Source organism: Campylobacter sp. VBCF_04 NA7 (assembly GCF_027737405.1).
GTDB lineage: Bacteria > Campylobacterota > Campylobacteria > Campylobacterales > Campylobacteraceae > Campylobacter_B.
Window position 1 is genome coordinate 1 of record NZ_JAOVTT010000006.1, and the last position, 57,671, is coordinate 57,671.

Below are 57,671 nucleotides of genomic sequence, written 5' to 3' on the forward strand. Positions count from 1 at the left end.
ACTCTCCATAAAAAATGTATCAAAGATAAAAAGAAACTTTTTATCTTTTAAATTCAATTTATGAAGTTTTTAATCTAAAAACTTAATTGTTTGTAACTTTTAAATTTGACAATTTAAATAAATTGTCCCCAGCTCAATCGATCACTTGTTTAGATTTCAAAGATTGACTAAAAGATAGTTTTTGACAATAATAAATAAAATAACACGCATTGGAAAATAACAGAAGTTAGATTTCAAAAACGGAAAGTGGATTATATTCAAGGGTTGCTTAAAAAGAGATTAAAACTGGAAAAAATTTTTTGAAATTTTGAAATTTAATCTTTAATCAAAATTTTATTTTCTGCCCGTTTTACGACGCGACCCACGATAGCGGCACTTTCGTATCCTGCATTTTTTAAATTTTGCACCGCCCTAGCGACATCTTTTTCACTTATAGCGAGCAAAAGCCCGCCACTAGTTTGCGCATCGGATAAAATCACTTGCGCTTCTTTATCGCAAAACGGAGCGATAAATTTCAAATTTCTATAACTTCCGCCAGGGATTAGCCCCTCATCTAGGCACTTTTGCACGCTTGCAAAAAGCGGAATTTCGCGCACGAAAATTTCAAAGCTAATGTTTTCATTTATCATTTCTAGCGCGTGTCCTAAAAGCCCAAAGCCAGTAATATCGGTCGCAGCGTGTATTTCTAGCCCACTAAGCGCACCCAGAGCGTATGAATTTAGCCTAATCATACTCTCGATTGCGTCGCGAAATTCAGCAAATTTTAAAAATTTCGCCTTCATCGCCGTTGAGATTACGCCAGTGCCAATAGATTTTGTCAGCACGAGCAAATCCCCTTCACGCGCAGTATTATTCGACCAAAATTTCCCCGGCTCAACCACGCCAGTAGCGCTTAATCCATAATAAATTTCTTTCGTTTTTATCGTGTGTCCGCCCACTAGCACGCCACCGCACTCGCTGATTTTGCTCTTGCCCCCAGCCAAAATTTCTTGCAAAATTTCATCACCAAAATGACAATCATCAAATCCAACGATATTTAGAGCATTTATCACTTTTGCGCCCATTGCAAAGATGTCGCTGAGCGAATTTGCCGCGGCGATTTGACCGAAAATGTATGGATCATCGACAATCGGCGTGATGAAATCAAGCGTCTGCACGAGCGCCAAATTTTCGCTTATGCGAAAGACGCTTGCGTCCTCGTTGCTATCGATCGATGATAGTAAATTTGCATCGGGCGTGATTATGCTTCCAAGATTTTTCGTTAGACCCGCCGGGTCTAGCTTGGCTGCTCAACCCGCTGCGCTGATAAATTTCGTAAGGTTAAAATCACGATAAATCATAATTTTATAGCTTCGTATTTTGATAAAATTTCCATAATCTCATAAGCGTTTGAAATTTCGCCAAGGGCTAGGTCGCCGACTAATTTATAGCTTTCCAAACAGCTTCCGCAGCTTAGTATTTCCACGCCCGCCTCGCTTAAATTTTTTAACGCTTCAAAGCTTGGGTGAGCGCGATTGGTGGTGATAAATACGGCGTTATTTACGCAAATGATTTTGGCTGGTTTTTGCTCTAAATTTAATAACGCGCCCAAAAATTTAGCCAAAAGCGCCTTGCCGACTGCGCCAGAACCGCAACTTTCTTCGTTTAAAAACACTACCTTTGGCTTAGCGAAATTTGGCATATCGCAAAAAATATCGTCCAAACTCTCATCTTTTAGCTCATCGGTTTTGGTAAGCGAAATCGTGGCTTCACTGCCATTTTCGCTGATTTGCGCCTCAAATCCGTTTTTTTGCAAAAATCGTTTTATGTTTTCTTTGGGCGCGATATCATTAACCAAAATTTCCAAATTTTCGCCGATTTTTAGCGAATTTATGGCTTTTTTGGTAAGCAAAAGTGGCTCGGGGCACGATAAATTTCGACAATCTAGTTGCAAATTAAATCCTTTAAAAAATATCTTTGACACGCAAAGCTAGCGAGGAAAAATCCTCGCTCAAATTTTATAAACGAGGATATTTTTCCTCAAACTGCGATTTCGCCACGCTTCCTTTATCCAAAAGCTCGCGATACCAGTAGTGGTGGAGCACATAAACTTCTTCTTCTGGTTTGTGTCCATCAATCATAGAGTGGATTGCTCCGCTGATCGCAAACACAGCCATATAAATATGCACACACAAAAACACAGCACAAACTGCACCAAGCACATTATGCACGATGACACTAGCACGCAAAACTTCGATTTGGCTCACGCCACCCATTGCGCCATTTACAACAGGGGCATTAAAATCCAGAAAATACATAGCTGCGCCAGTAGCTATCATAACCATACCACCAAGTGTAGCGACCCAAAACCACGATTTTTGTCCAGCGTTAAATTTGCCAGCAGGGATTGTGCGTTTGTTTTTGCTCAAATATCCACCTACAATAAGCATCCATTTAATATCATAAAATCTAGGAAGCATACGCCAAAACCATGATAAAAACATCGGAATTACAGCAATTGCAAAAGCTATGGTAGCAATACCATGAGCGTTTTTACATAATCTCACAAAAGTTCCACCACCAAAACTCTCACCAAACATCATAATCAGTCCAGTTGGAACCAAAATCACCCACGAAATTGCTGCAATAAAATGAAATCCACGCTCAAATAAACTAAAAGCATAAACTGGCTTACCAGCGTGATGATCAAAGTGTTTTGCGCCTACAATCAAATAATGTCCAACAAACGCCACCAAAACACCAAGCACAGCCCCAAAAGCTAGCCATGCAAAAAATCCTGAACTTTGTAATTGCACAAAAAGCGGTGCTAGGCCGTCTTCGTATAAATTTATGTTTTCTAGTCGGGCTTTCCCCCACACATTATTCCCACTAGTTTGCACAACCTGTGCATATGGTCGGTCCTCGGCATACGCGCCCAAACAGGCGCAAAGCACACAAAAGAACTTCTTCATATATTTCCTTGACACAAAAATTTAGGGATTATAGCGTTTTAAGCCAAATTATGGCTTAGAAAATTTTATTAGTTTCTTCGCCTAAATTCCTCATAACCAAACTCTATCATATCCTCGACATTTCCGCTCTCATCTACCATTATTAAATTTGGCAATTTTATACCGTTAAAGGTCGTGTTTTTGACTATCGTGTAGTGAATTTGGTCTTCAAATATCACCCTATCGCCGATTTGTAAAGGTTTGTCAAATTTATACTCTGGCTCACCTGCTTCCAAGCCTACAATATCGCCAGCTAGGCAGGTATTTCCACCGAAACGATAGACGAATTTGCCCTCTTTGCTCTCATTACGCACCGCAGGACGATATGGCATAAGCACGGTATCTGGCATGTGCGCCTCAGCCGAAGTATCCAAAATCGCGATGTTTGCGTCGTTTTCAACGATATCAAGCACGCTAGCGACTAGATATCCGCACTCCCAGCCCACAGCCTCGCCCGGCTCTAAAAATACCTCCACGCCGTATTTTTCGCGGAATTTTTTGATTAAGCTAATTAGCAATTCGACATTGTATCCCTCGCGCGTGATATGGTGTCCGCCACCGAAATTTAGCCATTTAATCACACCAAAATATTTGCTAAATTTCGCCTCAAACGCCTCTAAAACGCGCTCTAAATTCTCCGCACCCTCCTCGCAAAGTGCATGAAAATGAAATCCACTAATCCCCTCTAAAAACCCGCTCTCTTCGCTAATAGCGCGGTTTAGTGCGTCCAGTGTCATACCCAAACGGCTAAATTTACCGCACGGATTGTAAGCGTCTTTGGGTGCAAAAGAAGTTTGCGGATTTAGGCGAAGCCCGCATTGCACGCCCGCACTCATCGCCTGCGCGCGGTATTTTCGCCACTGAGAGGCACTATTGAAAACCACATGATCGCTAAGGGATAAAATTTCAGCCATATCGCACTCTTTAAAAGCTGGCGAGTATGTATGCACCTGCGCGCCCGCTCCAAGCATTTGCCTAGCAAATTTCGCCTCGTGCAAGCCGCTGCAAGTAGCCCCTGAGAGGTATTTTTGCACCAAAGGCATGCCAAGGCTAAACGCAAAACCCTTTAACGCACACAAAACCACTACCCCACTTCGCTCGCCAACGCTTTGCAAAAGGGCTAAATTTGCCCGCAATTTCGATTTTTCGCACACATACGCTGGGGTTTGAATTTCATCAATTTTCATAAAAATCCTTTTGTAAAATTTTTTAATTATATAAAATTTTATAAAATTTTGGCTAAAATCGCCGAATTTTAAATCAAAGGAAAGATATGGTAGAAGTGGAATTTTTAGGTCCAATCGGCAAGGAGCCGATGAAATTTGACGCCAAAACACTTAGCGAAGTAAAAGAGATTTTAAGCAAAGATAGCTCGCTAAAAGAGTGGCTATCTAGCTGCGCCGTGGCGGTAAATGACAAAATGGTCTATGAGCTAAATACCGCGCTTGAAGACGGCGATAAAATCAGCCTTTTGCCACCGGTTTGTGGGGGCTGAGATGAAGTTTGCTGGCAATTTTTCTTTGCACGATGGCGCGCTTGATATCCCTGCGATTTCGAATTCATGGTATGAGCATTACAAAGGCGCAAACTGCGGTGCGCTGATTACTTTTATCGGCATTGTGCGCGATGAAGACGGCATTAGCGGACTTAGTTTTGATATATACGAGCCGATTTTGCGCTCGTGGTTTCAATCGTGGCAAACAAAGGCGCAACAATCTGGCGCGCAGGTCTTTTTCGCGCACTCAAAAGGCGATGTGAGCGTGCATGAAAGCTCGTATATCGCGGGCGTGCTAAGCCCACAACGCAAGGTCGCACTTGCTTTGATAAACGATTTTGTCGAGGATTTTAAGGCAAATGCGCCGATTTGGAAATACGATTTGATAAAGGGTGAGCGAATTTACGCTGCTTCTCGCTCGCAAAAACTACGCGGCGCAGGTATTTTGGGGTGAAATTTACAAATTTCACTCTTTGACATAACGCAAATTTACCTACTATTGACTACACTCCAATACGCAAGCAACGAAAACAGCACACATAAAACATAGGCAAAATAATTCGTCCCACCTTTTTTAACCAAAATTTCATCATCTTGCATTTCTAGAAATTTTAAAAATCTTTTGCAAACTAAATATCTACCAAACACACCACACAATACAGATGTACCTGTGGCAATCGCTCTATCCGCTCTTGTATCTAAATCTGGGAAAATAATATTAATCAAAAAATTACAAACAAAAATAACTCCTGCTAACCAGTAAATTTTTCGATAAACCAAAAAGAAAATATTCCCAAAAAATCCCCACCAGCTAAAAACATTAGCAAATTCCAATTTTTCGCCCTTCCCTGCTACGAAAAAATTTTCACAATCTTTTGCATAAAGTTCGACCTTACTTGGCGTTTTTATATATAATGCAAGTTTTTCTCTGAGTAATTTTGGGTCGTTAAATACTTCCTTTGCATAATCCGTCATAAATTTCCTTTTAAAAATTTGATAAAATTTTCGCCGAATTTATAATAAATTCGGCGAGAGTGTAAGTTAAAATTTAAACACATCTTTTGCAGATGAAATTTGTTTTGCCATTGCAATATCGATTTTTTGGTAACCGCATTTAAAAATCGGCTCCAAAACCTCGGTAAAAAAGGCGTTTAAGCCCTCTTGGGTAATCTGCTCATTGCTAGCATACCTTGCTAACCCCATGAAAATACCATGACCGATTTCGTTGCCAAAGCGTGCTTCCTTGCCCATGAAATCGTTTAGCGCGTGGCACACAGCCACTGTGGCTTTGGCGTTAGCGACATGGTTGTCGTTTAAAAAGTCTTCGAGCACGCCATAATCGCACTCGCATTTGATCCAGCGAAATGCTTTCGCGCTGGACGGGGAAATTTGAGTGTCATTGACATTTGCTGCGCAGATGATAAAGAGGTTTTTTGGCACGGCGAAATAGGATTTATTGTCTTTGACGATCACGCTGAATTTTTCCATTTCCGCCTCATCGAGAGTGTCGATGAAGTGCGAGTTTTTGGTGCGGATGATAGAGAGTGGGTCGTTTTCGTCGTATCTGCGCTCCAAAAGCGCAATGCTCTCGCCAAAAATTTCATCGAAATTTCCGCTATCAATGGAATCGATTATCAAATAATACTCGCCTTTTGGATCTTTTAGTGCCTTTTTGCAAAGTGCCTTAAATTCGCCATTTACTAGCTTACCAGCCACGAAACCATCGATAAAATCGCTATATGAGAAGCTCTCGTGGAAGCTAAGGTAGCAAAAATGGCTTGGGGCAAGCTTTTTATCCTTGATTAATGCGCGAATTCTTCTAGTTTTTCCAGAGCCAATTGCGCCGAAAAATATCGTATTTTTGGCGACTTCTTCGCTTTTGTAATTTTGCAAATACTCGAAAAATAGCGAAGCATAGACTGGTTTGGCGTTATATGGAGCTTGGGCAGGGTATGGTTCGAACTCGCTCATAAATTTCGCGCTAGCCTCGTAAAAATCGGAGAAATTCTCGATTTGCATGGTGTAGAGCGAATTTAGCAAATTCACGCTTTCATTTGTGTATAAAAATGTCGGAAGCTCGTCGTTAGCCTGAGTGAAAATACTAGCTAGCAAGTAGAGTTTTTCTGGGCTTGCCTGCTCTAAGTCCGCGCCCGCACCCACGCCTAAATTCAGCGAACCCTCGTCGCCTAAATAATGCTCTAATAAGAAAAAATTGTCCGCCTTCATCGTGGCTTTTAAAAACTCAATTACGACAAAAGGCTGATTATGCAAGCAAATATCAAAAAATTCGCTGGCTAAATTCGCATCGATGCTGATAAATAGCCTATACATCGTGTCGTAAAAATTTATGATTTTTTGCTTAAATTCGTTTCGTTGAAGGCGTTCTTGCGTCGCCATATTGAAATTTTTGATTATATTTTCTATGAAAATGTAGAGTGAGACGACATCTTTATCCTCACCGCTAAGCACGCTCTCGACGCTAGTCGCGGCTGTTTTTGGGAAAAGGTCTTTTTTGGCTGCAATGCGATCTTTGAAAACAAAATCGTAATAAAACGCACCGATATTCGCGTCAAAAAACTGCTCCATAAAAAAATACTCAGCATGCGGGAATTTCTCACCGAAGCTTAAAATTTTGTCGCTTCTTAAATTTCCGTCGCTGAAATTTATGTATAAATTCGACAAAAAATCGCTCTCAAAATCATCGAAACTATTTAAATTGTGCTTTAAAGTTTGCAAATATTTTGAAATGGCTAGGTGTTTTTTGACCCAATACTGGTTTTTGCTATGATTTTTCCAATCGCTAGCAAGCGCGGTAATTTGCTCTTTTGTGAAATCTTGCATGGACTTTTCCTTTTAAGATAAATAAAACCTCGCAAGATACCTAAATTTAAATAAATAATAAATAAAACTTATTGTATGCCCGAGATTAGCGGGACAAATTCGCACGCACCCAAATTTTCTTGGCTTATCTCGCTAGGCGAAATTTTATGAAATTTAATGATATATTGCGCTCCGCCCTCACTCATGGGAGCGACCAAAATACCGCCGATTTTAAGCTGAGCGAAGAGTTTGTCGCCAATTTTGGACGCGCAGGCTGAGAGCAGTATCCTATCATAAGGCGCAAACTCGCGCCAGCCCACATTGCCGTCATCGTGGCGGAGATTTATGTTGCGAATACCCAAATTTGCGAAGTGTTTTTTCGCCTCGCCCACTAGCCTCTCCACGCGCTCCACGGCAAAAACCCTACGCACCATATATGCCAAAATCGCAGACTGATACCCGCTCCCGCAGCCGATTTCTAGGATATTTTCTACGCTCTCATCAATGTCGAGCGCCATACTCATTCTAGCCACAGTTAGCGGAGAGCTAATCCACTGAGACGCCAAAATTGGTTGCGCATTTAAGCTAAACGCATGCGCGCTAAATGGGGCAAACTCGCTACGAGATACGCTTTTTAATGCGTCATAAAGCGCTGGCGAAATAGCGATTTTATCAGCGATTTCTTCCGCCATTTTTTCGCAACGAAGTTTTTCTAAACTATCCAAAATTTCTCTCCATAATGCAAATTTAGCACCAAAATTTTAGAAGTCATCGAAACTCAAACTTCCTTTTGAGTAGTTTGTAACCTTACTTTCGAAGAAATTTGACTTTTGATCGTTAAATTTAGAGAAATCATCGACCCATTTTATCGGGTGAGAGGCACCGTATTTTTTCTCTAAACCAATCGCAAGCAATCGTTGATCGACTAGGTAGTGTATGTATTCTTCGATGATATCGTCTGTAAAGCCCATGATTTGGTTATCTGTGATGTATTTGCCCCATTTGATTTCCAAATTTCCAGCTGTTTCAAACATCTCGTAAATTTTACTGATATTTTTCTCGTGGAAAAGGTCAGGTCGTTCCTTGCGCACGGAGTTTATCATGTTTTGGAAAAGTAGTAGGTGCGTGATTTCATCTCTTTGGATAAATCTAATCATCTGCGCTGAGCCAAGCATTTTGCCAGCGCGCGCCAAGGCATAAATCGAAGTAAATCCGCTGTAAAAATAAATGCCCTCTAAAATTTGATTCGCAACCATTGCTAACAGCAGTTTATCGTCCGTAACCTCGCCTGCTAGCTCCTCATACACGCTCGAAATATAGGCGTTTTTCTCGCGCAAAACATCATCGTGCTTTTCCATTTCATAAATCAAATCGGTATTTTCGCAAATCGCCTCGACCATTACCGCGTAACTTTTGCTGTGATTTGCCTCTTCGTAAGCTTGGCGAGCTAGCACAGCGTTGATTTCAGGAGCTGTTATATAAGGATTTATGTTATCGGCTAGATTATTTGTCTGGAAGCTATCCATAGAGATTAGCTGGCTCCATACCAAATCATACATGCGTTTTTCGGCGGTTGTGAGATTGAAGTTATAATCCCTCACATCGTCAGTCGTATCGACCTCTTTTGGAAACCAAGTATTTGCCTCCATAATGTCCCAGAGTTTGAGCGCCCATTGGTATTTTGCCTTGGTGAAATTTAGTATTCCGTGCGGATTGCCGTTAAAGACCTTGCGATTGGTGAGAGTTTCGTCTGAAAAGGGGTTGTAGATTTTTTTTCTATCCATAATTTTGCCTTTTTTTTGAAATTTAACTTGCAATTCTAGCAAAATACAAATTAGAAATTTCTAAGAGAGATTTTTAGAGGCGAGATTATCTTAGAGGGGTCGAAATTTTGCTTTGGCGCGCCAAGACCGCCCAAATTTTCGCCAGTATCAAGGAAATTTTGCAAAAAATACTCGCCCGTGTATCCTCGCTCGCACAAAATTTGCGCCATTTGCGAAATGTCGCTTTCGCTTAAAAGATCGCTATGCACGGTCGTGCGCACTTCAAAAGCAAAATTTGTGGATAATAAAAATTTCAAAGTTTGAAGGAAATTTTCGTAGAAATTTGATTTTGTGATAAAACTAAATTTAGCCTCATGCGCCTTAAAATCAAGCGAGATGAAATCGACTAAGCCCAAATTTACGGCGTTTTGTATGATTTGTGGATTTGAGCCGTTTGTGTCGATTTTGACCTCAAAACCCAAATTTTTCGTTTTTTGCAAAATTTGCATAAATCCCCTAGCACAGGTGCATTCGCCCCCGCTAAACACCACGGCTTCTAGCTTGCCTACGCGCGAGCGCAAAAACGCAAATAGCTCATCTTCGCTGATTTTGCCCTCGCCACGCACGACGCTCGGGTTGTAGCAATACCGGCATCGCATATTACACCCCGCAAACCACACAATAGCCGAAAGCCGCTCAGGGAAATCTGTCATCGTAAATGGCGTGATATGGTAAATTTGAGAATTTTGCATAATTGTGAATTTTAAAATTTAGCCAAATTTAAACACGCTAAATTTGGCTAAATTTGACTATTTTTCTTCGAATTTTACCTTATTTTCGTCGAAAAACACTCTCTCTTTGTGTTCGCCCTTTTTGCCTACATTGAAGCTCTCCACAGGGCGCAAATACCCCATTACACGGGTATAAACTACACATTTTGTGCGTTTTTTTTCTAACTCTTTTGGGAATTCCATTTTTTGCTCCTTATTTAAATTTCAAATTTCAAATTTCAAGCACCCTTGCTCTCATACTCCGCCATTAACTCAGCGTCGCATTTTGGGCAGTATTCATGCTCGCCTGCGATATATCCATGCTTCGTGCAGACGCTAAATACAGGCGAAATCGTAATGTATGGGAGTTTGTAGTTGCTAATGACATTTTTAATAAATTTCTTGCACGCTGTGCCTGAACTAATGCGCTCTTTCATATACAAATGAAGCACCGTGCCCCCTGTGTAGCTACTTTGTAGCTCGTCTTGCATATCCAGTGCCGCGAACGGATCGTCGCTAAAACTTGCTGGGACTTGGGTAGAGTTTGTATAGTAGATATTTTCGCCAAAGCCCGCTTGTATGATATCTGGGTAGCGTTTTTTATCTTCCTTAGCAAATCGATATGTAGTCCCCTCTGCTGGGGTTGCTTCGAGGTTGTATAGATTTCCTGTGTTTTCTTGGAAAAGGCGAATTTTATGGCGCAAATACTCGATCAATTCTAGCGCAAATTCACGGCCAAATTTGGTCGTAATGTCTTCTTTATCATCTGTGAAATTTCTAATCATTTCGTTTGCGCCGTTAATGCCAATGGTGCTAAAATGGTTGTTAAAGCCCGGCAAATAGCGCTTAGTGTATGGATACAACCCGCGTTCGAACATCTCTTTTACAAACACACGCTTTTTCTCCAAAGTGCTTTTTGCTAACTGCAAAAGCGTTTCAAGCCTAGCGTAAAGCGCCTCTTTATCACCCTTGTAAAGGTATCCAAGGCGGGCTAAATTTATCGTTACCACGCCGATACTTCCAGTCATCTCAGCACTACCAAAAAGCCCGCCACCGCGCTTTAAAAGCTCTCTTAAATCTAGTTGCAATCTGCAACACATCGAGCGAACTGCGCCTGGTTTGTAGGCTTTGGGGTTTTCGACTTTGTTGCCGTTTTCGTCCGTGATATACTGGCTTCCGACGAAATTTTGAAAATAGCTTGATCCGATTTTGGCTGTGTTTTCAAACACTGCATTTGCCGCGTCGCTGTCCCAGTCGAAATCCTGAGTGATATTTACGGTAGGAATCGGGAAGGTAAATGGCTGACCGCATTTATCGCCCGCTGTCAAAACCTCGTAAAATGCGATAACAATGCGTCTCATCTCTGGCTCAAAATCGCCGTAAGTAAGCTCGATAAGTGAGTTTTTGCCACGCTCTTTTGCCCTTTGCAACAGCTCCTCATCATCGATTCCCTCAAAAAGGTGGTGTTGGTTTGAGGTAGGGATTTGCGCCTTTAAATCCTCTGGGCAGGTCATATCAATCGTAACATTTGTAAATGGGCTCTGACCCCAGCGCGCTGGGACATTTAGGTTATAAACGAAGCTTGTGATTGCCTTTTTGATCTCTTTGTCGCTTAATTTATCCTTAAAAACATAAGGGGCAAGATAGGTATCGAAGCTAGAAAACGCCTGCGCTCCCGCCCACTCACTTTGCAAAATTCCTAAGAAATTCGCCATTTGATGAAGCGCCTCTCTAAAATGCTTCGGAGCCTTGCTCTCTACGCGGCCCCTAACGCCGTTAAATCCCTCATCGAGCAATACTCTTAGGCTCCAACCAGCGCAGTATGCGGTTAGGCAGTCTAAATCGTGGATATGATAATCGCCGTTTCTGTGCGCAGCGCCTTCTTCGCGCGAATACACCTTGTCTAGCCAGTAGTTTGCGATGACCTTACCAGCGGTGTTGTTGATTAATCCTGCGTTTGAATAGCTTGTGTTTGAGTTGGCTAAAATTCGCCAATCTGATTTGCCGATATATTCATTGACGGTTTGGGTGCAGTTTATGTAGGTGGTGTCTTCTTCTAGCCCATAGACATGCTCTCTTTGCATTTTGTGCGTGTGGCGATAGATCATAAAGCTTTTTAAAACATCGAAATTTCCGCTTTCAAACAGCTTTTTTTCTATTATGTCTTGGACATCTTCGACGCTTAGGCTATCTTTGAAAACAATCGTTTTTAGGACATTTTCGAAGACTTTTTCATCAAAATTTGCGCCCACACTCTCATAGGCTTTTTTGATAGCGTCTTTTATTTTGTAATCTTTGAATTCTTGAAAACTACCATCTCTTTTAATAATTTTTATCATTAATTCCCCCTAAAAAAGAAACGCGAAAGTATAGCAAGATATAGTTAAAAATAGTTAAAATAGTTAAAATTTATTGAATTTTGTAGTTTGAAAAACAAAGTTAAATTTAACCAAGGCTTAGTATAATTGCGGATAAAATTTATTTTGTAGGACGAATTTATGAAGGGTTTGAAATTTGCGATTTTAGCTGTTTTTATAGCTATATTTTTGGGTGGCTGTATCGCTAAAAAATCCCCAACTAGCGCGCAAAGTAGCAGTAGCGAGCAAAATTTAAAAAGCGCTAAAATTTCAGAAGCTACGCTTAAAAAGCTAGCGAGCGATAGCACAAAAAAGCTCCTTGCTTCTAAAAAAATTTCAAAGCAAAAAAACCGCTTCGCAATCGTGGGAATTAGCGAAATTTCATGCGAAAAAAAATGCGATTTCAACACCGATTTTTTGAGAAAAAAACTCAAAGTTGGCCTGATACACTCGGGCAAAGTCGTAGTTATCGACGCGCCTAGCTCTGATGAGCTAGTTTTTAGCAACGACGGGCTTAAAAAATCCAACGCCTCGCACGCAAATTCGATTTATTCGCCAGATTTCCTTCTGCTTCCTAGCGTCAAATTTAGTGGCGAGAAAAATGGTATTTTCGAGGTTTCGCTAAAAGACGCGGAGAAAAAAAGCGAAATTTGGAGTTATAAAAACAAATTTTAATGCCAAATTTAAGCTTATTTTAGCTAAAATCACAGTTTAATTTTTTTCGAAAGGTGGTGAGGAGCGTGCCAGGAGTTAAGGTACATCCGAACGAATCATTTGATGAAGCTTACAGACGCTTCAAAAAACAGACAGATCGTAACCTTATCGTTACAGAAGTTCGTGCTAGAAAGTATTTCGAGCCTATGACTGAGATCCGCAAAAAACAAAAAATTGCGGCTCGCAAAAAAATGCTTAAAAGACTTTACACACTTCGCAGATACGAATCTCGTTTGTAATTCTCGGGCGAATTTCGCCCGAATTTCTCTCTTAAATTTTCGCTTAACCGAATTTTAAATCTTAATCAAAATTTAAATTAATTAAATTTTAAATTTGCTATAATCCCTGAATTTTTTCGCAAAAAGGAAACCATAATGAGCAAAAATAAAATTTTTTCATCTCGTTGGGCTTTTATTTTAGCCTGTGTCGGCTCGGCTGTGGGCATGGCCAATGTCTGGGGCTTCCCGTATAAACTCGGTGCCAACGGCGGTGGCGCGTTTTTACTCATTTACATTTTTTTCATCGCACTTTTTGCCTATGTCGCACTCTCAGCCGAATACGCTATCGGCAGACGGGCCAAAACAGGCACTCTTGGCTCTTATGAGCTTGCGTGGAAATCGCGAAATTTAGGCGTCATTGGCAAAATTTTAGGCTGGCTTCCACTAGCGGGGTCGATGTGTATCGCTATCGGATACGCTGTCATCATTGCTTATGTGCTAAAAGCCCTATTTCAGGCGCTTAATGGCTCTCTTATGAGCGTGGATACATCGACTTGGTTTGGCTCGTTTGCCTTCACGCCATATTCTGTGGTGCCATTTCACTTCATCATCGTTGCTGGCACGCTTTTTAGCATATTTTTGGGCGCGAAAAGTATCGAGCGCACAAACAAAATCATGATGCCACTATTTTTCGTGCTTTTTGCCATTTTGGCGGTGCGCGTGGCACTTTTAGACGGAGCTGGGGCTGGGTATAAATTTATGTTTAGCGCGGATTGGAGCAAGCTAAGCGATGCCAATGTCTGGATCACAGCCATGGGACAAGCGCTCTTTTCGCTCTCTATCACGGGCTCAGGAATGCTCGTATATGGCGCGTATTTGCACAAAGACGAGGATATCGTCGATGCGGCGAAAAAAACCGCATTTTTCGACACAATCGCTGCTTTTGTGGCGGCCTTGGTGATGATACCTGCGCTTTTTGCTTACGGCGAGGACCAAACAGCGGGCCCTGGACTGCTTTTCGTAACACTGCCAAAAATTTTGCAAGACATGCCGGGTGGCGGAATTTTTGCGATTATTTTATTTACGGCGGTGATTTTTGGCGGAATTTCATCTTTGCAAAATATGTTCGAGGCCGTAACGGAGTCGCTTTTGCATAAATTTCCAAGCTTAAATAGAGCTTTGGTTTTGGTGATTTTGTGTGTGGTCTGCTTCGGAATCGGCGTAAATATGGAGACAATCGCGCCAAGCGACACAAACCCAGCGACCACATTTTACGAAGTTCATCTGCACAACTGGGGTCCGTGGATGGATCTAGTATCTATCTATATAATCCCAATCGGCGCGGTTTTGGGCGCTATTTCGTGGTTTTGGATTTTGCGCAAGAACGAGCTTTTGGACGAAATCAACACAGGCTCGGCTAAAACATACTCAAACGCCTGGTATTATATCGGCAAATTTATCTATGTGCCAATCGTGCTTGTTTTGTGCGGTATCGCATTGATAAACAAAGTCGCGTTTTAGGTAAAATTTGAAAATTTAGCGCAAATTTTGCGCTAAATTTCGCTATCGCAAATTTCATATACTGCGCCCGAAATTTTTTAAATTTTGTTTTTACAATACAGTGGCGAAATTTTGCATAATTTGTCATTGCGAGGAGTGCAAAGCACGACGAAGCAATCTAGGGAAATTTAAAAGAATTTTAAAATTTGGAATTTATCACAATTGCAAAATTTAAAATTTGATTAAAAAACTAAAATTTTAGCAATGTCTAAATTTTACTGGATTGCTTCGCTTTCTGCGAAAGCTCGCAATGACACTTGCAGGCGAAATTTGGGATTTATGGTTGGCAATAATGCCACCCTACGGGGCTGTGGGACTAGAAGGCTCCGATAAAATTCCAAGAATTTACTCACACAATGATTCAAACCCTAAATCACAAGATTTTTTATAATATTTTTTGGCAATTTCCAAATTTTGTTCTTTATCTCTGTAATAATCGCCAAGATATTTACAAGCAACAAAGAAATTTAAATCACAAGATTTCTCAAAATATGAATTTGCTAAGCTCATATTCTTTTCTACGCCTTTGCCACCACCGTAAAGCACTCCAAGACCGCAATAGCATACCCCAAGTCCGTCTTTAAATTCACAAGTTTTATCGATATATTCTTTTGCTTTTTGAAAATTTGGCTCGATTTTTTCATCTATAAGTATCATTGCAAGATTATAACAAGCCATATAATCACCATTTTCACATAATTTTTGGTTTATATTTTGTGTTTTTTTGTAATATTCTTTTGCTTTTTGTGGATTTTCGTTTTCGCCACGACTATAAAAATAAAGATTTCCAAGTTGATGACACGCAATAGCTTCGTTATTATTGCATTTTATATCGAGCTCTTTTAATATCTTTTGATACTCGTTTGCAAAAGCAAAAATCCCAAAAAAGACAAACAAAAAACAAATTTTTTTCATTTTTACAAATTCCTATAATTAATTTTTTATTATTTCAAAATTATACAACCTAAATTCTTTATTTAGATACCGCATGGTTGGTATTTTTACCACCAAAAGTAGCTATGAAATTTTGAATTTCGCAGAATTTTGCCATTTACTCTGCTTTTAATTTGAGCTTTGTAGATTGCTTCGGAAGCCGCTTCACGCTTCCTCGCAATAACACTTAAAAATAAAATTTCGCCAAATTTTAAAATTCCGAAATTTTACAAAATCCCAAAATCAATTCCTAGCGTCTTTTTAAGGGCTAGTAAAAACATCACCACATACATCACCAAAAGGCATTTTTTCTGCGTGCTTTTAGCCACTTTGTGCGAAATCTTCGTGCCAAAATACACGCCTAAAAGGCCACCAAGCCCCATTAACACGCCCTCTAAATACTGCACATTGCCATTATACGCCATGCTTAAAAATCCGCTAAACGAGCTAAAAATCACGAAAAATAGCCCCATAGAAACGGCTTTTTTGATATCCACGCCTAAAAATCCCACCAAAATCGGCGTCAAAAAAATCGCCCCGCCAACGCCCATACTAATGGCGATTGCGCCGATTGCAAAGCCCACGGCAAAAAGCAAAATTTTGGCTGGTTCTTTGGGCGCAGTGTTTTCGACATTTGTCATCAAAACCCTGCAAAACGCGATTGTCAAAGTCAGCAAAAGTCCGATTTCTAGGACGATTGAAGCCACATTTGCGACGATAAAGCCAGAAAGCGACGCGCCACAAAGTCCGCCAAGCCCCACAATCACGCCACTATCGAGGCGGAGTTTGCCTGCTTTATAGTTTAGATACGACCCAAAAATCGCGCTAAAAAGCATTTGCAAAATCGAAATCCCCACGGCTTCTTTGATATCGTATCCTAGCGCCATCATTATCGGCACGACGATTGTGCCGCCACCAATGCCGAAAAACCCAGAAATGCAACCTACCAAAATCCCTAAAAATGGTATTATAAAAAGCATTTTCTCCCCTTAGTTTTCGCAAATTTCCAAAACTATCTCTTTTTTGAGCGAAATTTCTCTGATTTCGGCTAATTTTACACCACTAAAATTTAAATTTAAAATTTCTCGTTCGGTTTTGGCTAAATTTCGTGCGATTTCGCGCAATACTTTCCCGCGATACGCCTTAGCATAGTGGCTAACTACCTTGCCATTTTTGATAAATTTAAAGCCCAAATGCGGGACTTTTAACTCGTAAAATTTCTCATAAAACCCAGCGCGCAGATCCACCACGCACTCGCCGTTCCCCACTTCGCACTCTAAAATTTCATCGATTTTCGCGCTAAAATTTTCCCTGTAAATTTTTGGCAAATCAAGCCCAGCAAATTTCTCGCCTTGTTTAAGCTTGTATTCAGGGAGCTGGTCGCGCCCCAAAATCGGCCCAAAAAGATTTGAAAAAATTATCACATTAACGCCCAAAAATTCGCGCGCAGTGTCTTCAAGCTTAGCGTAAGCTAACGCCTCATACGCCACACCAGTGTAACGCTCCAATGCGCTCACACAGCCTTTTTTAAAGATACTCTCTCGCAAACTCTCATCAATTTGTTTTAGCCCAAAAAGCTTGCAAAGCGCGTCATTATCGGCATTAGCGATAAATTTTTCATACTCTTTGACAGCGTTTTCTCGCACTCCACTCTCATCGCAAAATTCGAAATTTGACAAATCCAAAATTTTATCCGAGCCGATTTTCGACTTCATCTCGCTTGGCGAAAACAAAACTTTCATCACAATCCTTATACAAAATTTAAGCCCATTTTACTATAATCTAAGTTACAAAAAAATACAAAGAGGGCGCATGTTTTTAAAAGATCCGATTTTTTATTTCAAAAATATTTTATCTAGGTTTCCAAACTCCTATCTCGCCGAAGACGGCGGACAAATCATCATCGGCATTGACTGCGAATATTTGCAAGGCGATGACCTTGATAAACTCAAATTTGCCCTACAAAACACCACGCAAATTTGCGAATTTGCAGGGCTTTTTGGAGTGCTAAGCTACGAAGCTGTTTATAAATTTGAACGCTTGGGCGACATTAAGCCAAAGCTTTATGATTTTCCGACATATTTTTACGCAAACGCAAGGGCGTATCTGCACTACGACAAACAAAGCAAAATTTACAGCTTTTATGGCGAAGGAAAATATTTTGAAAATTTGGAAAATTCCAGCGATACTGCGCCGAAATTTGGTGGCGAGAAATTTTATAAAATCAAAACCGATTTAAACGCCGAAAAAAAGGACGCCGAGTGTATTTTCAATAAGGCAAAAGAGTATATCAAAAGCGGCGATATTTTTCAGGTCGTGCCGTCTCAAACACTGCAAATTTATTCGAATTTAGACCCTTTGGAGTTTTATGAAATTTTAAAACGCCAAAATCCAAGCCATTATATGTATTTTTTCCCGACACCTTACGGCGTGGTGGCCGGAAGCTCCCCTGAACTCGTGCTTCAAATCAGAAATAACGAAATTTTTGTCGCTCCCATAGCAGGAACGAGACCTCGCGGTAAGGATGCAAATGAAGATGAAGCCCTAAAAAATGAGCTACTTGGCGATGAAAAAGAGATGAGTGAGCATAAAATGCTAGTTGATTTGGCGCGAAACGACATTGGCAAATTTGCCAAAAAAGGAAGCGTGAAAGTGCGAAATCTAGCGCATGTGCAGTTTTTTGAAAGCGTTATGCATATCGTCAGCGATGTGCGTGGCATAAAAGATGAAAGCAAGGATAATTTTGATGTCTTAGGCGTGGTTTTTCCTGCCGGAACGCTTAGCGGAAGTCCAAAAATTCGTGCTATGCAAATCATAAATGAGCTTGAAAGCCACGCTAGGGGAATTTATGGCGGCGGGATTGGCTTTTGGCATTTTAACGGCGATTTGCAAATGGCGATTTTAATCCGTTCGGCGATTTTTGTAAAAGACAAAGCAAAGCCTGAATTTAGCGATGTTTTCGTGGGAGCAGGATACGGGCAGGTGTTTGATAGTGTGTTTGAAAACGAATACGCCGAAATTTGCAACAAACGCAAATCTTGCCTAAAAATTTTTGAAAAAACTTGCAAGGAAATGCAATGATTTTAATGATTGATAACTACGATAGTTTCGTATTTAACATATATCAATATGTGTTAGAGACTACCGATGAAGAGATAATTTGCAAACGAAATGACGAAATCACGCTTGAAGCGATTAAATTTTTATCGCCAAGCAAGATTATTTTAAGCCCGGGTCCAAAACACCCAAAAGATAGCGGAATTTGCCTAGAAATTTTAAAGGCAAATTTAGGAATACCCATTTTAGGCGTGTGTTTGGGTCATCAAGCCATAGGATTAAGCTTTGGCGCGAAAATCAAAACGCTAGAAGTGCCAAAACACGGCAAAACTAGCGAAATTCGCGTAGTGGGCGAAAATGCCGTTTTGACAGGCTTGCCTAGCAAATTTGAAGTTATGCGTTATCACTCGCTTTATGTCGATGAATTGCCCGAAAATTTGGAGATTTCAGCTGTGAGTGAAGATGGCGTCATAATGGCGATAAAGCACAAAGAGCGCGAAATTTACGGCATTCAGTTTCACCCTGAGAGCTATTTCACGCAGTATGGCAAAAAAATCATTGAAAATTTTGTAAATTTAAACAAACCCCAAATCAAGGAGAAAAAAGTGAGCAATTTCGCCCCGTTTATGATAAAGCTACAAAAGGGCTTCCCGCTCGAAGGCGGCGATTATGAAGAGATTTTTAGTGCCGTTATGGCAAAGGATTATGACATAGTGCAACTGGCTGGTTTGCTCGTGCTAATTAGCGAAAAATCGCTCTACCCAGATAGCCTAAGTGCGCTTGTGCGAAGCGTTTTGAAATACTCCAAAACTTACAGCGATGAAAGAGCTATGCTAGACATCGTAGGCACCGGCGGAGACGCGCTAAAAACGATAAATATCTCCACAACCTGCGCGTTTATCTTGGCTTCTCTTGGCGTCAGGGTCGGCAAACACGGCAACAGCGCAGTATCAAGCAAGAGCGGATCGAGCAATATCTTTGAAGCCTTAGGAGTGCCGTTAAATAGCGATCTTGGCGAACTTAGAGCGCTTATGGATAAGACAAATTTGGCGTTTTTCCATGCGCCGTTTTTTCACAAGGTTACAGCCGAAGTCAAAGAAGCGCGAACTCGCCTTAAAATCGGCACTTTCTTTAATATTTTAGGACCTTTGCTAAATCCAAATTTGACCCTTTCAAATCAAGTCGTAGGCAACTACCACGAAGAAGTAAATGAGCTTATAGCGCAAACTCTGCAAAAACTAGGTCGAAAGCACGCCCTAGTCGTGCATGGCATGGACGGCATGGACGAGATCACGCTGTGCGACGAGACGCTCGTGCATGAAGTGCGGGGCGAGAAAATCATCGAGTATAAAATCACGCCTGAGCAATTTGGCTTTAACCGCGCCTTTCACACCGACATCGAGGGCGGAGATAGCAAATTTAATGCTGAAATTTTTAAAAGCACGATTAAAGGCGAGTTAAAAGGACCTAAACGCGATATAGTCGTGCTAAATGCGATGTTTGCTTTGTATGCGGCTGACTTTGCCAAAAGCCCAACCGAAGCCAAAGAGATAATCGAAAACGCCATTGATAGCGGCAAGGTGTGGAAATTTTATCAAAGTTATATTAAGAATTTTGGGTAGAAATAAAAATAAAATTCGCAAATTTGTAAATTTATAAATTTGCGAATTTCACTTGTTTAAAAGCGAAAATTAGATAAAATCTACACCGAAATTTCACAACAAAATCAAGGAAAAATTTTGGATAATATCGACATTACAAACGAAGTTAATTTTATTTGGTCTATTGCAAATAGGCTTCGTGGCACTTACCAAAGCGACAAATACAAAGATGTAATTATCCCTATGGTTATAATTCGCCGTTTTGAGTGCGCCCTAAGCGACACAAAACAAAAAGTTTTAGAGCAGTTTTTGAAAAATCCAGACACACCGCCATTTATATTACAAAAATTCAGTGGTTACGATTTTTACAACACTTCCAAATTTGATTTAACCGAACTTTGCCACGATGAAAAGGACTTAAAAGCAAATTTTATAGATTATATAAATTCATTTAGCCAAAATGTAAAAGACATCATAAGCGACCTTGAATTCGACAAGCAAATCGATAAAATGGATAAAGGAAACAATCTTTATAGTATCGTCAAAGCCTTTTCTGAGCTCGATTTAAACCCCAAAACAATCGACAATATCAAAATGGGCTACATTTTCGAAGATATTATTCGTCGTTTTTCAGAAAATGCAGAAGCAGGAGACCACTACACAGGCAGGGACATTATCCACCTAATGGTAAATATTTTGCTCGTTCATTGCCCTGATTTGCAAAAAGACGGCAGAGCATTTGATATTTTAGACCAAGCTTGTGGCACAGGTGGTATGCTCTCTACTGCAAATGATACGATTAAAAAATTTAACCAAAGCGCATATATCAAGCTTTACGGACAAGAAATCAACCCAGAAAGCTATGCTATTTGCAAAGCCGATATGCTTATCAAAGGTCAAAACGCCGACAATATCTGCAAAACAGACACTCTTATTAAAGATGAATTTAGTGATACAAAATTTGATTTTGTTATAGAAAATCCGCCTTTTGGCACAGCGTGGGGTGGAAAAGAAGCTAGAAGTGGCGTAGAAATCGCAGTTAAAAACGCTTTTAAAAGTTCTCGTTTTCCAGCAGGACTTCCAAGTAGTGGCGATGCGCAAATGCTTTTTTTACAATCAGCTCTTGATAAAATCAAACCTAACGGCAAAGTCGCCATTATCCAAAACGGCTCACCGCTTTTTAGCGGCGGCGTCAGCTCAGGCGAGAGCCAAATTCGCAGATATTTGCTAGAAAATGATTACATAGACGCTATCATCGCACTTCCTACGGATTTGTTTTACAACACAGGCATTGCCACTTACATTTGGATTTTAGATAAAAACAAAAATTCACACAGAAAAGGAAAAATTCAGCTCATAAACGCAAATAGCTTTTTTGTCAAACTTCGCAAAGCTATGGGAAACAAACGAAACGAGTTAAATTCGCAAAATATCGAACAAATCACGCAAATTTACAAAAATTACGAAGAAAACGAATTTTGCAAAATTTACCCAAACACCGAATTTATCTACAAAGAATACAGCGTTTTAGAGCCTTTGCAACGCTCATACGCTATTTGCAAAGAAAGATTAGAAAATTTACCAAAAGCTCTAAATTCATTTTTTGACGAAGCTAAATTTAGCGAATTTAGCCAAAAATCAGAGCTAAACGCAAAAGAACAAAAAGAATTTGATAAGCTAAATGCAAACAAAGCCGTTTATGAAGCGATTTTTAAAACGCTAAACGAAAATTTAAGCGATGAAATTTTCTTGCAAAAAGATAAATTCACAAAGCATTTAAATGAAATTTTAAAACCTTTAAAACTAGATAAAAAATTGCTAGAAAAAATCTCTCACGCCCTTTCTAAGCCAGACCCAAATGCACAAATCCAAAGAGATAAAAACGGCGAGATAATCTACGACAAAGAGAGCAAAGACACAGAAATCATCAAATTTGATGAAAACATAGATGAATATATGCAAAAAGAGGTTTTAGCGCACAAACCTAACGCAAAGGCGTTTTTCGAAGATAAAATCGGAGCTGAAATTCCATTTACAAGGTATTTTTACAAATACTCTGCCCCAAAAGATATAAACGAACTTGAACGAGAATTTTTAGAGCTTTGCGAACATGCAAACGAGCTTACAAAAAGGCTTTTTAGCGATGAGCAGTGAGAAATTAGCGATGAAAGATAGTGGTATCGAGTGGATAGGGCAAATTCCGCAAAATTGGGAAGTTGTGAGATTGAAATATATTTTGCACGAAAGAAACGAAAGCAATAATCCCATAAAAACAGATTTTATTTTATCTCTCACAAATGAAAAAGGCGTTATTCCATACTCCGAAAAAGGAAATTTAGGCAATGTTTCAAAAGAAAATATCAGTGGTTATAAATTAGCATATCCAAATGATTTAGTTTTAAATAGCATGAATGTAGTTATAGGTTCAGTCGGAATTTCAAATTATTTTGGAGCAATTAGCCCTGTTTATTATGCACTTTACGCAGACAAAAACGCTGATATAAAATTTTATAATTATATTTTTCAAACTAGTGTTTTTCAAAATTCTTTAAAAGGCTTAGGAAATGGTATTTTAGAAATTAGAATGCGAATTCCTATGCAAAATTTAAATAATATTTTTTTACCTTTTCCGCCACTTGATGAGCAAAGGAAAATTTCTGAATTTTTAGACATTAAATGTGGCGAGATCGATGATTTGCGAAAGGGTATAAAGGAAAAAATCGCAAATTTAAAAGCCTATAAAAGTTCGCTAATCACAAAGGCAGTTACAGGCAAATTAGCAATTAGCAATGAGAAATTAGCAATGAAAGATAGCGGGATTTCTTGGATAGGCGAAATTCCACAAAATTGGGAAGTTACTAGAATTAAATATTGCGGAATTGCCAGAAATGGTTTAACTTATACACCGCAAGATTTAACTGATGAAAATGGAATTTTAGTGTTGCGTTCATCAAATATAAAAAATGAAAAAATTGATTTAAATGATAATGTTTATGTTTCTTGCAAAGTAAATTCTGGTTTAATGGTAAAAAATGGAGATATTTTAATTTGCTCTAGAAATGGAAGCAAAGAATTAGTTGGTAAAAATGCAATTATTGAAAATAATTTAAAAGCAACTTTTGGCGCATTTATGATGCTGTTTCGTTGCGATAATCCCAAATATATGTTTTATGTATTAAATTCTGAAATTTTTGCGAATTATTTAGGAAATTTTTCTACAACGACTATCAATCAACTAACTAATTCAAATTTTGGAAATATCAAATTTCCACTTCCACCGCTTGAAGAACAAAAAAGAATTTCAGAATTTTTAGATAAAAAATGCAAAATTATAGATGATTTGATAGCAAATTTAAACAGACAAAATGAGGTTTTAAGCGAGTATAAAAAATCGCTTATTTACGAGTGCGTTACTGGGAGATTAGCAATGAGCAATGAGTAATTTGGGTAAAACATTTAATTGCTCATTGCTAATTGTTAATTGGAGAAAATTATGAAATCATTTTATAGAGAAAAAGAAGAGTATCAAAGAGACATCGTAGCGGAGTTTAAAAATTTAGGCTTTGTGGAGCGAGAGAGTAAATTTTATGATAAAAAATTTGCCTTTGATAAAGATATGTTTTTTGAATTTTTAGCTGCTTCGCAAAAAGATGAGTATGAAAAGCTAAAAGCCAAATTTAGCGATGACGAGATAATAAAAGAGATAAATAATGAAATTTTAAATTTATCGCTATTAAATGCACTTAAAAACGGCGTTATAGTAGGCGATACGAAGATAAATTTGGTATATTCTAAACCAAGTAGCAACAAAAACGAAAGCCTAAATTTCAAATACAAACAAAATAAATTTAGCATAATGCAAGAAGTAAATGCCGATGATGAAAACAAACAAAGAGTGGATTTGGTGTTGTTTTTAAACGGCTTTGCGGTAGCGGTAATAGAGCTAAAAAGCAACTTCTCAGGGCAAAACTACAAAGACGCCATAAAACAATACAAAAACAGAACAATCAACAATAGTAGGTTGTTTTTGCCAAATCTGGGAGCGATAATATTTTTCGCAGCAGATTTAAACGAGTGTTATATGACAACGGAGCTTAAAGGGGGGCAGACGAAATTTTTGCCGTTTAACAAAGGCAAGGGAAGTGGGGCAAATTTAAGTAGCGGAAACGAGAGCGTGGATGATAAATTTAGCGATATTTGGTATTTATGGGAAGAAATTTTAACCCCTGATAGTCTGGTCGAGCTGATTTGTGAGTTTGTTTTTGAAGATAAATTTGGCAATGTGATTTTCCCTAGATACCACCAGCTTGATTTGATTAGAAAAATCAAAGACGATATTTTGGAAAATAGTGAATATAAAAACTATCTTATCCAGCACTCGGCAGGAAGCGGAAAGACAAAGTCGATCGCTTGGCTGTGTGATAAATTAGCAAGATTATACAAAGGTGATGAGATAAGATTTGATAGTATCTTAGTCGTAACAGACAGAAAGGTCGTCGATAGACAGCTCCAAGATGAAATTTTAAATATGGGGCATAAGGCAGGATTTGTGGAAGCCTTGGATGATGAAAAACACTCATCAGATTTGCAAAACGCCATAAAAAACGGCGTAAAAATCATAATAAGCACAATGCAAAAATTTCTTTATATCAAAAACGAAATCAAAGGCGAAAATAAAAAATTTGCCCTAATCATCGATGAAGCGCATTCTAGCACGAGCGGTGCAAATATGGAAGCTATGCAAGAAATGCTAAATTCTGAATTTGGCGGATTTGCAAAGCCAAAAAATTTAAGCGTCTTTGCATTTAGTGCGACACCAAAACCACAAACTTTGCAAATGTTTGGCAAAATGGATGAGTTTGGTAGCTTTAAGCCGTTTCATATTTATTCTATGAAACAAGCCATAGAAGAGGGCTTTATACTAAATGTGCTTGATAACTACACCACTTACGATACTTTTTATCAAATCATTAAAACAGCTAAGGATGACCCTGATTTGGATAGTGCTTCGGCAAAAAGACAGCTTAAAAAACTAATCGAGCTAAATAGCACAAATATCGAACAAAGAGTTGCCATAGTAACCGAACATTTTAGAAATTCGGTTAAAAATTTACTGGGCGGAAAAGCAAAAGCTATGGTTGTAACACCTAGCATAGAAGCTGTGATTTTATATCATAAGGCGTTTTGTGAGTATTGCGATAAAAATGGTTATGATGATTTAAAAGCCCTAATCGCTTTTAGCGGAAGCTTTGAAATGGGCGGTGCTACGCTTAGCGAAAAATCCATAAACGGCGGACTTGATGAGAGTAAATTGCCTGATGAATTTAACAAAGATGAGTATAAATTTTTATTTGTAGCTGATAAATACCAAACTGGATTTGACCAAGATAAACTTTGTGCTATGTATGTTTTTAAGGCTCTTGGTGGGATAAATGCGGTTCAGACGCTATCTCGCTTAAATCGTGTCGGTAAGATTGTGGGTAAAAAAACATTTATTTTGGATTTTGTAAATTCATACGATGATATAGAAAGTGCTTTTGCGCCGTTTTTTACGCAGACTATTTTGGAACGGGGCATAAGTGAAAATGATTTGGTAAATTTATACGAGCAGATTAAAGGCTATAATCTGATAGTGGATTTTGAAATTTCGCAAGTAATGTCGGCTTTGCAAAGTAATCAAATAGGCGCGGTTAGTTCATATTTTGAAATGCTAAAAATGCGTTTAGAAAATTTAAAAAATACCGAAAAGGTAAAATCGTTTCGCGCACTTTTATCAAAATTTGTGAAATTGTATGAATTTTTGGTGCTTGTAATCGAATTTAAAGAAAATTTCAACGATAGATATGTCTATATAAATGGATTTTTGAAATACAGCTTAGAAAATGGCGATATAGAACAAACAGATATAACAAATATGGTAAAAATCACCCAAATAAGCCAAAATAAAAATGAAATACACGAAGGTGGCGAAATAATCAGCGATCCTATCGTAAATATCTCATTTGGCGGGTTAAAAATTTCAAAAAAGAAATTGAAAAATTTAAGCCAGATTATAGCAGAGCTTAATGCGAAAATGGGCTTAGCTTACGAAGAAAATAAAAGCATAGAAGCCATAATGAAAATGACACAAATGCTACTCGAAAAACCTGAGCTAAAACAAGGCGCAAAGGCAAACGACGAGCAAGGGTTTAAAAATATGTATTTTGATATGGTTAAGGAAGTAGCTGGTGATTTGTATGATGAAGATGAGAAATTTTACGGACATTTACTAAAACACACGGATGATTTAAACCAAATTTTTAGCGTATTTAAAAGTGAAATTTACAATGCTTTGAGAAACGAGAATTGATGCGAAATTTACAAGAAAACGAAAGCTATCTGGGCGAACAACTTATTAGCTATTTGGGAAACAAACGCTCACTTTTGGGGGCGATAAATGGCGTTATAACGGATATTAAAGCAAATTTGGGAGCGGAAAAAATCAGCTTTGCTGATGTTTTTAGCGGAAGCGGTGTGGTGGCAAGATTTGCCAAAGCTCACTCAAATTTGGTTTTGGCAAATGATTTGGAAAAATACTCTTTCATCATAAATTCGTGCTATTTGGAGAATTTAACGCCCCAGTTAAAGGCTGATTTGAGTAAATTCCACGCCGAAATTTTAGCGAATTTTAAGCCCTGCGAGAGCTTTATCAGCGAACTTTACGCCCCAAAAGACGATGAAAAAATCAAAAAAGGCGAAAGGGTTTTTTACTCACGCCAAAACGCCCTTATTTTGGGGGGACTACGCACGGCGATTAGCCAAATTCCTGAGCAATTTCAAAAATACTTCATCGCTCCGCTTTTAAGCGAAGCCAGTATCCACTCAAACACGGGTGGCGTTTTTAAGGGCTTTTACAAGGACAAAAACGGCGTGGGGAAATTCGGCGGAAGTGGCGAAAACGCGCTATCTCGCATTTTGGGCGAGATAAGTTTGCCGTTTCCAGTTTTTTCAAATTTCACAAGCGATTTTCAGGTTTTCCAAAGCGATGCTTACGAGTTTAGCAAACTCGCTCCGAGCGTGGATATAGCGTATTTTGACCCGCCGTATAACCAACACCCTTATGGTTCGAATTATTTTATGCTAAATTTAATCGCGGATTTTAAAGCACCAAATTTAGGGGATTTGAGCGAAGTTAGCGGTATTCCAAACGGCTGGAACCGCTCGAATTACAACAAAAAATCTCGTGCCGCAGATGAATTTTTCACGCTTTTGACTGAATTTAGGGCAAAATATTTGATAATCTCGTTCAACTCAGAAGGCTTCATCAGAGAAGATGAATTTTTAAAAAATCTCGCTCTCATCGGTAAAGTGGGAAAAATCGAGATAAAATACCCTGCGTATCGTGCTTCAAGGAACTTGCGAAACCGAAATTTGCATGTAACCGAGTATCTGTATATCGTCAAAAAGGCGTAAAAATGGGCACTATGAAACCAAAAATCAAAATTTGTGGGATTAAAAATTTAGCCGAAGCAAAAAGCGTTTTGGAATGTGATTTTAACGGCGTTAGAGTGGATTTTTTAGGTTTAATTTTTGCCAAAAGCAAACGAAAAGTAACGCCCGAAATAGCAAAAGAAATTTCAAATTTGGTGCGTGAAAACGGTCGCAAAAGCGTCGGCGTTTTTACCGATACGAGCGATGATGAAATTTTAGAGATTTGCAAATTTGCAAATTTAAGTGTGGTGCAAATTTATAAAGAAATTTCGCCAAATTTAAAGCAAAATCTTGCAAATTTGGGTGTCGAAGCGTGGCAGGTCGTGCGTGTGAAAGATAAAATTCCAAATTTAAAAAATTTAAACTATGACAAAATTTTGTTTGATTACAAAGGCGAAAAAATGGGCGGAAACGGCGAAAGCTTCGAGTGGGAAATGCTAAAAAATCTGCAAATTCCATTTATCCTAGCAGGCGGTATCGGCGCGCAAAACCTCGCAAACGCCCTAAAAATAAAGCCTTTTTGCCTCGATATCAATAGCAAAGTAGAAAACGAAAACGGCATAAAAAACCCAGCAAAAATAATGGAAATTTTAAAAATTTGCGCGCAGTAAATCCACGCGCAAAATAAGAAGCGAAATCAAAATCAGTCGTTGCCGTGAAGCTCATCTATGTAGAATTTCACCGAGCCCATACCCTCTTTCAGAGCCCACTCATAGGCAGATGAAACGAACTCCCAGTTGATTCCAGCATAAAATTTCTCCAAATACGCTGGGCGCGCGTTGCAAACATCGATATAGTATGCGTGCTCCCACACATCGACTACTAGAAGTGGCACAAGCCCGTCGCGCGCAGGTGTGTCGGCGTTTTTCGTAGCGACAATCGAAAGCTTTTTAGTCGCTGGATCACAAACTAGCCACACCCAGCCAGAGCCAAAGTGAGCCGTCGCTGCCGCGATGAACTCAGCTTTAAAATCGGCGAAATTTTCAGCCAAAGCGGTTTTAAGCGCCTCGCTTGGCTCGCTAACTTTTGCGATACAATCCCAATAAAAGTCATGGTTATACACCTGCGCCGCGTTGTTAAAAACCCCGCCAGTAGCGTTCATTACGATATCATAAAGCCCTTTGCCCGCAAACTCGCCACTTTCGGTCATTTTATTCAAATTTGCCACATAAGTTGCGTGGTGTTTGCCGTGGTGATACTCACAGGTTTTTGCGCTTACTACGGCGTTTTTTTCTGCCTCGAAAGGTAAATTTCTAAGTTTAAACATATTCTCTCCTTTAAAAAAATTATCCCCTATAATACAAAAACTCTCTTAAACAAAAGATAAATTTTATCCTTTAATTGAAATTTATAAATTTATTAAAAATTTTGCCTAATTTGGCTAAACTTAGCGAATTTTGAAATTTAAAGGATATAAAATGAACATTATCGAAGGAAATTTGACCCTAAACGGCGATGAGAAAATCCTAATCATCAACGCCAGATTTAACCACATCATCACAGATCGCCTAGTAGAAGGCGCTCACGACGCATTTTTGCGACATGGCGGCAAAGAGGAAAATTTAAGCCTAATGCTAGTCCCTGGCGCATTTGAAATCCCGCTCGCCCTAGAAAAGGCACTTTTATCGAAAAAATACGACGCCGTCGTCTGCGTGGGCGCAGTCATCAGAGGCAGCACACCGCATTTTGACTATGTCAGCGCAGAGGTCAGCAAGGGTATCGCAAACACCATGCTTCGCCACGGCGCGCCAGTTACCTTTGGCGTGCTTACCACAGATACTATCGAGCAAGCGATCGAGCGCGCAGGCTCAAAAGCCGGCAACAAGGGCTTCGAAGCGATGACAGGCGTAATCGAAATGCTAAGCTTATTTCGCGAAATAAAGGCGTAATCATGGCGACAAGACACCAAGCGCGATTGGCGGTGATTTCGCTACTTTACGCAAAAGATATGAACGAAGAAAAGCCTGAGTTTGAAAACGAGTATTTAGAAGAAAAAAAGATTAGAAACGAGCAGAGAAACTGGACGCTGAGCCTGCTTCACAGCGTGCGCGATAATACAGAGACAATTGACGCGCTTTTAAATGAGTATTTGAAGGAATTTAAACTGCATGAAATTTCGGCGGTTGAGCGCGCTATTTTGCGACTTGGCGCGTATGAGTTGCGTTTCAGTGATACAGACGCTGGTATCATCATAAACGAAGCCGTAACCGCAGCCAAGGAACTTGGCGCGTCCTCGAAGCTAATAAATGGCGTTTTAGACGCTATTAAGGTCGTAAAATGAAGCTTTGCGTAGCCTTGGATATGGCTAGCAAAGAGCAAAATTTAGCTTTGAGTGCGAATTTAGCGCAATTTGAGGATCAAATTTGGCTCAAAGTCGGCCTGCGCTCGTATCTGCGAGACGGGGCGAAATTTATCGAAGAACTCAAAAAAATCGCAAATTTTAAAATTTTCCTAGATCTTAAATTTTACGATATCCCAAACACCATGGCTGACGCCGCGCAGGTCGTAGCAGGTCTTGGCGTAGATATGATAAACCTGCACGCAAGCGCTGGAAAGCGCGCTATGAGCGAGGTTATGAACCGCTTAGGCGCACTAAATTCCCGCCCGCTCGTGCTTGGCGTATCGGCTCTGACAAGCTTTAACGAGAGCGAATTTGGCGAAATTTACAACGATGAAATTGCGCCAAGCGTGGTGAAATTTTCGCGTTTTGCGCATGAGTGTGGATTAGATGGCATGGTCTGCTCGGTTTTTGAATCAAGCGCGATTAAAAATGCCACAAACGACAAATTTATCACACTTTGCCCTGGCGTGCGACCTTTTGGCGAGAGCGCAAACGATCAAGCGCGCGTGGCAAATTTAAACGACGCTAAAAGCGCAAACGCCGATTTTATCGTGGTCGGTCGCCCGATTTATCAAGCGCATAATCCAGAGCAAATCGTAAATCAAATTTTGGCTAGCTTATGAGAATTTTGGCATTTCTTTTTTTCTTTTTCGGCGCAGTATTTGGCGAGACTATCGAGGCGCACTACGATATTTCTTACGGCGTTTTTGGCGTCGTGGGGCATGCTGATGCTAAATTAGTCAAAACAGCCAAAACCTACGAAATCACGCTAAATGCGAGGGCTTATGGGATCGCTGGCTCGCTAAGCGGGGATAGAAGGGAGAAATTTTACTCCAAAGGAAGCGTTGTGGGCGAGATTTTAAAACCCAAAATTTACCGCCACGAAGTCGAGCGCAAAAAGGGCAAAAAAACCATAAACACGCGCCAAATTTTCACATTTGATTACAACAACAAACGCATTAGAGAGCAGAAATTTAAGGGCGAAAACGGCGATTTGCGTCCTAGTAGCGACAAAATTTTGCCATATTTTGCCACAAACGACCTGCTAAGCGTGTTTTTTAATTTCGGCAAAATTCCGCACAAAGGCGATATGTTTTTCCTAACCGCAGCCGGAGCCAAAAACGAAACCGGGCGCATAGATGTGCAAATCCCGCGTGGCAAACATGCCAAAGCTATCCAAAACGCCTTGCAGACGAGCTCGAACCCATTTATCGTTTTTATAAATCAAAAGATTTTTTCTAGCAAAAAGGGCGAACTCTACCTCTCGCTAAATCGCCAAGAAATCGCAGAAAATGTGATTTTAAAAGATGTTTTGTTTTTCGGCGATATCCATGCTAAGCTAACTGAGTCCAAATTTTAGCCTAAAATTCATATCCGAAAATTTTAATGCCCTCTTCCAGCTTTTCGTAGCGAATTTGCGGAAATTTTGCTAGCAAATCTAACACCATTTCCAAATCATTTTTTTTCGTTTTATCATAGCTTTGCGGTATGAAAATCCACGCTATCTCATCGTATGCAAAAACTCCGATTTTAAAGGCAATTTGCGCGTTTTGTATCTGCCATTTGGAGCTGTTTTTGATAGCGTAAAAATTCGGAAAAAGGATTTTTTTTATGATAAAGCATTTGCAAAAGCTAAATTCGCCAAAAAAGCCCGCCCAAAGCTCATCTGGCACGAAATAGCCCTTGGCTTTGAGCCGTTTTTTCTCCCTGCTTAGGCAAATCGGAGTGATAAATCGTTCGAATTTAGCGTAAATTTTGCGCTTAAAGCTCGTATAATACGAAAAATACAGCTTAAACAGCGCCTCGTAAGCCTGCAACGCTCGCCCTTATTTCTCTTCGATTTGCGATTTTAGCGAGCTTGCGATAGAAATATCGCTTGGATTGATATCGATTGTCTCTAATGCCTTATCTTGGAAGACAAAGCCGATTTCTTTGGCGCCAAAACTTTTTGCTATGGTTTCAAGCGTGTCGGTTGCGGATTTGTGGATTTTGCCCCCTAAATCGTTTATGATTTTAAGCGAGAGTGCCTTAACCTCGTTTTTCGCGTCGTCGATTAGGCGGTTTTTATCGCTCTCATCAAAGCTAGATCCAAAAATACCATTTAGCGAATCAGGCAGCAAAAACGGCAAAAGTTTGGAATTTTGCTCGTCGTAAATTTTCATATCCTTAATCGAATATTTGTATTTGCAAGGTGGCATTTTGATCTCGTATTTGTCCTCGCCACGCGGAATTATGCTAAATTCAGGACTTAGCAGATCATAGACGAAATCTATCTCAAACTCGAAAATAATCGCGATTTGCTTTTTCGTCATCAATGGCGAAACTAGCGAGCCAAGGAAGCCGTCAGCGACATTTTCTTTGCGCGTAACAATCTCTTTGGAATAAATTTTAAACACGCTTAACTCGCCTATGCTTTTAAGCCGCGTAATATCCGTGCTAATCTCCGTTTTAGGGGCATTTGCGCCAGATTTTTTCATACGCAAAAACATATAAACCAAAATCACAAAAATTAAAAAATTTAAGATAAAAGCCAAATTTTCCAAATTTTATCCTTTCAAATTTCGCCTAAAACAGCTCTTTGAAATCATATCCTGCGCTTTTTAACGCCCACGCAATCTCCTCTTGGTGCGCCTTGCCCTTGGTTTCTAGCGTGATTGTGATTTGCGCATCTCCGTATTCGATCTCGGTCGAGAAGCGATCATAGTCGATTTTGACGATGTTTGCGTTCGCATCACGCAAAACATTTGTAAGCTTGGTTAGCGAGCCTGGTTTATCCACGAGAGTAACATTTATCGTCATTTTGCGGTGAGATTTGATAAGGCCTTTTTCGATGATGATGTTTAGCATTTGCACATCGATATTTCCACCACTTAAAATAATGCCGATTTTAGCGCCCTCTTCAAAGCTAAATTTATGATTGATGAGAGCTGCCACGCCCACAGCTCCTGCGCCCTCGACGATGATTTTTTGATTTTCTAGCAGATACAAAATCGCGCTTGCGACCTCCTCATCATCGACTTGGACGAACTCATCGACGCTTTCTAAAATATGTTTTAGCGTGATCTCGCTAGTATCACGCACCGCGATACCATCGGCGATAGTGCGCACGCTCTGAGAGTTTATCGCCTTTTTGGCTACGAAGCTATCGTGCATAGCAGGCGCGCCCTTTGCGCCAACGGCGATGATTTTTATATCAGGATTGATTTGTTTAGCACAGCTCGCGACACCACTGATTAGTCCGCCACCGCCCACAGGCGCTATGATATAGTCTAAATCCGCGACATCTTCTAGCATTTCAAGAGCGATTGTGCCCTGTCCTGCTTGGACTAGCTCATCATCGAAAGGATGGACAAAGGTAAGGTTGTTTTCCTTGGCGTATTCGAGCGCATAAGCATAAGCCTCGTCGAAATTATCGCCTTTTAGGATAATCTCAGCCCCCAAAGCCTTGGTGCCACTGACCTTTAAAAGCGGAGTTGCTTCTGGCATGACGATTACGGCGCGCACGCCAAATTTTTGCGCACTCATCGCCACGCCTTGCGCGTGGTTGCCTGCACTCGCTGCGATTACGCCACGGCTCTTTTCATCTTCGCTAAGATGAGCGATTTTGTTGTATGCGCCACGAATTTTATACGCGCCTGTGCGTTGTAAATTCTCGTTTTTTAGATAAATTTGCGCCCCGTAAATTTCGCTTAGCTTTGGCGCGAAAGCAAAGGGTGTCTTATGCACAAAAGCCGCTATTGTGCGCTTTGCTTGAACTATTTTATTTAAATCTACCATTTTTAGCCTTTCAAATTTTTATGCTCTATCATTATGCACTTGTTTTGGATAAAATTTACTCCATTTTTTTGCGCGAGAAAAGCCACGCTGTCGTTAAAAATGCCAAGTTGCAACCAAAGCGCTTTGGCTTTACACGCCAAAACATCGCTAAAAAGCGCATTTGCGAACTCGCCTTTTCGAAACATAACGACAATGTCGATTTTATCATTTATTTCTTTTAAATTTCTATAAACCTTCCTGCCTAAAATTTCATCAAATTTAGGATAAATCGGAAAAATTTTAAAATTTTGCGCGGCTAAATACTGCCCCACGCGGTTGCTTGGCTTGCTCTTATCTGGGCTAAGCCCCACGATAGCGATATTTTTGGCATCTCTTAAAATTTCACTTATCACGCTAACGCCTTTAAAATCACGCCACACTCGACATGATTAGTGTGCGCGAACTGATCGAAAATCGCGAATTTCTCCACCTTGTGCGTTTTGCAAAGATAGCTTAAATTTTGCTTTAAACTTTGCGGATTGCACGAAATGTAGATGATATTTTCGTAATTTTTGATGAAACCAAGCACACTTTCTTCAAGCCCTGCGCGCGGCGGATCTACCAAAATATGCGAAATTTCATAGCCTTGCAAATCTACCCCCTCTAAGCGGGTAAATTCGCGCTCGCCCCCAAATGCGCTCATTAGCTCATCTGCGCTTAGGCGCACAAATTTTATGTTTTTGGCGCCGTTTTTTTGCGCGTTTAAAAGTGCGTTTTTTATGCTATTTTTGCTAATCTCGTTTGCCAAAATTTGGCGAAATTTCGCGCTTAGCGGGATTGTGAAATTCCCATGTCCGCAATACATTTCAAGCAGATCTTTTTTAGGTGTTTTCTCATCGCCCACTGCGCCTAGCACCCACGAAATCATCTTTTCATTAACGCCTCTGTTTGGCTGCGAAAACGCCGTAGCTTCGAAAGTGTAGCGATAAGCTTGCCCCTTTATTTCAAACTCGTCTTCTAAATTTTCCCTGCCAAAAACAAGCTTTTTCCCGCGCGATCTAGCGATTAAATTTAGCCCTAAATTTCTGGCTAAATTTGCCAAATTTGCCTCGATTTCTACGACATTTCGGTGATATAAAAGCACGCATAAAAAATCATTTTTCGTGGCGATAAACTCACACCCAAAAAGTCTAAATTTTAAAATTTCATCATTTTGTAAAATCGGCAAAACTCTATCCATAAAGCTTTGGATTTTTTCATCTACGATAGGGCAGTTTTGCACGAAAACACGCTCTTTATCCCTGCCCCGCATGCTAAAATGAAGCTTCTCGCCCTCGTGGAAAATCCCAAATTCAGCCCGCGAGCGAAATGCGCTTTCTTTGGAGGCAAAAACCTCGATTTCGCCAGTATAAAACGGCGCAAACTCCGCGCTTATGCGCTCTTTTTTTAAATTTAACTGCTCTTTGTAAGGCAAATCATAAACGCAACTTCCACAAATACCAAATTTATCGCACTTCACCGCTTACCTTTTTGCCTAAAATTCGTATCGCAAGCACGGTTACGCCAAGCCCAAAGACTAGGCAGACCCAGACATTTACCCCAAGGCTAGCTGGCAAAAACCCGCAAAGTGCGCTGATGATACCCACGACGATAGCGTAAGGTAGCTGCGTGCTGACATGCTCGATATGATCGCAACCTGCGCCCATTGAGGAGAGGATTGTGGTATCTGAAATCGGTGAGCAGTGATCGCCAAAAATCGCCCCTGTAAAAACCGAGCTGATATTTAAACACATAAAAGCATGAAATTCATCGCCGCTAAGGCCGTATTTCGCCCCCACAGAGGCAGCTAGTGGCACAGCGAGTGGGGTTACGATACCCATAGTGCCAAAGCTAGTGCCGGTCGAAAATGAAATAATCGAGCTTAGCACAAAAATTACAAGCGCAAGTAGCGCCATAGGGGTGCTCTCGCCTAGCAAATCCACAAGGTATTTTGAGGTGCCAAGCTCTTTTATCGTAGAGCTTAGTGACCACGCAAAAAGCAGGATTAAAACGGTTGTGAGCATGGTTTTCCAGCCCCCAATCCAAATTTCAATTCCCTCTTTGATACCATAAATTTTTTGCCACAGCCCCAAAACTATGCCGATTATTGATGAAAACATAGCCGCTTGAAACAGCACCACAGAAGCGTCAGCCCCGCTAAATGCCGTTCTAATAGAAACAAAGGAAAACGGATCTGCTTGCACAGCCTTTAATTCCTCTTCGCCAAGCGCGCCAAGTCCGTTTGCATAAAACCCAATCACGCTTAGCACAATCATCGCTCCAAGCGGAATTAAAGCATTAATCTTGCGTGGCTCGATACCCTCTTTTGGGCTAAATGCTTGATCTTCTAAATTTGCGATTTTAAAGTCCCGTCCGCCGTTTTTGCCAGCGCGAGACGCCATTTCAGCGCGATACATAGGGCCAAATTCTCTCATCATAACAGCACTTGCCACGACAAAGAAAAGCATGTAAATATTATAAAATCTATACGGGATTGTCTCCACAAAAATCGTAAATGCGTTAATATCCTCGACGCCGATTTGCGCATACGCTTCCTTAATCGCCGAAATCTCAACCCCGACCCAAGTCGAAATCAGCGCAATTCCAGTTATCGGCGCAGCTGTCGCGTCGATGATAAAGGCAAATTTCGCACGCGAAATTTTAAATCTATCCATTAATGGACGCATGATAGGTCCCAAAATAAGGGCATTTGCGTAATCATCAAAGAAAATGATAATTCCCATAAACCAAGTGTAAATTTGCGCCCTAACCCCAGTATGCGCCCTAGCCCCAAGCCACATAGCAAGGGCTTTGGTGCCGCCACTTTTGGTAACTAGCGCGATAAGGCCTCCGATACACATAACTTGAAGCAAAATTCCCGCATTCCACGCATCAGCCATGGAAGCTACCACGCGCGCGCACAAATCCGTAAAAGCTACGACAAAGGCTGAAAGCACGCCATTATCGTTCATACCGATGAGAAATGTCCCGCTTAACACGCCCAAAAACAGCGATAAAATGACATCTTTGGTGATAAATGCAAGAGCAATCGCCACAAGTGGCGGAATCAGCGTCAGTGCGCCATAAATGCTTGCATTTTTTTCAGCTGGGCTAAGCTCCGCGCCAAAAACAAAAAACGGAAGCAAAAAAATAAATAAAATCCTAAACATAAATTTCCCTTTTGTATTAGATTAATTGGCTATATCTTCGAAATTTTCCTCTGCCATGCTTCCCATGAAATCCCCATTATTCGCACTTACACTGGGTTTAAGTCCGATAGATTTGAGGTATTCTTGGATCTTTTCATCGCCACCAAAAATAGCGTAATCAAGCGCGTTTAGCCCGGCCTCATCTACTCTTTTTTCATCTGCGCCTGATTTTACCAAAAGCTCGGTGATTTCTTTGTTTCCATGCAGTGCCGAATACATTAGCAAACTAGCACCCAAATCATTAAACGCACACGCGTCTGAATACCCGCCAAGCGAAGCTAACGCGCCCTTTTCGGTAGAGCCGATTTGGCGGACATTGACACTTGCGTGGTTATAGACCATGAAATTTACCATTTCGTAGTTTTTGCTAGCCACAGCGTAGAAAATCGGGGTTTGGCCAAGTTGATTTTTATGCGATACTTGCGCGCCTTTGGAGATTAGAAATTTAGCATTTTGTAAATTTGACATAGCGTAAAATAGCGCGCTATCGTCCCCGTCGTTAATCTTCGCCCCACGCGTAATAAGTGCGTCGATAAATTTCGTATCATATCCTAGCAAAAGTGCCAAATTTAGCGCACCGCTAAGGTCGTTTATGCTGTAAGTGTCGCTGCTTAAAAGCACATTAAACTCATCTATATTTACCCTGTTTTTAAGGGCTAATTCGAGCTTATTATACGCGTCGATACTGCGATTTTTGGCCGCGTATAGGGCGAATTCGCTCAGCACCAAATCCGCAATCTCACTAGCCTCGTTTGGGGATAAATTTGCGCTAAAATGGCTTCGCAATGCCGTTTTTGCCAAATTTATCTCAGAGATAAAATTTTTGAAATTTATGAAATTTATAAATTTTTGCTCAGAGTAAAATTCTAAAATTTCTAGCGCATTTGCATACGCTGCGCCTAAATTTTTCTGCTTAGCCTCGCGCAAAAATCCCTCACTATCCATGCCAGCCTGCGCTAAGACGCGTTCGAATTTTTTCTCATTTATGCTAGCTTCGTTTCCCACGCACTCGATACTCTCGCCCCTAATCGTCCTAGCTAAATTTTGCAAATTTCGCAAAAATGGAGCCTTTACAAGCGAACCCTTGCAATCATAATCACTCAACAAAAGTTCGCTAGGGCTTGGCGCGCTGGCAAAATAGGCTTTCGGATCTGCCTCGATATCTGCGCAGGTCACGCCAAAAGCACAGATTGCGCCAAATATCCATAAAATCAAAATTCTTTGCATAACCAACCTTGTCAAATTTAACCTGCCATTTTAGCGAAATTTTGCTTATTTAAACTTATTAGCGCAAAACGCGCTAATTCGTGGCTTAAAGCGCGAAATTTTCTTCCTCGTTAAAATTTAAATAACGATAAATTTCGCTATTTTTGCCATTTAATTTCTCGCGCACTATCTCTTTGTATTCCCTCGCGCTAGGAATTCTGCCTAGCATCGCGCAAACAGCGGCTAGTTCGGCACTGGCTAAATATACCTTAGCACCCATACCCATGCGATTATCGAAATTTCTAGTCGAAGTTGAGACTACGACCGCATTATCTTTTACTCGCGCTTGATTTCCCATACACAGCGAGCACCCAGGCACCTCTGTGCGCGCTCCTACCGCGCCAAATACGCTATACACGCCCTCTTCTTTGAGTTTTTTTTCGTCCATTTTCGTAGGCGGTGCTATCCAAAGGCGGGCTGGTGTCTGCGCGCTACCCTTTAAAATCTGCGCTGCGGCGCGATAATGCCCGATATTTGTCATACAACTTCCAATGAAAACCTCATCGATATTTTTCGCCCTTGTCTCATCGGCTAAAATTTCGCTTAGCGTTGCGACATCGTCAGGGTCGTTAGGGCAGGCTAAAATCGGCTCTGTAATCTCACCCAAATCTATTTCAATCACTTCTGCGTATTTTGCGTTTTCATCGGCTTTTAGAAGTGTCGGATTTTCTAGCCATTTTTTCATTTTTTCGCCCCTTCTAGCTAGCGCGTCGCTGTTTTGATAACCAGCTTTTATCATAGCGTCGATGAGAGCGATATTTGAGCGTATGTATTCGCACACGCTCTCGGTATTTAGCGCGATTGCGCACGCTGCTGCACTTCTCTCAGCGCTAGCGTCGCTTAGCTCGAAAGCCTGCTCGGCCTTTAAATTTTCAAGCCCTTCAATCTCTAAAATTTTGCCCGCAAATATATTTTTTTTGCCCTTTTTCTCGACGCTCAATAAGCCTTTTTTAATCGCATAGTAAGGAATCGCATTTACCAAATCGCGCAAAGTAATGCCCTCTTGCAACTCGCCTTTAAACCTAACTAGCACAGATTCTGGCATATTTAGCGGCATACTTCCAGTAACTGCCGCAAACGCCACTAGTCCGCTACCTGCTGGAAAGCTAATACCGATTGGAAATCTCGTGTGACTATCTCCGCCCGTGCCTACGCTATCAGGGAGCACCATACGATTTAGCCACGAGTGGATTACTCCGTCCCCTGGGCGCAGTGCCACGCCACCACGACTACTCATAAACGGCGGAAGTGTTCGGTGTGTGATAGTATCGCTTGGCTTAGGATAGGCTGCTGTGTGGCAAAAGCTTTGCAGCACGAAATCTGCGCCAAATCCAAGGCTAGCAAGCTCTTTAATCTCATCGCGCGTCATAGGGCCTGTGGTGTCTTGCGAACCCACAGTTAGCGTGAGTGGCTCGACATACATACCAGCTCTCACGCCCTCCATGCCACAGGCTTTGCCGACGATTTTTTGCGCGAGAGTGTAACCTGCGCTCTCGTCAAATTTAGGTTGCTCTGGTCTAGTAAAAATCTCATCATCGCCTAAGCCTAGCTCTTTTCTAGCCTTAGCGCAAAGCCCTCTTGCGATGATTAGCGGGATTCGCCCGCCGGCTTTGTATTCATCGAAAATCGTATTTGGGCTCAGGCTAAATTTGCAAACGACCTCGCCATTTTTGACAATCTCGCCCTTGTATGGATAAATCTCGATTTCATCGCCCATTTCGAGATTTTCCACACTCGCTTCGATTGGCAGAGCACCGCTATCTTGGGCTGTGTTGAAAAAAATCGGCGCGATGACCGAGCCTATGATTACACCGCCTGTTTTTTTGTTTGGGATACCATAAATTTCCTCGCCGATATGCCACTGCACGGAATTCACGCCACTTTTGCGACTACTTCCAGTGCCCACGACATCGCCCACATACACGACCTGCCTACCGCTTTTTTTAAGCTGGGCGATTGTTTCTAGGCTACCGGCTTGGCGTTTGCTAAGCATGCTTAGAGCGTGAAGCGGGATATCCGAACGCGTGAAAGCCTCGCTAGCAGGGCTTAAATCATCGGTGTTTGTCTCGCCAGCGACCTTGAAAACCACGCCTTTGATACACTCGCTCAGAGGTTTTTTCGCCCTAAACCACTCCATATTCGCCCACGCTTCGAGCACGGCTTTTGCATGAGCGTTGCCCTCTTTTGCCAGCCTTGCGACCTCTGCGAAATAATCATGCACGAAAATCGTCCTGCCAAGAGCCGCTGCTGCGCCCTTTGCGGTGGCTTCATCTGCGCTTTGTAAGGCGCGGATTAGCTCGATCACGCTGTATCCGCCAAGCATGCGCTCCAACATCGCAAAAGCCTCATCTTTGCTAATGCCAACCACGCTACAATCGCCGTTTATGATTTCGCCCAAAAACTCAGCCTTGATTTTAGCGGCATCATCGACGCCAGGATTAATGCGTGTTTTTAAAATTTCGATTAATTTTTCGCTTGGATTGGTTTTTAGGATTTCGCATAGCTGCTTGGTTTGCTCGGCGCTAAGTGCAAGTGGCGGGATACCTAGCTTCGCGCGCTCATTTACGCTGGATTCGTAGTTTTGTAAAAAGTCCATATTTTGCCCCTTTTTGGTAAAATTTCGGACAATTTTACAATAAATTTGATTAAATAGTTAAATTCGCAGGAATTTTAAATTTGCGTTAGAAAAATTCAAAGCAATTTATGCGCAAATAGCCAGTTTATCGCACTTTGGCACGACATAGTGGAGCTGAAATTTGAGAGCGAGAAAATCAAGCATTTGTGCGTGATATAAACCTCACCAGCGTAATGCACGCCCTAACGCAAATCCCATGGAGCGTGCAAACCACTGCCGATTTAATCCAATTTAGCAAAACGGCAAAGTCGCTCGTGCTGCCGAAAATTTTGCCCAGCGGGGAGTGAATTTAAATTTAAAATAATCTCAAAATTTTCGTTAATACAGTTTGCAAAATTTGACATAAACAACAAAAAAGAGCAAAAAAGAGCAAAAAATATAGCGCTTTTTGTCTTTTATACCATAAAAATTACTTCGTTTTATGCGGTAATTTATAATTTAAGTTTTCAAGATAAATAATACTATCAAGAACACCTAGATATTTATACAATAACCCATGTTCATTGTTTTTTAATTGATTTATAGCGACATTTTGCCTTAAATAATTAGGAGAAAGACACCCTATAATAACAATAAGCAATACAATCAAAACAATTTTAATCATTAAACTAAATCCTCGCGGCTCTCCGTGTCTACAAAAAGGTATTATAAACATCAACACTATAAGATTTATTAAATTTAAAGTAGCCGAAAAAATAGAAGTCACTATCGCAAACGGCGGTATATAAAGTGCTCTCAAAGCCTTATCTCCCAAAATCATGGCGTTTTGATTTGTTCTGAAATCATACTTCGAGTAAAAGTATTTTTTAGGGTCAAATTTATCTAATGCTATTGGCTTAAAAACCTTGTCGTAGAATTCACCCAATTGACCGCTTATCACTATGCCTACAGCTTCGTTTGCGTAAGTATCTGAATTTTCTAATTTTTCTTTAAATTGCGGTTTAAAAAGGCTCACAAAACCTTCCCAATCCAAATTTAAATCAACATTTTCTATGCCTGTCTTTTGTGCAAATTTAGAACGAAATTCCAAAATATTAGCATTGTATTTGCTATTAAATGCCGAATTAAAAGCTCTATTATAAGCTTCCAAGAACTGACTTCTAGAATAGTTAAAATTGTTTCCGACATTTAATCCGTTTTTACGAAGCTCTGCTATGACGGCTGATTTTACTTTTGGGTGTTTTAAGAATTCTTTTTGCGAAAGCCCTGCCGGGACTCCGCTTGATTGTTTATTCCATTTTGCTTTTGCTTCTTTGTCGATAGTTGCGGCTATTGCTTCTCTATGCGGACAAACACCTTTGTAGCACCAGCTACTAGGTTTTATATAATGTCCGAAATTTTTTTGCATGCTCTGTTTATACTTCTTTTCTGATAAAGGTCTGTAACGAAAATAATTTTTTAAGTCGGCATAATATTGATCAATTTTATTCATATGTTTTTGTTTTTCAGTTATGTAAATTTGACTGCCTTTTGTATAATCATCTAGTTTTTTATTAATTTTTTGCGTGAATTTTTTATATTCGTTTTCGCCATTGTTAGCCATTGCGCTACCTTTTTCAACCCCTGCGTTTATTTGTTTTCTGGCGTAATTATATTCTTCATATCCTTGTTTGATTTCATGCGCTTTCGTTATAAAAAAACTTGTATTTTCTTTTTCTTTTGTCTTCATAAATTCGCTGTTAAGATATAACTCTTCTGCAAATTGTTCACTGCTTGTTTTTACTCTATTTGATAAACCTGTATCCACAAAAGTAAGCAAAAATATATTACTAGCTAAGACCTTTGCTTCTACTGAAGTTTTTATGTCTTCAATATGGTTTTTGCTTAGATATGTTTCAAAACCAAAGTTTCCGTTTAAAATAGCATATTTTAATCCGTTTATATAATACGCTTCAAATCTTTTATCTTGATTTTTTTCTACTAAGTAATCCATTGCTTTGTTAAGTCCGACATAAATAGAATTATACATAACTATAGACAAAACAATCGTGGCGATAAAAGCAAACGGTATATTGTCAAATTTAATAAAAAATCCAAATATAAAACTTATACAAAAAAGTGTTAGGCCAATCGATGAAACTCTATGACCTCTAATTTCAAGCTCTTCGAGAGCTGCTTTTAGCTCTTGACTTGCCGATGCACTAGCGGCATTTAACATATCGAAATTGTATCTTAGTTCAAAATACAAGTAGATTAAAATACAAACTAGTAAAATTATTTTAAACCAACAATTAGCCGTATTTACTTCATAACTCATATGATTGCTCTGTCGTCATCGGCGCAAATTTAAAAAAACTATTCATTAAATTCCCTCTGAAAAGTCTATATAGGTTTGTTCTTTTTCACTTTTTTTGTTTGTAAATTCAACATTTTCATTTGTAGTTTTTAGTTTATATTTGCTTGTGTCGACACCAGTGTTTACCGATTTTTTCTGTTTCGTTTCGGTGGTGGCTTTTTTGTCTTGTTGAATAAAAGAGACCAAATAATCGGATGAAATTTTTAGCCCGTCTATCGATTTTACCTTTGAAAGATAGTTTGAATTTATTTTAGCGTATTGCAATAAAAGTGCATTGTTTGCGATTATATCATCTCTGTTTTTTAGAACCCAAGTTACTACATTTTCAAGATTGTTAAAATTCTTTTTAATCTTAATTTCAACGGTATGTGTAAAACCATTTATCTCTCTCGGCTTTTCTGAATATGTAGGCATATATAATGCTACAATAGCAATAGTTACATTATCGACAGAGATATTGCCAAAGGGGTATTTTACAACTATATTGTTGCGTTGGCTTTCTTCAAATTCATATTTTTGCCCCTCATAAGCATACCCGTATTCGCTATCTTTATAAACGCCAAGTGTTTTTACGCCATGCACTCCGGATATTCCCCCGTCAGCAGTTTCTATCGCTTTTCCCAAAATAGTTATCGGCAAAAATGCAATATCCATCGCTTTTGTAATTATATTTTCTGGCACTCGATTAATATATCTAATCTCTTCTATAACAGCGCTTTGTCCTAGACCGATATTACAATACGGCATAGTATTAGACTTAAAAGTTATATACCTGTCTGTTCTTTTATCAGTGCGAAAATTTCCTCTAACACGACACGCTCTTTTTATAATATTGCTTTCGTCATCGTTTCCCATAAGTTCTGCGGGCACTTGTATATCTTGCCCCAATATATTGTAAGCTTTGTATTGCATATTGTTTTGGGCACAACCCGTAAGCGCGAACATCGATAAAATAGCGACAACAATAAAATTAAAATTTTTCATATTATGTTCTCATAAAAAAAATTCTATCATTATATCCCTCCACCCCCCAAGATTTGCTTAAATTTGAAAATTTTTTTTAAAAAAACAAATTTTCGCATATCAATACTCAAATTTACGATAAATTTGACACATTAAAAAATATGTATGGACTTAGTATGAACGAAAATCAGTTGGCGAAAGAAATCGCAAAATTAAGAATTTCAGATAAAAATGTCAAATTTGAAACTCTTGAAAAAATTTTATTTTCGCTTGGCTATGAAAGTTTGGTCAAAGGCACCAGCCACAGAACCTTTCGCAAAAAAAGTAGGTGAAAAATGACAAAACGAGATATTGCAGGGTTTCTTGGTGTAAATGTGCAAACTTTGCTAAACTGGAAAAAGACTAGACCGAATTTGTATCGCATCATAATGCAAGGTTTGGCGATTGATGATATTATCGCTAAAAGCAAACAAAACCACGACGAACTCTGCGAAATCGCTAAAAAATTCGATAAAAAAGATTAAAATTTCAACTAAACTGATTACAAAAATTCACTTCAACTTCTCAAACAAATTTATCGCAAATTCATCGAATTTTTTGCCTTTTAAGTGTGCTTTGCAAAATTCCACGATTAGTCCGTGAAATAGCGCAAATGCGCCGTTTTCGTCGTTTGAAAAATTATCATAGCGAGAATTTGCTAGTTCAAAAATTTCGCCAAATTCTAGCCCGCCAAGCCACTCGCTAAGCTCATCGTAACTCTCAAACTCATATCCAAGCGCGCCTAGCAAACGCGCAGAGTAGCTATCTGCGACCATTACGGCCCTTCCGCACGCATAGCACAAAATCGCGTCGCAGGTTTCCGCGCCTATGCCTTTTTGGCTTATCAGCCACTCACGGCTTACGGCGCACGCGAAATTTTCAAAGTCGCCAAATTCTGCCAAAATAGCTTTGCAAAGCGAGTTTAGCCGTTTTGCTTTTTGGTTATAAAATCCGCTTGGTTTGATAATTTCGGCTAAATTTGCCACTTCTAAATTTGCGATTTTTTGCAAATCCAAAAGCCCAAATTCCCTTAAATTTTCAAGGGCAAGTTCGGCGTTTTTCCAGTTTGTATTTTGGATCAATATCGCGCCGACAATCACTTCAAATTCGCCAAAATTCGGCCACCAGCGAAAATCATCAAATTTAATCGCGCCAAAAAGTGCGCGAAATAGCTCAGTCGCGCTCATTTTCTGGGCTAAATTTCGCAAAAAATTCGCTTGCATAGCTTAGCGCAAACTGCTTTGCGATCCGCCCGCTTCGGCTCGCCCTAACCCTCGCAAACTCGCTAGCTTTGGCGTGCAACTCATCAAGTGCGTGCGCGAAACGCTGCCTAAACTCATCAACGCTCATAAATCTAAATGCCGCGAAATAGCTCTCCACCACGCCCAAATACTCGCTCATATTTCCACTATAAAAGCTAAGTTGCAAACCAAATCGCTCGCTAAGGCTAATGCGCTCGTTTTTGGCGTCGCTTAAATGAAGCTCATCGGTGCCCACCTGTGCGCCCATGTTGTCGCTGGCTAGCTCGCTTAAAATGTGTCTGCGATTTGAGGTCGCATACATTAGCACATTTTTTGGCGCACGCTCCATAGAGCCGTCAAGTAGCGGTTTTAGGTGCTTGTAGGCGTTTTCGCCAAGCTCAAAGCTTAAATCATCGCAAAAAATGATGAAATAATAATCCTGCCCCCTGATTTCATCGATTATATCGATGAGATACTCCAAATCATCTTTACCGATTTCGACGATTTTAAGCCCATCTTGCAAAAATTTCGTAAAAACCGCCTTTGCTAGGCTTGATTTACCACAGCCTGGCTCGCCCCAGAGCAAGGCGTGATTTGCCCCACGCCCGTGGATAAAATTTCGCGTATTTTCTACAAGCGCGATTTTTTGCGCCTCCAAGCCACAAAGCGCGTTAATATCAACAAAATCAATATCCTCTATCGCCCGCAGTTTTAATCCGTGTCTGCGAAACTGCGCTACTTGCACGCTTTGCCAATCGATTTTCAAATTTAACTCAGACATTTTTGTTTTCCTTTCGCAAATACACTAAAATTTCCGCTAGCACATCATCATCGTCTTTGGACGGCGATTTTAGGCGGATTTTCTCGCCATTTTTATCTGTGATTACGATATTTACATCTGCGCTCGAAATCGCGCGCACACCGATATTTTGGGCTAGCACCTTTATCATCATCATATCAATGAATTGTTTAGTATAAACATCGGCCTTGCCGAATCTATCCTCGATTTCAGCGTAAATTTCATTTATTTGCATAGCGTTTTCGCATTTGCTAAGCCTGCGATAAATGTCAAGCCTCAACCTATCCTCTGCGATATATTCGCTGTTTAAAAAGGCATTGACTGAAATTTTAAGCTCAACGCTTGAAACAATAGTTTTTTGGTTTAAAAGTTTATTTATTTCATCTTCTAGCATACGCAAATACAGGCTGTATCCGATAGCCTCGATATGCCCGCTTTGCGCTTCGCCGACGAGGTTTCCACCACCTCTGATTTCTAGGTCATGATACGCTAGCACTGAGCCAGAGCCTAGAAATGAATTGCTCTCCAATGCCACGAGCCGTTTCAGCGCGTCGCTAGTAAGGGCGGTTTTGTCGCCAATCAAATAGTAGCAAAATGCCTGTTTGTTACTTCGCCCTACCCTGCCTCGTAGCTGGTGCAGATCTGCTATGCCAAATTTATCGGCATTGTCGATTAAAATCGTATTGACGCGTGGCATGTGGATTCCACTCTCGACTATGCTCGTGCATAGCATGAGATCATACTCCCCAGCGATAAATTTAGCTATCTCGTCCTCGGTGGTTTGCGCATCGATTTTAGAGTGTAAGATTACGATTTTTAAATTTGGCAAAATTTCAAGCAGCCGTTTTTTCACGCTAGGCATGCTTGCGATATGATTATGCACATAAAAAATCTGCCCACCACGGCGAAGCTCCCTAGTAATCGCCTCTTTTACGATTTTTTCGTCCCACTCTTTAACCATTGTGCGCACATCGAGGCGATCTAGTGGCGGAGTTAGAAGCGTGCTGTAACTCTTAATCTGGCTTAGCGCCATATTTAATGAGCGTGGAATCGGCGTAGCAGACATAGATAAAAGGTGCGAATTTTGCGATTTTTCCTTTAATTTCTCTTTTTGTTTCACGCCGAATTTATGCTCTTCATCGACGATTACAAGCCCTAAATTTGGCGCTTCGACATTTAGCAGACTATGCGTGCCCACGCACACAATCGCTTCGTTATTTTTAAGTCGTTTTAAAATTTCGCTTTTTTCCTTTGCTTTGCTAAATCTATCTAGCCTAAAAACAGGGATTTCAAACTCATCAAATCTCGCTTTTAGCGTAGCGTAGTGCTGAGCGCACAGCAAAGTCGTCGGCACGAAAAAAAGTGCTGAAAAGCCACTTTTTATCATCGCAAATATCGCGTTCATCGCCACTTCTGTCTTGCCAAAGCCCACATCGCCACTTAATAGCCTATCCATGACCTTACCGCTACGCAAATCCTGCAAAATCGCACTAATCGCGCTTTCTTGATCTGGCGTGTATGAAAACCCGCTAGAAGCGATAAATTTGGCGTAATTTGGGCCAGTATTTTCTATCATCACGCCACGAATTAGCTCGCGTTTAGCGGCGGTTTGGATTATTTTGCTAGCGATGACAAAGAGCTTTTCGCGCACCTTTTCTTTGATTTTCGCAAAGCTTGCCTTACCTAGACGATCAGGGCTTACTACGCCACCACCAGCGATATATTTGTCGATTTTGTTTAGGTATTCCACAGGCAAAAGTAGTTTATCGCCACCTTCGTATATCAGGGCGACAAACTCACGCGAATGCCCCAAAACAGTGGCTAGTTCAAGACCAGCGAATTTGGCGATTCCGTAGTCTTCATGCACGACAAAATCGCCAGGATTTAGCTCATCGAGCGCAAGGCTAGATTTGCGAACGCGCTTTTTAGGGATTAGCTTGTTTAATGATACGATAATCTCGTCAGAGCTGATTAAATTTAGGATAAAATCCTCTTTTAAAATTTTTGCATTGCTTAAATTTGAGAGATCCAAATGCGCCAAAAGTGCGTCATTTCGCGCGATAATGGTGATTTTGTCATTTTTGTGAAATTCGAAAAATTCGCTATTTGGCGTAATTTGCAAATCCTTAAATTTACGCGCGGCAGGTATTAGTGGCAGTGTATCAAGGACACTCAAATCCCTTTCGGCAAAGATTTCATCTTTTTTGATAGGAGACGCTAAAACTGCGCTAAATTCTTGCAAATAATCCGCAAATCCATCAATAAACCAAAACCCAAGCGAAGTTAAATCGTTAATCAAAGCGTCGCTATCAAAGGCGCTAATTTTTTCGTTTGCGCTCTCAAACTCGCCCTTGTTTAAATTCGCCAAAAATGGCTCAATCTCGACGCTTTCTAGCTCGATTTTTTCGGATTTTTGCGTATCAATGTCAAAATGCCTAATGCTCTCGATTTCATCATCATCGAGCAAAACCCTCACCCCGCACTCGCCTCCAAGCGGGAAAATATCGATAATCTCGCCACGAAAGCTAATCTCGCCTGCGCTTTCGACGACCTGCGTCACGCTGTATCCAAGGCGCAAAATTTCATCTTTAAATTCAGCCAAATTTAGCTTTTGGGCAAATTCGATTTTTATCCCTTTGAGTTGCGATTTTGTGGGGAGTTTGTTTAAAATCGTGCGAACTGGCGAGATTAAAATTTTGCGCCCTTCGCATTTGTAATACGCGCCAAGCGAGCGTGAAATGCCGATTAGCTCGTCATAATAGCTTCGCAAATCCTCGCCAAAATGCGCCCTAAAATCAGGCAAAACAAAGGTTTTAAAACCCAAAAATTTCAACACCTCAGTGCAAAGTGCGCTATCTTTTTCATCATCTGTGATTAAAATTTGAGGACAAATTTGCGCAGAATTTTGCGCTAAAATTTGCGAAAAATACTCAAAAATTCTAGCTTGCATTATTTTTGCGCCCCACTTTGCAAGATGCGATTTATCTCATACCACGATACATTTGGTTCGACCGACCAGATATTTAAATTCGAGCTGTCCCACAGCATGAAATTTAGTGGATCTAGCGTCATACCCAAAAACCGCACCTCATAGTGCAAATGTGGCCCCGTGCTATACCCTGTATTGCCCGTGTAGCCGATAATCGTGCCTTTGCTAACCCACATGCCAGGAGCCACACTAACCGAGCTTAAATGGCCATACCTTGTCGAAAATCCGTAATTATGCGTGATTCGCACGAGTATGCCATATCCGTTTCCACTCTCCCCGGCAAAATCGACAAATCCATCTGCTGTGGCTATTACCGGTGTGCCGACACTGGCGCGCAAATCTATGCCGTGGTGCATGCGTTTGACACCGGCTATCGGGTGCGTGCGCATGCCGTAATTATCGGTGATTCCGCGGTTTTTTATCGGGTAGCGGTTTGGTATGTATTGAAACATCAATTTATAGGTGTTGTCGTTTGCGCTGATTGTTTTAGCGTTTGATTTGTTGCGCTGGGCTAGTCTTTCGCTGAAATACTGCGCGATTTGCGCGTCGCTCTCATCGCCGTCAGGGCCTTCGTTTGCGATATCGAGTGTAGTTTGTTCGCGCATTTGATTTGCCTGAATTATCAAATTTTGATTTTGTTTTTCTAGCTTTTCGATCTGCGCCATTAGCGTAGCATTGGTGGTTTTTAGATTTTTTTTGTCGTTATTTAGGCGAAAAAGCGCGAAAAACAAAACGAGCAAAAACACAATGATAAATGCGACTAAAATTTTAAGTTGAAAGCGAAAATTCTCGCCAAATTGCATAGTTTTCGAGCCGAAATTGTCACTAATGGTGATTTTAGTTTTTGCCAAATTTCGCCCCGTTATTATAAAATTTCAAAAATTCCTCGACTAAATGAAACGAACCAAACACCAAATAAAGCTCATTTTCATAGGTTTCGCCTCTAAATTCAGAGTGCGCGATACCAAGCTCGTCCAAAGCCTGCGTAATCATATCCCCGCCAAGCTCGCGACCTGGGGCATCGTAAGGCAAAATTTGGACATTTTTGATAATCGGTGCAAGGGTAGCAAGAACCTTTTTGATATCCTTATCGGCAAATGCGTTGTAAATCAGCGTAAATTTTTTGCCTGCAAATTCCTTGGCAAGTGCTGCGGCGGCTAGTTCGTTGTGCCCCACATCGATAATGATATTTGAAGCGATTGCTTCGGCGCGCCCAGGCAAATCAAGTGGCAAAATTTCAGCAATTTTAAAATTTAAGCCCCAAAATTTCGCCCCAGCCACGGCCAATTTTAAATTTGAATATTGAAAATTTGCTAGGTTGTGAGTTTTGATATATTCGGCTATTTCGCGCTTTTCATCTGCGTTTAAAAAATCGCTTGCAAACGCCAAATTTGCCCCCTTTTGCACTGCGATTTCACGCGCGATTTTCACACTAATCTCGTTCATCTCATCGCTTAAAATCGCGTTTTGCGCCATTGCATTGAGCTTCGTGCGCGAAATTTCCTCTAAATTCTCTCCAAGCATACCGATATGATCGGTGCCAATAGGGGTAAAAAGCGAAAGCTTGGTATCAAAACTACTCGTAGCGTCAAACTCGCCACCCATACCAGCCTCAAATACGCAGTAATCGCACTCCCTAAAATGCACCGCCGCCGCCAAAGTCAGGTATTCGAAATACGAAAGGTTATTTCTAAATTTTGCCGGCAAATTTGCTTGCAAAAACTCGTGCGCACCTTGCAAGTCATCGTCGCTAATCTCGCGCCCGTCGCGGTAAATGCGCTCATTTAATCTCATAATATGCGGGCTAGTGTAGTGTCCGACGCTAAATTTAGCGCCCGAATTTCGCCCGTTTGCGCCATTTGCACTCATAATAATCCTAGATAAAAATCTGCCAGTGCTTCCCTTACCATTGGTGCCGATGATTTGGGTGATATTTTTTAGCGGGAGTGCGCTACGCACGGCCTCAAAGGCAGCTGGAAAACGCTCGTAATCGATCTTTTTATAATAAATCGGACGAGCGTTTAAGAAGTCAAAAATAGAGCTAGTTTTTAGCGCGTTCAAGCTGTATGCCTTTGATCGCAAGCGCAGAAATAAACTCATCAAACGCCTGAGTAGAGGCGTTTTCGATAGCGTCATAGCGCTCTTTGTCGCTGATGACTGAGATTGTGTCATGTTTGTTTTTGACTAAGCGAGAGACCGAAAAATCATGGTCTCCTACGCAGTCTTTGCTAAAAATTTCGCCATTTTTAAGCTTTGTTTTGAAATTTAGTGTCAAATTCGCGCGATAACTCGTGATATAGCCGTATCTATCATAGGTAAGGGCTGTGAAAGTTAGCCTTTTTATGCTGGCTACGATGTAGGTTTGCGCGCTAGATTTGTCAGCTAAATTTGAGCCTAGACGCGCTACGATACCGCTTTTGACAGCGTCTTTGATAGCCACTGTGTTTTGAGGGTCAGTTTTACTCATCAGCACATCGACATACACGCTTTTTGACATAATCTGCGAAGTGATTTTTGACACTGGCTGATATCCGCAACCAACAACCAAAACCACAAACGCAAAAACGGCTAAATTTTTAATCAAATTTCTCATTTTTTCCTACTTTACGACCAAATTTACAAGTTTGTTTTTGACATAAATTTCTTTTATTAGCGTTTTATCCTCTAACCATTTTGCGACATTTTCTTTGGCAAGTGCTAAAATTTCCGCCTCGCTCGCGTCTGCATTGGCGTCGATTTCGGCGCGTTTCTTGCCATTTACGGTAACTGCGAGCGTGATAGTATCGCTCACAAAAACCTCAGACAAAAGCTCAATTTTTGTGAAATTTTTGCGCTCAAAAAGCGTCTGGCTTAGCTCGCTTGCGATATGAGGGACGATTGGTTGAAGTAAATTTAGGATAATAAAATATCCCTCGGTGTAAATATCAGCGTTATCCTGCGCATTTAGGGCATTTAGAGCCTCCATACACGCCGCGATTAGGGTATTAAAGGCGAAATTTTCCGTATAGACATCGTGCGATTTTTTTAGCGCCTCATAGACTTTTAATCTCGCATATTTTTCATCTTTGCTTAAATTTGCGTGGTTAATGCTAGGAATTTTATCTGTTTTATGCGCATTGCTTGAACGCTCATAAAGGCGGTTTAAAAACTTATAAGCGCCCTCTACTGCGCTATCGTTCCACTCTAACTCTTTTGCAGGAGGTGCTGCAAAAAGTATGAAAAGTCGCGCAGTATCAGCCCCATAAGTAGCGATGATATCATCAGGATCGACGGTGTTGCCCTTAGATTTGCTCATTTTTGCGCCGTCTTTTAGCACCATGCCTTGTGTCAAAAGTCTAGCAAACGGCTCGCTATCGCGCAAATAACCCAAATCACGCAATGCTTTTTGGAAAAATCTAGCGTAAAGCAGGTGCAAAATCGCATGCTCGATACCACCGATGTATTGATCTACGCTCATCCAATAATTCACGCTCTGCTCGTCAAATGCCTTGCTCGTCCAAGTTTTCTCATCGCTTGCATATCGCGCGAAATACCAGCTACTCTCGAAAAATGTATCAAGCGTATCGGTCTCGCGAACAGCCTTTCCGCCACATTTCGGGCAGTTGCAGTGCTTCCAAGTAGGGTGTTTATCAAGCGGATTGCCAAGGCCTGTGATCTCTACATCATCAGGCAATGCAACTGGCAAATTTTCGATTTTTTCGCCAACTAAACCGCATTTTTCGCAGTGAATCATCGGAATCGGCGCACCCCAGTAGCGCTGGCGTGAAACGCCCCAGTCGCGAAGTTTGAAATTTACCACGCGAGAGCCTAAATTTCGCTCTTCAAAAATTTGCAAAATTTTCTCATTTGCCTCTTTGTATTTTAGGCCATTTAAAATTTCAGAATTTGCGTAAATTCCTGTTTTTTCGACATGTGGTAGGGTTTCGTTTTCGAAAATATTTATAATTTCAAGTCCAAATTTACTCGCAAACTCAAAGTCCCTCTCATCACCTGCTGGCACAGCCATAACCGCGCCATCGCCATAATCAGCCAAGACAAAATTTGCTATCCACACTGGGATTTTTTTGCCAGTTAGCGGGTGTAGGACATTTACGCCTAGATACGCTCCGTCTTTATCGGCGATTTGTCGCTCTCTTGGGCTTTGATTTAGGATCGCGCGAACCTTTTGTTCTACATCTTTTGGAAGTAAATTTTTCTCCAAAAGCTTCGCAATAACCGCATGTTCAGGCGCAAGAGCTGAGTAGCTCATACCATAAATCGTATCAGGGCGAGTCGTAAATACATCAAATCCGTCGATTCCGTCTAGCATCTCACGGCTTTCATCGTCAAATTTAAAGCGGAATTTCAAACCCTCACTTCGCCCAATCCAGTTTTCTTGCATAGTTAGGACTTGATTTGGCCATTTTCCCTCCAAATCATTCAAGCAATCAAGCAGTTCCTGTGCATAATCAGTGATTTTTAGGTAATATCCTTGCATTTGCTTTTGCACTACTTCATTACCACAGCGCCAGCATTTGCCGTCTTCGACCTGCTCGTTTGCAAGCACGGTGCCGTCGTGTTCGCACCAGTTGAGTAGTGAGCTTTTGCGATAAATCAACCCCTTTTCATACATTTTGATGAAAAATTCCTGCTCCCATTTTGTATAAAGCGGATCAGAAGTAGCTAGCAATCTGCGCTTTGAAAAGCTAAAACCAAGCCTGTCTAGCTCATTTTTCATATAATCAATATTTTCGTAAGTCCATTTTTTTGGGTGAATTTTATGCTTAATCGCTGCGTTTTCTGCTGGCATACCAAAGCTATCAAAGCCGATTGGTTGGAGCACATTGTATCCTTGCAAGCGGTAGTAGCGTGAGAGCGCGTCGCCGATAGCGTAGTTTCGCACATGTCCCATGTGGATACGCCCACTTGGGTATGGAAACATCGAAAGAATATATTTTTTAGGTAAGCTATAATCGTCCTTTGGCTCTGCTTCGCCCTCATCGTTCCAAATTTTTTGCCATTTTAACTCTATTTCTTTGCTATTATAAGCCATTATTACTCCTAAAATTCATCTTTTGATTTGGCTGATTCTACGGTGATTAGCACTAATGAGAAAATCACAGCAATCAGCGCGCCGATACAAAGCGCGGTTATAACCGAAAGATCGCCTGGATGAACTATCATAAGCACAAACGCTGGAATTAGGTGCAAATCAGCCACAAGCGAGCTTGCGAAAAGCTCGGCTGAGAGCATATTGCGCACACCGACTTTAAGTAGCGTAGAAACTGCATTAATACTAGCAGCGATAAAGAGCAAAAGCTCGTGTCTTTCGTAGATAAATCCAGCGATTGTAGTCGCACTCATCAAAGCAAAAAATATGTATGTTACTCTTCCCCAGTTCATTTTCTATCCTTATACAGTGCCTTTTTCATACATTGCGCGCATTTTTTCTTTTTCTTTGGCGCGTCGTTGTTTATCAGCCAAAAACGCGCGGTATTTTTCCACATCGAATCCGAATAAAATCAAAAGCGGTGCAGCGATGAAAACCGAGCTAAATGTTCCAGCCACGACGCCAACAAGCATAACAAGGCTAAATCCATGTATCATAGCCCCACCCCAAACGAACAAAATCACAATTACAAGCAAGGTCGTAAATGATGTCAAAAATGTCCTTGAAAGCGTAGCTGAGATTGATTCGTTGATAACCTCGGTTAGCTTAATGGATTTGCTAGTGCGCACACCCTCTCTAATCCTATCGAAAACGACAATAGTATCATTTAGCGAATAACCCATAATCGTAAGAAGTGCGGCCAAAATTTCAAGGTTAAAATCGATTTTAAATAGTATCAGCGCACCACATGCGATGATGACATCGTGCAAATCCGAAATCACCGCTGCAATCGCAAATCTCCACTCAAAGCGAATTGTGATATAAACCAAAATCAGCGCAAACGATACACAAACAGCCATAATTCCCTTTGTGCGTAGCTCGCTACCGACCTTTGGACCTACGACATCAACCTTGCGAACCTCGAAATTTCCACTTCCTTTTAAAATTTCTTGCGCTGCTAAGGCTGGATTATCGCCCAGTGAATCGCTACTGCCAGAGTATCTAATGGTAACTTCCTCATCGCTTCCAAACTCAGTTACATTGATATTTCCCAAATTTGCCGCTTCAAAGCGAGTTCGAATTTCATCAAGCGGGGCTTTTTGGTCGTATTTGACCTGGATTAGCGTTCCACCGCTAAAATCTATACCATAATTAAAGCCCTTAATCAAAAATAGCCCAATCGAACCTATAATTAAAATCGCAGATATCACAAATGCGATATGTCTAAATTTCATAAAATCATAAATTTTATCACTATCAAATACCTGCATTTTGTGCCTTTCTGACTTTATAACCTAGCCAAAATTTCGTATTTTTGCTCTTTTCCATTTTGCCCATTACCACCTCAAACATACCATGAGTGCCCAAAATCGCAGTAATCATCGACGCGATGATACCTATACTCATAGTTACCGCAAAGCCCTTAACAGGGCCTGTGCCATACGCATACAAGGCAGCCGAAGTAATCAGCGTAGTGATATTTGCATCTACAATCGCGCTCATAGCGTTTTCGTAGCCTTTGGTGATACTTTGGCTAATGGAGCCACCAGATTTTAGCACCTCTCTAATGCGCTCATTTATGATGACATTAGCATCGACTGCCATACCCACGGTTAGCACGATACCAGCCATACCAGGCAGGGTTAGTGTCGCCCCAAACAGCGCCATAAACGCTATCAAAAATAAAATATTTACAATCAAAGCGATATCTGCAAACACACCCGCCATACCATAGTATAAAACCATAAAAATCAAAATTACAATCGCCGCGAAAGTTAGGGCTTTCACGCTTTGATCTATGCTATCTTGTCCTAGGCTTGGTCCGATACTGCGCGATTCGCTCACGCTAACAGGCGCCAAAAGCGCACCAGAGCGCAGTGCAATCGCCACATCATGTGCTTCTTGCACGCTAAATCCGCCACTGATTTGTCCGCTTCCGCCACCAATTCGCTCGTTAATGCGTGGAGCTGAATAGACCTTGCCATCAAGCACGATTGCAAGGCGTCTGCCGACATTTTCGCCTGTAAAATCGCCGAAAATTTGCGCACCTTGTGAATTAAGCGTGAAATTTATGATTGGTTGATTTGTATTTTGATCGAAAGCCACCCTAGCATCGACTAGCATAGCTCCGTCAAGGACTGGAATTTCGTTGATTAGGTATTTATACCCTGGATTTTTCGCGTCAGGGTAAATTACATCGCCGTAGCTTTTAGCCTCTTCTTCGCTCATCGTTAAGGCTCTGTCTTGGCGAATCTCATCAAGTGCCATGAGCTGTAAATGTGCTGCTTTGGCGATTAAATCTTTGGCTCGTTGTTCCTCTTCTGAGCTCTTAATTCCAGGAAGCTCGACTAGGATATAGCTCTCGCCCTGTTTGGCGACCGTTGGCTCAGCAAGACCGAATTGATCCAAGCGGTTGCGTATGGTATCCACAGCCTGAGCAATCGCGTATTCTTTGGTGCTAGCGATCTCTTCTGGCGTTAGGCTTACGCGGTATTTCTCGCCAGTTTTGGCGATTTCAAGCCCACTAGCAGCAGAGTGTAACAAAGCGTCAAATTTAGGCGCTTCATCGGGGTCTAAAATTTCAAATTCGAAAAAATCGCTATCAAGCTTCAAGCCGTCCATTAGCAAATCATCGCGCTTAGCAGCGTAATTTACGCTAGCTGCGATTGATTTGATTTTCGAAGTTATCGCCTCATCACTTTGGACTTCGAGTAGCATGTGAAGTCCGCCCTGCAAATCAAGTCCGAGGTTGATTTTATCGCCCTTTTCGCTCTGCAAAATCGAAGGCATAGCAAAAATCAAACTAAAAATTGCCGCTACTAAAAAGGCAATCAAACGATATGTAATCTTACTACGCATCTAACCTTCTTGCGATATAAAGTTTGTCTAGTTCGACGATAACATCATCATTAAGCTTAACTGTGATAAAATCCTCACTTGTTTTTACGACTGTGCATTTTAGTCCGCCACTTGTGACGATTTTATCGCCCTTAGCGAGCGCATCAACCATAGCTTTATGCTCTTTTGCTTGTTTTTGTTGCGGTCTGATTAGCAAAAAGTAAAAAATCCCAACAAAGACAATTAGAGGTAATAATGTTCCAAAAAGACTTCCTTGTTCCATCGTTTTCCTTTGTAAAAAATTTAAAAAGAGAGTATTTTACATTAAATAAAATAAATAACGGCTTTTTTCTTGCGCTTGGAGTTTCAAATTTTATATTTGTTGAAATTTTAAGCCAAAATTTAGGTGGAATTTTACCACTT

At 40.6% G+C, this 57,671-nt stretch carries 56 protein-coding genes (1 of these 56 running past the window's edge); 20 read left to right on the top strand and 36 right to left on the bottom strand.

Going from position 1 to position 57,671, the window contains the following annotated elements:
- Positions 1–314: 314 nt before the first annotated feature.
- The 4 genes from selD to nspC form a co-directional block, all read right to left on the bottom strand.
- Entirely contained in the window at positions 315–1,340 is a 1,026-nt protein-coding gene (gene selD, locus OFO00_RS05820; protein ID WP_270865261.1) for a selenide, water dikinase SelD, read from the bottom strand.
- A complete protein-coding gene (gene yedF / locus OFO00_RS05825) occupies positions 1,337–1,933 on the bottom strand; it encodes a sulfurtransferase-like selenium metabolism protein YedF (protein WP_270865262.1) in 597 nt (198 codons plus the stop codon). Before yedF ends, selD begins: the two co-directional genes overlap by 4 nt.
- A 64-nt stretch (positions 1,934–1,997) precedes the next feature.
- Complete coding sequence (locus OFO00_RS05830; RefSeq protein WP_270865263.1) at positions 1,998–2,951, bottom strand: formate dehydrogenase subunit gamma; 954 nt, start codon at positions 2,949–2,951, stop codon at positions 1,998–2,000.
- Between the two features lie 68 nt (positions 2,952–3,019).
- Positions 3,020–4,177 (bottom strand): carboxynorspermidine decarboxylase, encoded by a 1,158-nt coding sequence (gene nspC, locus OFO00_RS05835; RefSeq protein WP_270865264.1) that lies wholly within the window; start codon positions 4,175–4,177, stop codon positions 3,020–3,022.
- 86 nt (positions 4,178–4,263) lie between these two features.
- On the opposite strand from nspC, the gene OFO00_RS05840 reads away from it, so the two are divergent.
- Positions 4,264–4,485 carry a MoaD/ThiS family protein gene (locus tag OFO00_RS05840; protein WP_270865265.1) on the top strand — a complete coding sequence of 74 codons (222 nt, stop codon included), beginning with the start codon at positions 4,264–4,266 and terminating at the stop codon, positions 4,483–4,485.
- Position 4,486: 1 nt separating this feature from the next.
- Complete coding sequence (locus tag OFO00_RS05845) at positions 4,487–4,939, top strand: molybdopterin synthase catalytic subunit (protein WP_270865266.1); 453 nt, start codon at positions 4,487–4,489, stop codon at positions 4,937–4,939.
- A gap of 35 nt (positions 4,940–4,974) precedes the next feature.
- Here OFO00_RS05845 and OFO00_RS05850 read toward each other — a convergent pair whose 3' ends face one another.
- The 7 genes from OFO00_RS05850 to OFO00_RS05880 all read right to left on the bottom strand — a co-directional run bounded on the left by OFO00_RS05850 (position 4,975) and on the right by OFO00_RS05880 (position 12,177).
- Entirely contained in the window at positions 4,975–5,460 is a 486-nt protein-coding gene (locus tag OFO00_RS05850) for a hypothetical protein (protein WP_270865267.1), read from the bottom strand.
- A gap of 66 nt (positions 5,461–5,526) precedes the next feature.
- Positions 5,527–7,326, bottom strand: a complete 1,800-nt coding sequence (locus OFO00_RS05855) for a hypothetical protein (RefSeq protein ID WP_270865268.1) — start codon at positions 7,324–7,326, stop codon at positions 5,527–5,529.
- A gap of 68 nt (positions 7,327–7,394) precedes the next feature.
- Entirely contained in the window at positions 7,395–8,030 is a 636-nt protein-coding gene (locus tag OFO00_RS05860; protein WP_270865269.1) for a protein-L-isoaspartate(D-aspartate) O-methyltransferase, read from the bottom strand.
- A 36-nt stretch (positions 8,031–8,066) separates the two neighbouring features.
- Positions 8,067–9,089 (bottom strand): ribonucleotide-diphosphate reductase subunit beta, encoded by a 1,023-nt coding sequence (locus tag OFO00_RS05865; protein ID WP_270862616.1) that lies wholly within the window; start codon positions 9,087–9,089, stop codon positions 8,067–8,069.
- Positions 9,090–9,139: 50 nt separating this feature from the next.
- On the bottom strand, positions 9,140–9,820 hold the full coding sequence (locus tag OFO00_RS05870; RefSeq protein ID WP_270865270.1) for an anaerobic ribonucleoside-triphosphate reductase activating protein: 681 nt from the start codon (positions 9,818–9,820) through the stop codon (positions 9,140–9,142).
- Between the two features lie 57 nt (positions 9,821–9,877).
- Positions 9,878–10,042, bottom strand: a complete 165-nt coding sequence (gene nrdD / locus OFO00_RS05875; protein WP_270858139.1) for an anaerobic ribonucleoside-triphosphate reductase — start codon at positions 10,040–10,042, stop codon at positions 9,878–9,880.
- A 35-nt stretch (positions 10,043–10,077) separates the two neighbouring features.
- Positions 10,078–12,177, bottom strand: coding sequence for a ribonucleoside triphosphate reductase (locus tag OFO00_RS05880; RefSeq protein ID WP_270862615.1), 2,100 nt, complete (start codon positions 12,175–12,177; stop codon positions 10,078–10,080).
- A gap of 159 nt (positions 12,178–12,336) precedes the next feature.
- Here OFO00_RS05880 and OFO00_RS05885 point away from each other — a divergent pair, with 159 nt between their 5' ends.
- The 3 genes from OFO00_RS05885 (at position 12,337) to OFO00_RS05895 (ending at position 14,648) form a co-directional block, all read left to right on the top strand.
- Complete coding sequence (locus tag OFO00_RS05885; protein WP_270865271.1) at positions 12,337–12,870, top strand: hypothetical protein; 534 nt, start codon at positions 12,337–12,339, stop codon at positions 12,868–12,870.
- Positions 12,871–12,935: 65 nt separating this feature from the next.
- The gene (gene rpsU / locus OFO00_RS05890; RefSeq protein ID WP_270858142.1) at positions 12,936–13,148 is read left to right on the top strand and encodes a 30S ribosomal protein S21; all 213 of its coding nucleotides are present in this window, start codon (positions 12,936–12,938) and stop codon (positions 13,146–13,148) included.
- Between the two features lie 135 nt (positions 13,149–13,283).
- Positions 13,284–14,648, top strand: a complete 1,365-nt coding sequence (locus tag OFO00_RS05895; RefSeq protein WP_270865272.1) for a sodium-dependent transporter — start codon at positions 13,284–13,286, stop codon at positions 14,646–14,648.
- Between the two features lie 384 nt (positions 14,649–15,032).
- On the opposite strand, the gene OFO00_RS05900 is transcribed toward OFO00_RS05895, so the two are convergent.
- From OFO00_RS05900 to OFO00_RS05910, 3 genes are all read right to left on the bottom strand, one after another.
- Positions 15,033–15,602: a tetratricopeptide repeat protein gene (locus OFO00_RS05900; RefSeq protein ID WP_270865273.1), complete on the bottom strand. Its 570-nt coding sequence runs from the start codon at positions 15,600–15,602 to the stop codon at positions 15,033–15,035.
- 245 nt (positions 15,603–15,847) lie between these two features.
- Positions 15,848–16,600, bottom strand: coding sequence for a sulfite exporter TauE/SafE family protein (locus OFO00_RS05905; protein WP_270865274.1), 753 nt, complete (start codon positions 16,598–16,600; stop codon positions 15,848–15,850).
- A gap of 9 nt (positions 16,601–16,609) precedes the next feature.
- Positions 16,610–17,362 carry a YaaA family protein gene (locus tag OFO00_RS05910; protein ID WP_270865275.1) on the bottom strand — a complete coding sequence of 251 codons (753 nt, stop codon included), beginning with the start codon at positions 17,360–17,362 and terminating at the stop codon, positions 16,610–16,612.
- 70 nt (positions 17,363–17,432) lie between these two features.
- Here OFO00_RS05910 and OFO00_RS05915 point away from each other — a divergent pair, with 70 nt between their 5' ends.
- From OFO00_RS05915 to OFO00_RS05945, 7 genes are all read left to right on the top strand, one after another.
- Positions 17,433–18,701 carry an anthranilate synthase component I family protein gene (locus OFO00_RS05915; RefSeq protein WP_270865276.1) on the top strand — a complete coding sequence of 423 codons (1,269 nt, stop codon included), beginning with the start codon at positions 17,433–17,435 and terminating at the stop codon, positions 18,699–18,701.
- A complete protein-coding gene (trpD, locus tag OFO00_RS05920) occupies positions 18,698–20,299 on the top strand; it encodes an anthranilate phosphoribosyltransferase (protein ID WP_270865277.1) in 1,602 nt (533 codons plus the stop codon). Before OFO00_RS05915 ends, trpD begins: the two co-directional genes overlap by 4 nt.
- A gap of 117 nt (positions 20,300–20,416) precedes the next feature.
- Positions 20,417–22,432 carry a type I restriction-modification system subunit M gene (locus tag OFO00_RS05925; RefSeq protein ID WP_270865278.1) on the top strand — a complete coding sequence of 672 codons (2,016 nt, stop codon included), beginning with the start codon at positions 20,417–20,419 and terminating at the stop codon, positions 22,430–22,432.
- 10 nt (positions 22,433–22,442) lie between these two features.
- The gene (locus tag OFO00_RS05930) at positions 22,443–23,720 is read left to right on the top strand and encodes a restriction endonuclease subunit S (RefSeq protein WP_270865346.1); all 1,278 of its coding nucleotides are present in this window, start codon (positions 22,443–22,445) and stop codon (positions 23,718–23,720) included.
- A 51-nt stretch (positions 23,721–23,771) separates the two neighbouring features.
- Positions 23,772–26,627 carry a type I restriction endonuclease subunit R gene (locus OFO00_RS05935; RefSeq protein WP_270865279.1) on the top strand — a complete coding sequence of 952 codons (2,856 nt, stop codon included), beginning with the start codon at positions 23,772–23,774 and terminating at the stop codon, positions 26,625–26,627.
- Positions 26,627–27,730 carry a DNA adenine methylase gene (locus tag OFO00_RS05940; RefSeq protein WP_270865280.1) on the top strand — a complete coding sequence of 368 codons (1,104 nt, stop codon included), beginning with the start codon at positions 26,627–26,629 and terminating at the stop codon, positions 27,728–27,730. The genes OFO00_RS05935 and OFO00_RS05940 overlap by 1 nt, the downstream gene beginning before the upstream one ends.
- A 2-nt stretch (positions 27,731–27,732) precedes the next feature.
- Positions 27,733–28,359 (top strand): phosphoribosylanthranilate isomerase, encoded by a 627-nt coding sequence (locus tag OFO00_RS05945; protein ID WP_333721409.1) that lies wholly within the window; start codon positions 27,733–27,735, stop codon positions 28,357–28,359.
- A 32-nt stretch (positions 28,360–28,391) separates the two neighbouring features.
- On the opposite strand, the gene sodB is transcribed toward OFO00_RS05945, so the two are convergent.
- Positions 28,392–29,015 carry a superoxide dismutase [Fe] gene (gene sodB, locus OFO00_RS05950; protein WP_270865281.1) on the bottom strand — a complete coding sequence of 208 codons (624 nt, stop codon included), beginning with the start codon at positions 29,013–29,015 and terminating at the stop codon, positions 28,392–28,394.
- A 151-nt stretch (positions 29,016–29,166) separates the two neighbouring features.
- Between sodB and ribH the strand changes: the two genes are divergently transcribed.
- From ribH to OFO00_RS05970, 4 genes are read left to right on the top strand one after another with little or no spacing between them, the layout of a single operon-like run.
- A complete protein-coding gene (gene ribH / locus OFO00_RS05955) occupies positions 29,167–29,637 on the top strand; it encodes a 6,7-dimethyl-8-ribityllumazine synthase (RefSeq protein ID WP_270865282.1) in 471 nt (156 codons plus the stop codon).
- Positions 29,638–29,639: 2 nt separating this feature from the next.
- Positions 29,640–30,029 (top strand): transcription antitermination factor NusB, encoded by a 390-nt coding sequence (gene nusB, locus OFO00_RS05960; RefSeq protein WP_270858155.1) that lies wholly within the window; start codon positions 29,640–29,642, stop codon positions 30,027–30,029.
- The gene (gene pyrF, locus OFO00_RS05965) at positions 30,026–30,712 is read left to right on the top strand and encodes an orotidine-5'-phosphate decarboxylase (protein WP_270865283.1); all 687 of its coding nucleotides are present in this window, start codon (positions 30,026–30,028) and stop codon (positions 30,710–30,712) included. Before nusB ends, pyrF begins: the two co-directional genes overlap by 4 nt.
- Complete coding sequence (locus tag OFO00_RS05970) at positions 30,709–31,449, top strand: DUF3108 domain-containing protein (RefSeq protein ID WP_270865284.1); 741 nt, start codon at positions 30,709–30,711, stop codon at positions 31,447–31,449. Before pyrF ends, OFO00_RS05970 begins: the two co-directional genes overlap by 4 nt.
- A 1-nt stretch (position 31,450) precedes the next feature.
- Here OFO00_RS05970 and OFO00_RS05975 read toward each other — a convergent pair whose 3' ends face one another.
- The 8 genes from OFO00_RS05975 to OFO00_RS06010 all read right to left on the bottom strand — a co-directional run bounded on the left by OFO00_RS05975 (position 31,451) and on the right by OFO00_RS06010 (position 40,955).
- Positions 31,451–31,906: a hypothetical protein gene (locus tag OFO00_RS05975; protein WP_270865285.1), complete on the bottom strand. Its 456-nt coding sequence runs from the start codon at positions 31,904–31,906 to the stop codon at positions 31,451–31,453.
- Positions 31,907–31,915: 9 nt separating this feature from the next.
- Positions 31,916–32,632, bottom strand: a complete 717-nt coding sequence (locus tag OFO00_RS05980) for a DUF4230 domain-containing protein (RefSeq protein ID WP_270858159.1) — start codon at positions 32,630–32,632, stop codon at positions 31,916–31,918.
- 22 nt (positions 32,633–32,654) lie between these two features.
- Positions 32,655–33,866, bottom strand: coding sequence for a threonine ammonia-lyase (gene ilvA, locus OFO00_RS05985; protein ID WP_270865286.1), 1,212 nt, complete (start codon positions 33,864–33,866; stop codon positions 32,655–32,657).
- Between the two features lie 2 nt (positions 33,867–33,868).
- On the bottom strand, positions 33,869–34,258 hold the full coding sequence (locus OFO00_RS05990) for a CoA-binding protein (RefSeq protein WP_270865287.1): 390 nt from the start codon (positions 34,256–34,258) through the stop codon (positions 33,869–33,871).
- The gene (gene trmA / locus OFO00_RS05995; RefSeq protein ID WP_270865288.1) at positions 34,255–35,364 is read right to left on the bottom strand and encodes a tRNA (uridine(54)-C5)-methyltransferase TrmA; all 1,110 of its coding nucleotides are present in this window, start codon (positions 35,362–35,364) and stop codon (positions 34,255–34,257) included. Before trmA ends, OFO00_RS05990 begins: the two co-directional genes overlap by 4 nt.
- On the bottom strand, positions 35,351–37,054 hold the full coding sequence (locus OFO00_RS06000; RefSeq protein ID WP_270865289.1) for a Na+/H+ antiporter NhaC family protein: 1,704 nt from the start codon (positions 37,052–37,054) through the stop codon (positions 35,351–35,353). The genes trmA and OFO00_RS06000 overlap by 14 nt, the downstream gene beginning before the upstream one ends.
- 21 nt (positions 37,055–37,075) lie before the next feature.
- A complete protein-coding gene (locus OFO00_RS06005; RefSeq protein WP_270865290.1) occupies positions 37,076–38,320 on the bottom strand; it encodes an ankyrin repeat domain-containing protein in 1,245 nt (414 codons plus the stop codon).
- An 85-nt stretch (positions 38,321–38,405) separates the two neighbouring features.
- Positions 38,406–40,955 (bottom strand): bifunctional aconitate hydratase 2/2-methylisocitrate dehydratase, encoded by a 2,550-nt coding sequence (locus tag OFO00_RS06010; RefSeq protein WP_270865291.1) that lies wholly within the window; start codon positions 40,953–40,955, stop codon positions 38,406–38,408.
- A gap of 185 nt (positions 40,956–41,140) precedes the next feature.
- Between OFO00_RS06010 and OFO00_RS06015 the strand changes: the two genes are divergently transcribed.
- Positions 41,141–41,281: a hypothetical protein gene (locus OFO00_RS06015; protein WP_270865292.1), complete on the top strand. Its 141-nt coding sequence runs from the start codon at positions 41,141–41,143 to the stop codon at positions 41,279–41,281.
- A 122-nt stretch (positions 41,282–41,403) separates the two neighbouring features.
- On the opposite strand, the gene OFO00_RS06020 is transcribed toward OFO00_RS06015, so the two are convergent.
- Both OFO00_RS06020 and OFO00_RS06025 read right to left on the bottom strand, forming a co-directional pair.
- Complete coding sequence (locus OFO00_RS06020; RefSeq protein ID WP_270865293.1) at positions 41,404–43,251, bottom strand: hypothetical protein; 1,848 nt, start codon at positions 43,249–43,251, stop codon at positions 41,404–41,406.
- A 45-nt stretch (positions 43,252–43,296) separates the two neighbouring features.
- On the bottom strand, positions 43,297–44,274 hold the full coding sequence (locus tag OFO00_RS06025) for a hypothetical protein (protein WP_270865294.1): 978 nt from the start codon (positions 44,272–44,274) through the stop codon (positions 43,297–43,299).
- 155 nt (positions 44,275–44,429) lie between these two features.
- On the opposite strand from OFO00_RS06025, the gene OFO00_RS06030 reads away from it, so the two are divergent.
- The gene (locus OFO00_RS06030) at positions 44,430–44,585 is read left to right on the top strand and encodes a hypothetical protein (RefSeq protein WP_270865295.1); all 156 of its coding nucleotides are present in this window, start codon (positions 44,430–44,432) and stop codon (positions 44,583–44,585) included.
- A gap of 3 nt (positions 44,586–44,588) precedes the next feature.
- Complete coding sequence (locus OFO00_RS06035) at positions 44,589–44,777, top strand: hypothetical protein (RefSeq protein ID WP_270865296.1); 189 nt, start codon at positions 44,589–44,591, stop codon at positions 44,775–44,777.
- Positions 44,778–44,804: 27 nt separating this feature from the next.
- Here OFO00_RS06035 and OFO00_RS06040 read toward each other — a convergent pair whose 3' ends face one another.
- From OFO00_RS06040 to yajC, 11 genes are read right to left on the bottom strand one after another with little or no spacing between them, the layout of a single operon-like run.
- Positions 44,805–45,479, bottom strand: coding sequence for a 3-methyladenine DNA glycosylase (locus OFO00_RS06040; protein WP_270865348.1), 675 nt, complete (start codon positions 45,477–45,479; stop codon positions 44,805–44,807).
- The gene (locus tag OFO00_RS06045) at positions 45,466–46,314 is read right to left on the bottom strand and encodes an ATP-binding protein (protein WP_270865297.1); all 849 of its coding nucleotides are present in this window, start codon (positions 46,312–46,314) and stop codon (positions 45,466–45,468) included. The genes OFO00_RS06040 and OFO00_RS06045 overlap by 14 nt, the downstream gene beginning before the upstream one ends.
- On the bottom strand, positions 46,307–49,282 hold the full coding sequence (locus tag OFO00_RS06050) for a DEAD/DEAH box helicase (protein WP_270865298.1): 2,976 nt from the start codon (positions 49,280–49,282) through the stop codon (positions 46,307–46,309). Before OFO00_RS06050 ends, OFO00_RS06045 begins: the two co-directional genes overlap by 8 nt.
- Entirely contained in the window at positions 49,282–50,172 is an 891-nt protein-coding gene (locus tag OFO00_RS06055) for a M23 family metallopeptidase (RefSeq protein WP_270865299.1), read from the bottom strand. Before OFO00_RS06055 ends, OFO00_RS06050 begins: the two co-directional genes overlap by 1 nt.
- Positions 50,159–51,382, bottom strand: a complete 1,224-nt coding sequence (locus tag OFO00_RS06060) for a Mur ligase family protein (protein WP_270865300.1) — start codon at positions 51,380–51,382, stop codon at positions 50,159–50,161. The genes OFO00_RS06055 and OFO00_RS06060 overlap by 14 nt, the downstream gene beginning before the upstream one ends.
- The gene (lptE, locus tag OFO00_RS06065; protein WP_270859283.1) at positions 51,363–51,914 is read right to left on the bottom strand and encodes an LPS assembly lipoprotein LptE; all 552 of its coding nucleotides are present in this window, start codon (positions 51,912–51,914) and stop codon (positions 51,363–51,365) included. The genes OFO00_RS06060 and lptE overlap by 20 nt, the downstream gene beginning before the upstream one ends.
- A 6-nt stretch (positions 51,915–51,920) precedes the next feature.
- Positions 51,921–54,353 carry a leucine--tRNA ligase gene (gene leuS, locus OFO00_RS06070; RefSeq protein ID WP_270865301.1) on the bottom strand — a complete coding sequence of 811 codons (2,433 nt, stop codon included), beginning with the start codon at positions 54,351–54,353 and terminating at the stop codon, positions 51,921–51,923.
- Between the two features lie 8 nt (positions 54,354–54,361).
- Entirely contained in the window at positions 54,362–54,703 is a 342-nt protein-coding gene (locus OFO00_RS06075; RefSeq protein ID WP_270859281.1) for a DUF6394 family protein, read from the bottom strand.
- 9 nt (positions 54,704–54,712) lie between these two features.
- Positions 54,713–55,681 carry a protein translocase subunit SecF gene (gene secF / locus OFO00_RS06080; protein ID WP_270865302.1) on the bottom strand — a complete coding sequence of 323 codons (969 nt, stop codon included), beginning with the start codon at positions 55,679–55,681 and terminating at the stop codon, positions 54,713–54,715.
- Positions 55,668–57,269 (bottom strand): protein translocase subunit SecD, encoded by a 1,602-nt coding sequence (gene secD, locus OFO00_RS06085; RefSeq protein WP_270865303.1) that lies wholly within the window; start codon positions 57,267–57,269, stop codon positions 55,668–55,670. Before secD ends, secF begins: the two co-directional genes overlap by 14 nt.
- Positions 57,262–57,531 (bottom strand): preprotein translocase subunit YajC, encoded by a 270-nt coding sequence (gene yajC, locus OFO00_RS06090; RefSeq protein WP_270862572.1) that lies wholly within the window; start codon positions 57,529–57,531, stop codon positions 57,262–57,264. The genes secD and yajC overlap by 8 nt, the downstream gene beginning before the upstream one ends.
- On the opposite strand from yajC, the gene OFO00_RS06095 reads away from it, so the two are divergent.
- On the top strand, positions 57,504–57,671 hold the 5' portion of the coding sequence (locus OFO00_RS06095) for an apolipoprotein N-acyltransferase (RefSeq protein ID WP_270865304.1). The gene runs 1,170 nt beyond the window's last position; the window shows 168 of its 1,338 coding nt (coding positions 1–168); the start codon lies at positions 57,504–57,506; its stop codon lies off the right edge, out of view. The genes yajC and OFO00_RS06095 overlap by 28 nt on opposite strands.

Bases quoted from the DNA above. Each gene is read 5' to 3' on its own strand.
- OFO00_RS06020 (WP_270865293.1), bottom strand. From the start codon at position 43,251: ATGAGTTATGAAGTAAATACGGCTAATTGTTGGTTTAAAATAATTTTA.
- OFO00_RS05855 (WP_270865268.1), bottom strand. From the start codon at position 7,326: ATGCAAGATTTCACAAAAGAGCAAATTACCGCGCTTGCTAGCGATTGG.
- yajC (WP_270862572.1), bottom strand. From the start codon at position 57,531: ATGGAACAAGGAAGTCTTTTTGGAACATTATTACCTCTAATTGTCTTT.
- OFO00_RS05910 (WP_270865275.1), bottom strand. From the start codon at position 17,362: ATGAAAGTTTTGTTTTCGCCAAGCGAGATGAAGTCGAAAATCGGCTCG.
- nspC (WP_270865264.1), bottom strand. From the start codon at position 4,177: ATGAAAATTGATGAAATTCAAACCCCAGCGTATGTGTGCGAAAAATCG.
- OFO00_RS06040 (WP_270865348.1), bottom strand. From the start codon at position 45,479: ATGAGCGCGACTGAGCTATTTCGCGCACTTTTTGGCGCGATTAAATTT.
- pyrF (WP_270865283.1), top strand. From the start codon at position 30,026: ATGAAGCTTTGCGTAGCCTTGGATATGGCTAGCAAAGAGCAAAATTTA.
- OFO00_RS06005 (WP_270865290.1), bottom strand. From the start codon at position 38,320: ATGCAAAGAATTTTGATTTTATGGATATTTGGCGCAATCTGTGCTTTT.
- secD (WP_270865303.1), bottom strand. From the start codon at position 57,269: ATGCGTAGTAAGATTACATATCGTTTGATTGCCTTTTTAGTAGCGGCA.
- OFO00_RS05930 (WP_270865346.1), top strand. From the start codon at position 22,443: ATGAAAGATAGTGGTATCGAGTGGATAGGGCAAATTCCGCAAAATTGG.
- leuS (WP_270865301.1), bottom strand. From the start codon at position 54,353: ATGGCTTATAATAGCAAAGAAATAGAGTTAAAATGGCAAAAAATTTGG.
- OFO00_RS05905 (WP_270865274.1), bottom strand. From the start codon at position 16,600: ATGCTTTTTATAATACCATTTTTAGGGATTTTGGTAGGTTGCATTTCT.
- OFO00_RS05845 (WP_270865266.1), top strand. From the start codon at position 4,487: ATGAAGTTTGCTGGCAATTTTTCTTTGCACGATGGCGCGCTTGATATC.
- nusB (WP_270858155.1), top strand. From the start codon at position 29,640: ATGGCGACAAGACACCAAGCGCGATTGGCGGTGATTTCGCTACTTTAC.
- nrdD (WP_270858139.1), bottom strand. From the start codon at position 10,042: ATGGAATTCCCAAAAGAGTTAGAAAAAAAACGCACAAAATGTGTAGTT.
- OFO00_RS05900 (WP_270865273.1), bottom strand. From the start codon at position 15,602: ATGAAAAAAATTTGTTTTTTGTTTGTCTTTTTTGGGATTTTTGCTTTT.
- OFO00_RS05945 (WP_333721409.1), top strand. From the start codon at position 27,733: ATGGGCACTATGAAACCAAAAATCAAAATTTGTGGGATTAAAAATTTA.
- OFO00_RS05880 (WP_270862615.1), bottom strand. From the start codon at position 12,177: ATGATAAAAATTATTAAAAGAGATGGTAGTTTTCAAGAATTCAAAGAT.
- OFO00_RS06025 (WP_270865294.1), bottom strand. From the start codon at position 44,274: ATGAAAAATTTTAATTTTATTGTTGTCGCTATTTTATCGATGTTCGCG.
- OFO00_RS05915 (WP_270865276.1), top strand. From the start codon at position 17,433: ATGTTTTTAAAAGATCCGATTTTTTATTTCAAAAATATTTTATCTAGG.
- ribH (WP_270865282.1), top strand. From the start codon at position 29,167: ATGAACATTATCGAAGGAAATTTGACCCTAAACGGCGATGAGAAAATC.
- secF (WP_270865302.1), bottom strand. From the start codon at position 55,681: ATGCAGGTATTTGATAGTGATAAAATTTATGATTTTATGAAATTTAGA.
- lptE (WP_270859283.1), bottom strand. From the start codon at position 51,914: ATGAGAAATTTGATTAAAAATTTAGCCGTTTTTGCGTTTGTGGTTTTG.
- OFO00_RS05840 (WP_270865265.1), top strand. From the start codon at position 4,264: ATGGTAGAAGTGGAATTTTTAGGTCCAATCGGCAAGGAGCCGATGAAA.
- OFO00_RS06035 (WP_270865296.1), top strand. From the start codon at position 44,589: ATGACAAAACGAGATATTGCAGGGTTTCTTGGTGTAAATGTGCAAACT.
- sodB (WP_270865281.1), bottom strand. From the start codon at position 29,015: ATGTTTAAACTTAGAAATTTACCTTTCGAGGCAGAAAAAAACGCCGTA.
- OFO00_RS05850 (WP_270865267.1), bottom strand. From the start codon at position 5,460: ATGACGGATTATGCAAAGGAAGTATTTAACGACCCAAAATTACTCAGA.
- OFO00_RS06010 (WP_270865291.1), bottom strand. From the start codon at position 40,955: ATGGACTTTTTACAAAACTACGAATCCAGCGTAAATGAGCGCGCGAAG.
- OFO00_RS05940 (WP_270865280.1), top strand. From the start codon at position 26,627: ATGCGAAATTTACAAGAAAACGAAAGCTATCTGGGCGAACAACTTATT.
- OFO00_RS05885 (WP_270865271.1), top strand. From the start codon at position 12,337: ATGAAGGGTTTGAAATTTGCGATTTTAGCTGTTTTTATAGCTATATTT.
- OFO00_RS06075 (WP_270859281.1), bottom strand. From the start codon at position 54,703: ATGAACTGGGGAAGAGTAACATACATATTTTTTGCTTTGATGAGTGCG.
- OFO00_RS06000 (WP_270865289.1), bottom strand. From the start codon at position 37,054: ATGTTTAGGATTTTATTTATTTTTTTGCTTCCGTTTTTTGTTTTTGGC.
- ilvA (WP_270865286.1), bottom strand. From the start codon at position 33,866: ATGGTAGATTTAAATAAAATAGTTCAAGCAAAGCGCACAATAGCGGCT.
- OFO00_RS05970 (WP_270865284.1), top strand. From the start codon at position 30,709: ATGAGAATTTTGGCATTTCTTTTTTTCTTTTTCGGCGCAGTATTTGGC.
- OFO00_RS05935 (WP_270865279.1), top strand. From the start codon at position 23,772: ATGAAATCATTTTATAGAGAAAAAGAAGAGTATCAAAGAGACATCGTA.
- OFO00_RS05865 (WP_270862616.1), bottom strand. From the start codon at position 9,089: ATGGATAGAAAAAAAATCTACAACCCCTTTTCAGACGAAACTCTCACC.
- OFO00_RS06050 (WP_270865298.1), bottom strand. From the start codon at position 49,282: ATGCAAGCTAGAATTTTTGAGTATTTTTCGCAAATTTTAGCGCAAAAT.
- OFO00_RS05895 (WP_270865272.1), top strand. From the start codon at position 13,284: ATGAGCAAAAATAAAATTTTTTCATCTCGTTGGGCTTTTATTTTAGCC.
- OFO00_RS06045 (WP_270865297.1), bottom strand. From the start codon at position 46,314: ATGTCTGAGTTAAATTTGAAAATCGATTGGCAAAGCGTGCAAGTAGCG.
- OFO00_RS05830 (WP_270865263.1), bottom strand. From the start codon at position 2,951: ATGAAGAAGTTCTTTTGTGTGCTTTGCGCCTGTTTGGGCGCGTATGCC.
- OFO00_RS05870 (WP_270865270.1), bottom strand. From the start codon at position 9,820: ATGCAAAATTCTCAAATTTACCATATCACGCCATTTACGATGACAGAT.
- OFO00_RS06030 (WP_270865295.1), top strand. From the start codon at position 44,430: ATGAACGAAAATCAGTTGGCGAAAGAAATCGCAAAATTAAGAATTTCA.
- trpD (WP_270865277.1), top strand. From the start codon at position 18,698: ATGATTTTAATGATTGATAACTACGATAGTTTCGTATTTAACATATAT.